Genomic DNA, 56167 nt, shown 5'->3' on the forward strand with positions numbered 1-56167 from the left:
CAAAGAGGCAGTTGGGAAACGGGAGGGTCGCTACCAAAAACAAGGTCGTAACAAAGAGCAGCGCGAACAACCGGAATGCCGCCTGCGGGGTTACGAAACCGGCGGGAATCGGGCGGTTCCCAAAGAGCCGCCAGTATTTTGTGAGCCGGTAATTCTCGATATCGCGGCGGTCATAGTCCCGGTCAATGTAATCGTTGAGCACCAGCCCGGCTTCAAACCCGAAAAACCCGATTAATGCTCCCTTGAAAAGCAGCCACCACGAGAATGTCCCATAGGCGGCAGCCGCGAGCATTAGCCCAGAACAGAACAGGAGCGGCCACGCAAAGAAGAAGTGGATGCGGGTGAGGTCCGCGTACGCCTTGAGCACCGGCACGAAACCATCCGGTGCGCCATCCGGTGACGGCGCCGCTGCACCTGCGGCAGCCGTGACATGCGTATCCTCGGCCGGTTGCAGGGGACTATCGTTCATACCTGTATCATATCTCCCCGGAAGATCGGGAAAATTCCACCCGGTATTTGTGTCGCACCGGGTAATAATACGGTCGAATGCCCAGCCGTATACTGGGGATGTACCTGGAATGGGATGGGGGGATGACCCGTTTTCCAGCCGCTCCATTTAGAGTATCACTTGTGTGTGAAATACGCAACGACACCGGTGGTTGAGACCGCATCGACCCGTGCAAACCCGACGCGCTCGAACTGCACAACCTTCCCGAGCTCCTGCCGCACAGCCGGCTCGCACATGCCCTGCTGTTCGCCGTCCTGAGTGACGAGCGTGCACGGGATGCAGCCCTGTGCCGGCAGCCACTGGATAATCGGCGCCTTTGCCGCCCGTGCTTCCGCGAGCGCATCGCCCGCGTACTCCATCTTCGGGATTCCACCATTCCATTTGACCTTCACATTGAAGAGGTCCTTGAGCCTTACCATCGCCATTGTAAAAGAGATCTCCGCTTTGGGGAGCAGCACCGTCCCGGTGAACACAAGCGTCCGCACCCCGCGTGCAGGATCAGAAGGGTGGAGCATCGCATGAGCAGTGTGGTCCGGCGCTCCTTTAATTGTCACTGATACCGGGCCGGGCACAAAGAAGTACCGGTTCGCGACAGGGTCGACAAGTTTCCTGCTCTCCGCGTACAGGTTGTCCCAGGAGAACGAGATGTCAGTCTCGCCAATCCCGATTGCAAGCATCGCGTTCTTCACTGCCTCCGGCGAGATCCCGCGGCGGGCGAGCGCCCGGAGCGTGCCGAGCCGGATGTCGTCCCAGCCGGTATAGGTCCCCTCCTTTATACCGAGCCGCATCTGCGAAGTGGAGAGCACAACACCCTCGATTCCCATCCTGCCATAGTGCCGGTACACGGGCACCTTCCAGCCGAAATGGTCGTAGATGAAACGCTGCCGACGGGTGTTTGCTATGTGGTCTTTTCCCCGGATCACGTGCGTTACACCGAGGAGATGGTCATCGGCAACAACCGAGAAGTTCATGAGCGGGTAGACATGTGCTTTTACCTTCGGGTGCGGCGGGGAGTCAAGGATACGGAACGCAGGGAAGTCCCGCATCGCCGGGTCGGGGTGGTGAAGATCGGTCTTTACCCTGACAGACGCTTCCCCTTCGCGGAAGGTGTGATCGAGCATCTTCTCCCAGAGTATCAGGTTCTTTTCAGCAGAATGCCCCCGGCACGGGCAGGCGGTCTTTGCCCCTTTAAGTTCCTTAAAGCGCTCGTTGTCGCACGTGCAGACATATGCCCCACCCGTCTCGATCAGCTGCCTGCAGAGGTCGTAATAGAGCGGCAGCCGGTCGCTCTGTGTAACCGTTTCGGTGATGCCAAGGCCGAGCCATGCTATATCTTCTCTCACCGTATCGTACGCTTCCGGGTCAACCCGCTTGGGGTCGGTATCTTCAATACGAAGGATATACCTGCCGCCGTACTGCTTCACGTACGCGTCGTTGAGCACCGCGGCCCGTGCATGCCCGATATGGAGCGGCCCGGAGGGGTTGGGCGCAAACCGCATGACGACGCCGTTTTCCGCTCCCTCAAGGTCCGGGAGGACTTTTTTGCGTTCGTGCTTCTCAGAGAGCGCTGCATACATGTCCGGGGCAAGCGCCTGCAGTTTTGCCACCCTCTCACCCGGGGTAAGCCCTGCAACTTCTGAGATCACTTCCCGGGCAAGCGTGGAAATCTCCTTTGCCCGGCTCCGCAGTTCAGGGTGGGCTCCCATCACCATACCGATAACGGCACCTGCCTGTGGGACCCCGCCATGCTTCACCGCGTTCTGGAGCGCACAGCACAAGAGCAACTCCTTTGGCTCCTGCCCTGCCATCTAGAAACTCCGTGTCACAAAGAATTCGCCGATGTCCATTAAGAGCTGGCGTTCCTGTGTCGGGGGGAGGAGCGCTAGGTGCCTGTTGCTGTCGGCGACAAGGTCTGCTGCAACCTTCCTGACATCGGCAATAACACCTGCGTCGGTGAGCTCCCGGATTGCCGCTTCGATATCAGCATCCGTGAGGTCGCGTTTGTATTTTAAAAGATCGACCCCTTTTTCCCTCGCCTTGATTGAAATAAGCGTCTGCTTTCCTTCGCGGAGATCGGAGGCACGGTCTTTCCCGCTCTTTTCCGAAGAAGTTAAAAGATCGATGAGATCGTCCTGGATCTGGAACGCGATTCCGGTGTTGAGCCCGAAGTTATAGAGCGTTTTTGTCTGCTGTGCGTTGCCGCCGCCAAGGATCGCCCCGATCCCTGCAGCTGCTGCATACAGGACGCCGGTCTTCTTCTTGACCATCTCCATATATTCGTACTCGTTCACATCGTCCCGCCTCTCAAACGACATGTCCATATGCTGCCCCTCGCAGATATCGGCACAGGCGCGGGCAAGCATCGATACCGCACGGGCCTTTGCATTGCCATCGGCATTCGAAAGGCAGATGAACTCGAATGCACGGGCATAGAGGACATCGCCGGCCAGAATACCGGTCGGGACGTCCCATCTGGTATGAACGGTCTGCACTCCCCGCCGCAGGGAATCGTCGTCCATGATGTCGTCATGGATGAGGGTGAAGGTATGCGTGAGCTCGAGCGCGAGAGCCGCCTGCATAATATCATAGGAGCTCCCGGGCTTCACCGCATCCGCTGCAAGCATGACAACCGCGGGGCGCAGCCTCTTTCCCCCGGCAGCGAGGAGATGTGCGGATGCCATGTTCAGCTCACCGACCCGGCAGGTAAAATACCGGTCAATCATGTGGTTTATCTGTTCTGCGACGGATGAAAGGTAAGGTTCAAGCTCCATGGCACAATTCCCCTAGTTCAGTTTGAGGCGCTGCCCGTTCCTGAGCATATGCAGGTCAGAATGGAGCGTGTACCCCATGTCCGATGCAAAGTCCGCATAGCTCGCGGTCATTTTCATGGATCCGTGCGCAGGGATGACATGCTGCGGGTTGAGTATCTGGACCATCTCGTAGTGGTCTTCGCGGTACGCGTGGCCGCTGACATGCAGGTCTTCAAATATACGCACTCCCGCAAGTTTCAGGTGCGCTTCGATCATGTACCGCTGCCCGAAGTTCATCGGGTTGGGGATGACGTTTGCCGAGAAAACGACCTTGTCTCCTTTGGCAAGCAGGTAGGGAGTGTCTCCCGTGGCGACACGGGTCAGGATCGAACCGGGTTCGCCCTGGTGGCCTGTGACAATCGGCATGAATTTTTCCTTTCCCTCCTTCATCATCCTTCGCATTGTCCGGTCGACGGTGCGCCGGTTGCCAAAGACGCTGGTCGTAGACGGGAACGAAACAAGCTTCATCTGCTCGGCAGTTACCGAGTACCGCTCCATCGACCTGCCAAGGAGCACCGGTTTTCTCCCGATCTCGTGGGCGCATTCCGCAATGGTTTTGACACGCGAGATATGGGAGGAGAATGTGGAAACAAGGATTGCATTCTTGTCGTCCTCGTAACTCGTGATTGTGTCCCGCACAAGGTTGCGGGCAATCCTCTCGCTGGGACACCTTCCTGACCGTTCGATGTTGGTGCATTCCACAATCAGGGCGATTACTCCTTCCTTCCCGATCTGCCGGAGCCGCGCAAAGTCCGGCGGTTCACCGATCACCGGGGTCCGGTCCAGCTTGAAGTCCAGCGCATAAACAATCGCGCCGTGCGGGGTGTGGAGCACCGCGACCACCGTATCGATGATCGAGTGCTGCATCCGCACAAACTCAAGCACCAGTGTCTGCGAGAGCGTGTACCGCTGCCCGGACTTCAGCGGGAAGAGCTTGTTGTTGACCCCGAATTTCTGCTCGCCCGATATCTGCTGGCGGATCAGCTCGGTGGTGTACGGGGTTGATATGATCGGCGCGTTGTACCTGTGCGCCAGTTTGGGGATTGCACCGATATGGTCAAGGTGCCCATGGGTGCAGACAATCGCTTTCACGGTCCCCTCGACCGAGTTCATCATCGTGTCGTCCGGTATCGCCTTGATCTTTATCAGGTCAAGGGAGTGCATATTCTCGATCTCCGCGTCTTCGTGGATCATCACCTGATCCAGGCGGAGTCCCATGTCAAAGATGACAATTTCCTTTCCGCAGCGGACGGCGGTCATATTCCGCCCGACTTCATCATACCCGCCCACTGCGATAATCTCGATATCCATGTATACTGTCTCCTGTTCTCGTTTTGTTGTGTGTGAATAAAAAAAATTTAAAAATTATTTCCTGATGCCCGCCGGATTATCCCTGTCGATCATCTGCCGGGTCTTTCCGGTGACAAACATCCGCGCTTTCCTAAGGTCTGTGACGCGGGCTGATCCTGTAAGGAACATTGCAGCATCCAGTTGCCGGTGAACCGCATCGATCTTTTGTCCGAGCGCCTCGTCGCTTTCAAGAGCGGCGGGAAGGAGCGGGAGCGCCATCCCGCAGAGGTCGGCCCCGAGCGCGAGCGCTTTTGCCATGTCCAGACCACTACGTATGCCTCCTGATGCAATTACTGAACCCGGGGACGCCAGCACTTCGCACAGGCTCACAACCGTGGGGATCCCCCAGTCTGCAAAGTCCTCGCCGAGGGCCATTTTATTCCTGTCTGCAGGGTTCCGGTTCTTTTTTGCCCGTACACTTTCTACCGCAGCCCACGACGTCCCGCCTGCCCCGCCTACATCAAGTACTACAACTCCCGCACCACGACACTTCCGCGCAGTCTCTGCCGAGATACCGGAACCGGTCTCTTTCACAATCACCGGCGTCTTTGTGTCCTTGCAGAGCGCCCGTATGGCATCGAGACATCCGGCCGCGTTATGGTCTCCTTCCGGCTGGATTGCTTCCTGCAGGAAGTTAAGGTGGATTGCGATTGCATCTGCACCGATCATCGCGACAGCCTGCTCCGCCCATTCGATGCCATGGTCGCGGAGCTGGACGGCGCCGAGGTTTGCCACAAGAAACGCATGCGGCGCCTCATCCCGCACCACCGAGAATGTGTCGGCAAGGCCGGGGTTTTCAAGGGCAGCCCGCTGGGAGCCGACACCCATGCCGATCCCAAAGCGCTCTGCTGCCCGCGCAAGCCTGGCATTCACCTCTTTTGTCTCCGGGTGCCCGCCGGTCATTGCAGAGATAAAAAGAGGAGATGAGAATGTCCGGGACAAAAAACGAGTGCGCCGGTCAATCGCTGCCATATCGCACTCCGGCAGCGCGTTGTGTACGAACCGTATGTCGGAAAAACCGGCATCGCCACGCTCGATATCCTCCTCTGCGCAGATCCGCAGGTGGTCAAGCTTCCGTGACGATGTAAAATGTTTTTTGTCTCCCATGGTCTCCCTCCCTTTTTATTTTCTCACTTTTGTCCCGCCGCAGTCCCTTCCGATAAGGAAATCGGGGACGCGTGAGACATGGAAAATTTCAGACCCGACACCCGCACGCGCGAGGTCGAGCAGTTCATTGATCTTCCCTCTCATTCCACCGGTGACATCGGTAAATGTCGAGCTGCCGATATCGAGGGCGCGGGCAGATGCCGGTGTAATCTCCGGCACAACCGTCCCCCCATTCAGCACTCCCGGTACATCGGTGGCGAGCCCCACACGGTCAATGCTGATCAGCGGTGCGAGATAGCGCACAAGCTGGTCACCTGACACGATGCAGGCGCCCCGGGACTTGTCCATCACCACATCGCCGTGGATCACCGGAACCATCCCGAGGGTTAACATTTTTTCAAGCTGCCGCTTCTCGAATGCGACCAGCCTCCCGTTATCTGCAAACGCGACATGAAGCGGGTGGATTCCCAGCGCCTCCACGCCATGCCCCTGCAGCGCTGCTACTACCGCATCATTCAGCCGGGCAACCGCATGGTGCGTGACCGCGATGCCTTCCGCATGCCCCGCGTTTGCACCGCGGTCGAGATGATACCGCTTTGCTTCCGGATGGCCGCATGAGCCGGCGCCGTGCACGATTACCAGGCCCGGTACCGGGTTTTCTGCCACTGCCAGTGCAATGTCAGCGACCTGCGCATGGTTGATCGCACAGTCGCCGCTCTTGTCGGTGATCACGCTCCCGCCAAGCTTGAGCATTACACGGTCAGACATGTTTCTCCTTTCGTGCACCTTCGGTGTCGATACCGGTCACGATCGCCCGGGCATTGCATGCCTCGATTGCCTTTGCCACCCGGTGCTTGAGCCCTTTTGGGGTTACAGCGACCATGCATCCCCCGCCACCCGCACCGGTCAGCTTTGCGCCAAACGCACCTGCCGCCCTTGCAGCAAGCACGAGACGCGAGAGCGCCGGGTGACCCACCCCGAGGGCATCGAGCAATGCATGGTTCATATCCATGTACCTGCCCAGTTCCTGCGGGTTGTTGAGGTGGTGGATCGCGTTCAGGCTCACCCCCTCGATCGCATCGAGCAGGTGGCTGACAATCTCCGGATGTTTTTTTTTGAGATCGCTTACCTGCTCTACCATCTGGGAGGTGTTGTGCGATACGAGGGTGTCGCCGATTACGATGTGGAGGTTCTGCGGGGGAAGGCGCCGGCGGGAGGAGCCGGTGATCAGGACAATCCCGCCATAGGATGATACGGTGGTATCGGTGGGGCTTGCCCTGCCTTTCTGCACCTTCTTTTCGATCCCAAATGCCATGTCGGCGATCTCTTCCCGCGTTTTGCCCAGATGGAATTCATCGTTGATGGCGCAAAGCGTGGCAACCGTCACTGCTGCAGACGACCCAAGACCGGACGAACTCGGGATCTGCGAGTTGATGTACACGCTGCCATTGACACCCAACTCGGTAAAGCAGTTGTGGATGTAAGGTGAACCCGCTGACTGGGGACGTTTGCTCTGGCGCACGGTCACATAGACGCGGGGCTTGATCGCCATCGCAATTCCGGGTTTGCCGTACACCACCGCATGCTCGCCGAACAAAAAGACCTTGCCCGGCGCACTCCAAGTTGCCAACCTATATCACCGCAATGGCCGCATACCCCACGACTTCAGCCCGGTCACCGGTTACATCCCCGCTTGTCGCGTACTTAAGGAGCCTGCCCTGAGTTGCCCCCATCGCCCGGCACGCTTCCACCATGGCCGCAATCGGGCCGTACCCGCAGGCAGAGACCTTCCGCCTTTCAATGCGTAAAAAGAACTCCCCGATGTCAAGCGACTGCAGGGATTCGATCGCATACAGGTCATTTTCCCGGGCGAGCGCCTCCGGAATATAATGGGAGAAATCGCTTGACGCAACGACCCGCACGTCCCGCCTGGTAGCCCTGGCTGCGGCAGTTATTTTCCTGCCAAGGTGCATCGCGCTCTCTTCGTCCTGCCCGCCCATCATCACCGGTGCAACCCTGGCCCGGGGGAACCGGAACTTGATAAACGGCATCTGGACTTCAAGCGAATGCTCATCTGCATGCGAAAACTCGTCAGTTTCGATATCGAGGGCTTTTACAAATGCTTCGTCCGTATCGATCACACCGAGCGGTGTTTCCCATGGGACTGCCGACGCTGCTGTCATGTACCCCCGGTGGGACGGGCCTATCACCACGAATGTGCCCGAGAAGTCAGAGGGGATTGCGGCATATGCCCGCGCCGCAACCTCCCCTGAATAGATATACCCTGCATGGGGTGCAACAATACCCAGTGCATCCACCGGTTCGCCGCCTTTTGCAAAGAACCGGGTGAGCAGCTGCTCAAGATGATTGGGTTCCCGCGGGTAGAACATCCCCGCCACTGCGCATGCACGCATCTTCATCGGATAAACCCTCTGGTCAAACTGGTATATCCAGATATCGGTTGCCAGAAAAGCCGGGCAGCCGGATCAGATATCAGTCTCAAAGTCTTCGGGGGCCAGTGCCGTGGATATGCCGCGGAGCCGGAGCATCTCGCGGGTGAGCAGGAAGTAGACCATCGAGAGCGCTTTTCTCCCCTTGTTGTTGGTCGGGATCACAAGGTCGACAAACTTGGTCATATTGTTGGTATCGCAGAGCGCGATGACCGGAATGCCGCACTGGACGCCCTCGTGGATAACCTGTGCATCGCCGATAGGGTCAGTGACGACAATCACTTCAGGTTCGATGTAGCCGTCAAGTACCGGGTTGGTGAGGAGGCCGGGTATGAATCGTCCGGTAGCTGACATTGCGCCGATCGTGTCGGCAAACTTCTTTGCCGGGTACTGCCCGTACTGGCGGGAGGTGACGACAAGGATATTCGGGGGCTCATAATGGTTCAGGAAGTTTGCCACGGTCTTGATACGTGCGTCGGTCTCCCGGATATCCAGGATATAGAGCCCATCACCGCGGACGCGGTAGATGAACCTCTTCATGTCTTCGCTCTTCTGCTGGGTGCCGATGTGGACACCTGCCGCAAGATAATCTTCGACAGGGACGAGCGGTTCTTTTAATTCAATTTCCATCTCGGTAACTTGGGTCATATCTGTTCCTCTATGCGAATCAGTTCGTTCAGTTTTGCAATGCGTTCCCCGCCAACCACACCGGTTTTTAAGAAAACACAGGAGAACGCGGTTGCGAGGTGTGCAATTGTCGTATCAGTGGTCTCACCGGACCGGTGGCTCATCACCGTGTCCAACCCCTGGGTATGGGCAAGCCTGACCGCGTCAAAGGTGTCAGTCAGGGTGCCCACCTGGTTGGGTTTGATCAGTACGCAGTTCGCGGATGCCGATTCGATGCCCTGCAGGATACGGTCGACCTGCGTGACAAAGATGTCGTCACCGCAGACAAGGCACCGGTCACCGACCTGTGCGTTGAGATCGGCAAAGCCGGAAAAGTCCTCTTCATGCATCGGGTCTTCGACATAGACAAGCTTGTATTTGTCCACAAGCTCCGCGATGTACGCGACCTGATCTTCGGTGGAGCGCTTCTTCCTGCGGTACTTGTAATGCCCATCGCTCCAGAGCTGGCTTGCCGCAACATCGATGCCCATATCTACAGATACGTTCATCTCGTCGGCAACGGTACTGCAGGCTTCGGCAATAATATCGAATGCAAGGGCGTCATCTATCTGGGGCGCCCATGCACCCTCGTCTCCCTTGCCGCATGCCTTGCCCTTCTTGTTCAGGATCTCTTTGACGGTGCGGTGCACTGCTGCGTTAGCAAATACTGCTTCCTGCACATCGGCAGCATCGCCCGTGACCACCAGGAACTCCTGGATCTCGGTCGCATCTGCAGCGTGCGCACCGCCGCCGATCACGTTCCCGAGCGGGAGCGGCATCTCGGTAACAAACGCCCCGGCAAGGTACCGGAAGAGGGGCATGCCCCCTGCCGACGCAGCGGCTTTTGCGTTTGCAAGCGACAGGGCGACGGCGACATTTGCACCGATGCCGGAGAAGTTGTCTGTCCCGTCAATATCCCGGAGCTGCTCGTCAAACCCCGCCTGATCGGATGCGTCCAGGCCGATAAGGGCCGGCAGAAGGTTTGCCATTGCGCTCTCGACTGCATCCCCCGGGGGAAGGACTTTTGCCTCCCGTGACCCGGTGCTTGCACCGGCAGGGGCTGCTGCCCGGCCGAACCCTGATGTCGTGAGGATATCGGCTTCGACTGTCGGGTTCCCCCGGCTGTCCAGGATAACCCGGAGCTCGACTGCTTCAATCAACGTCATGGGTGTGTTCACTTCCTCTTTACGGTAATGGGTATTTTGTTTTGGGTGAATTCGTCGATCGCAATCTCCAGCGGATCGATCCTTTCGGTTTTGATGAGTAATGGTGCACCCATTGATATCTGCAGAGCACGGGCTCCGATAATCCGCGCCCGTTCATACCGGGTATATTGTGGTGTCTGCATGTGTCTTCCTCAGAATGGTCTAAATTAAAATGGGGTCGCTGAGATTCGAACTCAGGTCACTGCGTCCCGAACGCAATAGGATGGACCAGGCTACCCTACGACCCCCCATAAATGCGCCTCTCACTGGTACGGGTTGAGCTCATCGATGATCTCATTGTGCGTGAGCAGCATGCGCCGGCAGCAGTAGCGGGTAAGACCGAGGTCATCGAGGATCTTTTTGGGATCCTCGCCAGCTGCCCGCCTCAATTTAAACTCTTCAAACGCTGTGGAGACTGGTTTTCCACAGGTGAAGCATCGTACGGGTATCACGATTGTCGACCTCTCATTCTTTCTTTTATCCTAACGATAAGACTTTTGGAACTTCTTGCGTGCACCGCGCCCGTGCGGCTTTTTCGTTTCCTTCTGCCGCGAATCGTTGACAAGCAGCGTCCGGTCGTACAGCAGGTACGTGTCTTTCATCTGGGGATCGTTATGCCATTCGACAATTCCCCTCGCGAGAGCAGTGCGGATGGCTTCCGCCTGCCCCATCGAACCCCCTCCTTCAACATCGATAGCGACATCGATGCCGTTCACCGCGTTGGGCACAAGCAGGAGCGGTTCGGAGATCTTCATCCGTGTAACCTCGGTCCCGTACTTGTCCAGCGGGACGGAGTTGATCCGGATGATGCCCTTACCGGCCTTGAGCGTAGCCCGTGCGATTGCCGTCTTGCGTTTTCCACTTGTGTTGATGATCTTGACCATAATGACCACCCGTTAGAACTTTGCCCCCAGAAAGGTGCAGACTGCACCAAGGGTGACAAACTGTACATTGTTCAGCCGGTTCATGTGTGCCTCGTCAGGCACCTCCATCTCTTTACCCACGAAATCGACCGGGATGCCCACGTAGCACCGGATACGCCTCATCGCGTCAACGCCACGGGGGCGTTTGTACGGCAGCATACCGCGGATCGTTCTCTTCATTAAGTGGTCCGGCCTGCGCGGGAGGAACGGCCCCCAGCCGGTTGAACCCCGGCTGCGCTTGGTCTGGTAATTGGAAAGCACCCGCGCCCGGCTGCCTGAAATGATTGCCTTTTCCGCGTTGACGACCGCGATCTCCTCTCCGGCAAGCGCCCGCTGTGCGACAACGCTTGCAAGCCGTCCAAGGAGCATGCCATCACCGTTGATTACTGTCACCATCGTATGTTCACCTCAGGATACGGACACCGCTTCCCTTCGGGTTGTCCTGCAGGAGCTGTTCGATTGTCATGCACTGCCCTTTCGCGTCCCGGATCTTGCTTGTCGCTGATGCCGAGAAGTTCAGTGCCGCCACTTTCACCGATTGTGAAAGGGCGCCGCTGCCCAGCACCTTTCCGGGGACGATGATCGTCTCACCTTTCTGGGCGTAGCGCTCGATCTTGGAAAGGTTGACCTCGGCATGGTTCCTGTTGGAGGTCTCCAGCCTGCTTGCGATCTCGCGCCAGATCTTTGCCTCATTCTCGCGTGATGTATTCTTTAAGAGCGATATGAGATTGGTAAGACGGGGGTTCGTCTTTTCCACGGTTCTTGTCATTTCTTGTCATCCCCTGAAATTTCGCGTGTCTGTTTCTCCAGCTCGTCTGACTGTCCTTTGATGTGTTGCAGCGCCTGGCGCAGGATCTCTTTTACCGGAAGCGACCCGTCGCCTTCGACCACGAAAATATACCGGTCGGGCTCTGCTGAGACCTTGATTGCCGGTTCGTCCCCGATGCCGGTTGCCACGCATGCCCGTTCGCAGAGCCTGCACATGGAGCAATCGGATAGCTTGCCCTCAATAACCTCGACCTTCTTGCCTTTTGCGGCAAGGATTTCCCGCGGGCATTCCTCAATGCACATCCCGCACGCATCGCAGGCATCTGAAATCGCAATGACGGGATGGTTCTTGTACCCGCAGACATTCGTCGGCTGCCATTTGGCATGCTCTTTTCCGGTGTTGAGTTCCGCCCGCGCCTCGAGCACGAGCTTCTGCCCCTTGGTGAGTTTTACGATTGGGATATTATCATGCACCGGGACCGCTTTGGGGTCCTGCGGGATCAGGTCGCTTGACTTGACCATTTTGGGGCCTTCTACACTCAGGGTATAAGTGACCGAACAGCTCGGGCACCCCGCACCACCGCATGCACAGGTCTCCTTGCGGGAGTACGTGGCAAGGTCGGTGATGATCGGGATCAGCCCGAGCCGGTGGGCAAGCATCTCGTCGAAGAGTGCGCTTGTATTGTCATAGATGCGCACTTCGTCGATCGCAAGCGTCGGCACTTCAGAGATCATCGCCCTGCGCAGTGCATTTGCAAATGAGGGGGGGGCACCGATAAGTGTGAATCGCGCAATAGTATCGTCAAGACTTGCAAACTGGATCTCCATCACACTCTCCTTCCTCGTCTGCCACCCTTCGGACGGCATGAGTCGTGGGGGATAGGCGTGACGTCTTCAATCCTGCCGATGCGCATGCCGGCACGGGCGAGCGCACGGATTGCTGCCTGCGCTCCGGGCCCGGGGCTGCGCTGCTTGCCCTGCCCGGGTGCACGCACCTTGACATGGACACCAACGATTCCCTTCTCTTTTGCAGCAGCCGCAACATTTCCGGCCATCTGCATCGCTGCATACGGCGAGCTTTCGTTACGGTCCTGCTTGACCACCATGCCTCCTGAGCTCTTGGTCACCGTCTCTGCGCCTGATAGGTCGGTGATGGTGATGATGGTGTTGTTAAACGATGCGAAGATATGGGCAATGCCCCACTTCTCCTTGTCTGATGCTGCCATCTTATCTCACTCCCGGGGCTTTGGTGATACGCGCTTTTTCTGCATGGGAGTCCGCAACAAACGGCGATTTGCCGTAGTAGCTGATCTGCCCTTCTTCGGTGCGGCTAACCCGGTAACCGGGGATGCTCACGCGCCTTCCGCCGACCGCGATATGCCCGTGGGTGATGAGCTGCCGTGCCTGCTTTGGCGACCGTGCAAGGCCTTTGCGGTACACCAGCGTCTGGAGCCGTCGCTCGAGCTCGGTCTGGATCTTGAGGGAGAGGATGTCATCGATATCCGCATCCGGGCCGAGCAGTCCTCCCCTTTGCATGGAAGTGATAAGTTCAGACCTTTTCGCTTCAAAGAGCGGCCGGTCAGTACTGCTTGACATGAGCGCAAGCAGGTTGCGTGCCCCTTTCCGGTACTTGCGCAGGATGCTCTGCGCCTTCCACACTTCCCGCTTGTTCCGTAGCCCGTACTCGATGACAAGCCGTGTCTCCTGCTCAATCCGCGTCTTTTCAAACGGGCGTTTGGGAGTCTGGTATGATTTATGGTTCTTTCCCGGGTATCCCATGGTTTTACGCGCCTCCCTCTTTGGTCTTCTTCACACCAACGGTCGCGCCGGTTCTGCCCGTGGACTTGGTGCGCTGCCCGCGGACTTTCTGCCCGGTCTCGTGGCGGATTCCCTTGTAGCAGCGAATCTTTCTCATCATGTTGACATCGTCATCTCTGGCCATCGTCACATCGATGCCTAACAGGTGTTTTGCTTCACCGGTGTAGACATCCTTGGGCCGGTTCGTCATCCATGACGGCACTTTGGTGCCATAATGGTCGATGACGGCACGGAGCCGGTTGACCCCGTCCTCATCCAGACGCCCCAGCGTCGTATATTCGTTGACTTTTGCCATGCGGGAGATAACGCTTGACGTATGCCTGCCCACACCCTTGATCCCGGTGAGGGCGACACGGACGGATTTTGTCCCGTCCAGATCGGTGGTGCCAATCCGTACAAAGTATTTTATGTCTTCTTCCTGAGCCATCCAATCCCCTCGTTTTTGTGAGATTTTCTCTGAAGCGCTGAGGGAGGGATTTGAACCCTCGAGTCCCAGGGGGACACAGGTTTAGCAAACCTGCGCCATACCAGGCTTGGCTACCTCAACAGAGGAATCTCGCATCTTTTACAGACACTCGCAGCAGATATCCGCTGCTCCATGAATGGTGCTTTATAATATGGTTGGGTCGGGATTATAAGTGTTTGTGTTATATGAATCCCGAATGTAATGAGGGATGAATATCGAGAAGATTTTCATCAGAAAATCTTCGCTGTGTCGAACCCCCCTCGGGGGTGAGCTTGAGAAGATTTCCGAAGGAATTCTTCGAGTGTGCAATATAAGCCCGCCATGAACCGCAATTTTACCGGCTATTGTTCATCGGCCGGTGACACGGACTGCCGGTACCTGTCTTTTGGTACGTTGATCTCGAACCTTGCTCCTTTTCCATATTCCCCGGTCTCTGCAATCGTGATACCTGTGATGGAAAGGATCTCCCGGATCAAAAACAGCCCGAGGCCTGTGTGTTTGCCAAACCCGCGGATAAAGATCTTCTCCTTGTTTTCTGAAGGGATGCCGGTCCCGTTATCCTCATACACGATTGTCAGCCCGCCCGGGGATTCCTGCGAGAAGAGTGAGATGGCAGTCACACGATCCCCGTGCCGTACCGAGTTTTCCATAAGATTGTAAAAGACTTTCTCGATTAAGGGGTCAGAGAATATCGAAATGCCGTCAAGGTGCACATTGAGAGCAACCTCTTTGAGGGGGAGCTGGACTGCAGCCCTCCTGATGGTTGACGGGAGGTCCTGCCATTCCGGTGACCGCACCCCGATATCCTCGTAGTATTTTGTAAATTCGATCTGGCGCTCGATGGACAGTACCGTATCGATCTCCTTATGCATGTATTCAAGGAGGGCAGGATCGCGTGTCAGTTCCTGGGAGAGTTCAAGGTAGGCAAGCAACGCCGTGATTTTGTTGAGGATGTCATGGCGGGTAACCGAAGACAGTATATTGAGTTTTTTGTTTGCATGCGCCAGCGCTTCGTTAATGCGCTCCAGTTCCCGGTTGTGGTAAGCCATCTCCTGCTGTAACGCCCTGCGTTCCGTGATGTCCTCGATGACCCCGTCCACCCATTCAACTTCACCGTTTTCATTGCATTTCGGTCTGGCATTCACCGAGACCCAGATCAGTGTCCCGTCCTTCTTTTTTAATTGGAGGACCCGGCCCTTATAAATTCCACATGCATTGAGGTCTGATAGGAATTTTTTCCTCTCTTCAGGATTAGGATACAGATCCATGACCGGTACTTGTAATAATTCCTCGACAGAGTCGTAGCCCAGCATATGTGCCTGGGCAGTGTTTGCCCAAAGGAACCTGCCTTCAGAATCTGCAGTGTTCCTGTACACGCCGACATTCAGGTTCTCCATCAGAGTACGGAATTTCTCTTCACTCTGACGCAGGGATTCGACAGCCCGCTTGCGCTCTGTTATGTCGCGTGCGACATGCACGCTGCCGATCATGATTCCGTTTGCGTTACGCAGAGGTGATACGGTAACAAGGAAGTCTCCCCCGAGACGATCCTCGTGGACTTCGCTCGTGTGTTCATTCCCATCACGTATGAGCTTGATGTGGGGGCAGATATCTGGCGGGGCATCTGTACAGTGCATCACTTCATAACAATGCAGACCGACTGCCTGTTCAGGTGTGATGCAGAGCTTTGCTGCGAGGGCCCGGTTGACCCGTAAGATTTTTTGATTCTGGTCAATGAGCGCGATAAGATCCGGTACCGCATCAAATGTCCGTTCCCATTCCTCTTTTGCAAAGATCAAGTTTTGTTCATTTTCCTTCAGGCGCAGGGAGAGGTACGAGACGACAAACGCGATCACAATGAACATGCCGCACCGGGCTGCTGCCGAGCCAAGGTCTTCAGGAAACCCTGAACGGGTTGCTACCACCATCATAAAATAGATTGCAGAAATTCCCCCGCCAAACCATATGCCACGGCGGGGATAATAGAACGATGCGAGAATTATGGGGAGATACAGGAGATGTGAAGTGACAACGGTGATCCCGATAAGCAGGCCGTACAGGTTGAGCGCAAGGGCGAACACTGCTGTCCCTGACACAAGAATAAGGGAGGTGCGTGGATCGGCTCGGAAATGGTCGATCAACGGGACAGCCATAGGACACCTTGTTCTGGTTTCAACACCGCTGTGTTGAAAGGATTAAAGATCATGGATCACCAGTCATTATATAATATCGCCACTGGTGTGCTGGAGGAGGAGAAATACCGGAAAGATACCCAAAAACCGGAACAATATGCCCGTGTAAATGGTCTGATGGATGATTGAAAAACCGGCTTTATCAGGAGAACAGGAAAAAAGGGGGAAATTTTTTATAACGCATTTACAAGGGACCTGCGGGTCACCATGCCTATCAACCTGCCCTTGTCTGCAACCGGTACTGAGCTGATGTTTTTCTTCAGCATCATCTCCACGATCTCGGCAGCCTTTGCCGCAGGTTCGATCGAGATGACCGGGGCGCTCATGATGTCTTTTACCAGCAGGTTGCGGATCCGGTGGTCCTGGTGTTTTCCGGTTACCGCTTCACGAAACCTCCGCATGGCAACCGCTACATCCGTCTCGGTCACGATGCCAATTATTTTACCGTTCTCAGTCACCACAAACCGGGTGATGTTGTCGTCCAGCATCCGGCGGCGGAGATGGACCACCCGTTCATCGGCTTCAATCGTGACCGCAACCTCCATTACCCCGTCAGCCGTTCCCTCCGGCTTTACCTTTTTGAGCAGGTCACCGGCACCCACCTGTCCGATGAGTTTGTGGTCACTGTCAAATACGACCACCATCTTGTAGCGCTGGAGCAGCGGCACAAGGACGTTGATGTCCTGATCGGGATAGATGCTCGTATAGTCCTCGTCGATAACGCTTGCAACATGGATTGCAGTCGGGGTGAGCCCGGAGTTTTGTTTGCTCCCAAGCTTCTCGGCGATCGCCTTTCGGGAGACAGTGCCGGCAACGCTTGTATTGTGCACCGCGATCAGCGGGTCAATGCCCTCGTCAAGCATTTTATCGAGCGCCTCGGTTACTTTCGCGGATTTTGCGATTGTTACCGGCTTTGCCATTATATCTTTTATAAACAGTTCTTTTGTCATTTCGCCACTTCCCTGATAATATCATCCCGTTTTATTATACCTGCAATGTCGTTTTTGTCTACTATCACAAGGCTGTTGATCTGATGTCTGTTCATGCTTGAAACCGCCCGGTTCACCGGAGTGTCCAAAGATGCGGTGATGACCGGGGATGTCATTATGTCCTGAGCAATAACAGGGGCAAGGAACAGTGTGCCTGCCCCCCGCGTGCCCCGCGGCTGCTTCCTCCTCCTGACTGGCACGCCCCGCTCCACAACACCGGCGATTTTCTGCTCGTTGTCAAAGAACGCGAGGTTGGTTTCAGTTATTATACCTGCAATGGACTCATCGTTGTTGGTGACCACCACCTTGTCATTGCGCTCGCTCATCACATCAATGACATGGTCGAGCGAATGGTACCTGCTCACTGTTGCCACATCCTCCATCATGTCTGCAACCGGGCAGGTAAAACTGTTTATCATTGCAGACTTCATCAGGTCTGACTTGGTAACGATGCCGATCACCGCATCACCGTCTGTTACCGGCACGCTGCTGATGTTGTTATTTACAAGGATACGGGCGATCTCCCGGATGCCGGTGTCCGGCCTTACCGTAATCGGGTCGGGCACGGCAAGCACGCTCACCGGGATTCTGTCGATCGGGCGCCGCCGCCACGCAGGTTCGCTCTGCCGGAGCCGGTATGCAAGATCCTTTTTGGTGATAATTCCTGACAGCATCCCATCCTCCATGACCAGCAGCCGGGATATCCGGTGCCTGACCATCAGGTTACGGGCGTGCGCCACGGTTTCTGAAGGGCTTATAACGTGGACCGGTGCGGACATTACATCTGAAGCTTTCATCACACTCACCCCTGTGCAAATGCCCGGACAAGGTCGAACTCGGTGACAAGCCCTACGAGGCGCGTGTCTTTTATGACCGGGAGGGCGCCGATGTTCTTTTCCAGCATCTCCCGGGCTGCCACGTTGATGCTCTTATCCGGGGTTATTGTAAAGAGGTCACCGGTGATCAGCGTCCGCACAGGCAGCCCCATCACCTCCCCGATATCACCGGTCGAGAGCCGGCTGAACACCTCCCGGCTGCCGAGATACCGCATAATATCTGTTGCGGTAATCATACCATACAGCACATCGTCGCTCACAACCGGGAGCCGCCGGAACCGGAATTTTGTCATGTCGCGGGTTGCCTCCCCGATCGTGCAGTCCGGTCCGGTAACACGGAGAGAGCCGGTCATGATGTCTCCCACGGCGAACCTGCTCTTTTCTGCCGCGAGAACCCCCATGACATCCCGCTCGGTCACAATCCCGGTAAGGACATCTCCCTCATCCACCACCGGGATCCCCCCGATCCTCTTATGGACGATGATCCCGGTTGCATCTGCAATCTTCGCAGTGTCCGGGAGCGTTTCAGGCTTCTGGGTCATGATCGCCCGGACACTCTCGTTTACTGCGGCAATCAGGTTGCCCCTGTGCTTTACCTGCACGAGCCGGTACTTGTCCCCGCCGCCCAGTAAATTGATAATATCCCCCGATGTGAAAATCCCCCGAAGTTTCTTTGTCCCGGCATCAGTCACGGGCAGTCTCCTGAACCCGCATCCCGTCATTTTCTCCACCGCCCCCATGATCGTAGTTGTCGGAGGTACCGATACCACATCGCGGGTTGCGATCGCCATGATCTCGCCTTCCTGCTCCACGATATGGGACTTGAACCCGACAGGCCCCCTGTCGAATTTGCCATGCATCTTGAGCAGTTTGTCGCCCTGCTTGACGCCAGGGTCTTTTTTCTCCATCTTTTTACCCCTTTTTTTTAAAAAACTTTTCCAAATTCCTTTGAAATATGGCTGGATTTTTTATGGTCCAACGATATCCCGATCCTCCCTGAACTTATTGATCCGGTTTCACGCGAGCCCGGCAAGGACATCATGCCGGTCGACAATACCCACAACAGACTCCCCGTCCATGACAGGCAGGCGGCTCACATCGTGCTGCACGAGCAGCCTTGCCGCGGTGCTGATCAGGTCATCCGGTTTGAGCGTGATGACCTCCCGGGTCATGATCTTCCTGACGGGCATATGTTCCGCGCTGGCCCGTGCGGTCCTTGTCCGGCCACTGCGGAGAAGGTCGCGCCGGGATACAATCCCGACCAGTTTCTTCTTCCTGACCACAGGGAACGCGGAGAAACCACTCTGCACGATCAGGGTGTAGATGTGCTGTACAGGGCTGTTTTCCTCCGCAGTCACGACGTTTCCGGACATACAGTCGGCAACGGTGCCGGAAATCTCGTGGCGCGAGATGATGGCGGGGAAGAGGTCTGACAGCAGGACACCCCCTGTAATATGCCGCTTTTCATCCACCACCGCGGCACTGTCGGTTCGGAACTTTTTTATCTCCCGTGCAATGTGCTCAATGGGATCGGATGCATGCACTTCCGCAGCATCCTTGACATACCCTTCCACGGTGACGTTTGACCGCGTTGCGGTCACTCTGAGACCATCCGTGATATCGACATAGCCGAGGAGCTTTTTCTCATCGTTTACGACATATATTTCACGGAACCGGTCGTCGCGGAGGATCTGCCGTGCTTTTGTTATCTGGTCTGTGATACGGAGCACAGGGATCTCAATTCTGAAATCCTGCGCAACGCTCATGCGATATTTTCCTCCTCGCGGCAACGGGCGCAGAGCATCTGGTTGTCGATCCGCTTGAGCTCATCAGACATCTGACTGCACCGGTTGCACATGCCCATCTCAACAACATCCTCACGGTTGATCTCGATAAGATCCGCCAGCAGTTCGTTGAGCTCATTGGAAACGGTAAGGAGGTCACGGACTGTAACAATCCCGATCACCTTGTTGCCTTCATCGACAACAGGGAGCCTCCTTACACGGTGCTTCACCATCATATGGGCAGCGTCCCCTACAGTCTTTTCAGCACTCACCGTAATCAGAGGAGTGCTCATGATCTCGTTTACATGTACTTTGCTCGGTTTGAGATCCTTTGCCACTACCTTGCAGTTGATGTCCTGCTCGGTAACAATCCCGATGGGGAGGTTCTTTGCAAGAACAATGCAGCTTCCCACATCGTCATGGCACATGGCCGCTGCAGCCTTTGCAACGGTGGCATTGCTGGCAATCGTTGTCGGGTGGCTCCGCATCACCTCGTTTAAGGGAACGCGGGTCTCGAACCGGATTTCGTTGGTAGTCTTTTTCAAATGAGATCACCTCCGTGCTTTTTGAGCCTGATGTTTACAATCTACCAATACTTACCAACTTTGATATAAAGGATTGGGCAGTGGCAAGTGGCAATGCGTCAAAGTAATAAGGGGCGGGTATCCCTGATCGTGAGATTTATAAACCGCCCGGATGCAGATTTTTTGCCCGGAAGAAACATAATAAAGGTCGCATTCTATACATTACTTACGAGTTGAGGGCACCACCGTGCGACGATGTGTGGTTATTGCCCGAGGTGTTTTAATGAGAATATTTTATCAGACATATGGCAGAATAAAAAAGAAATTTTCCGGTTTCCTTGCCCGTTTTTTTAAAAAGAAGCGGACCCGTATCGGCATTTACGGTCCCCCTAATGCAGGAAAGACCACGCTTGCAAACCGCATTGCCCGAGACTGGACGGGGGACGCTGTCGGCCCGGTGAGCGAGATCCCGCATGAGACCCGCAGGGCACGCAAAAAGGAGGATATAATCATCTCCGGTGCAAACGGTGCAACTGTCACAATCGATATCGTGGATACCCCCGGGGTTACGACCCGGATTGACTACCACGAGTTTCTGGAATTCGGGCTCGATAAGGACGAGGCAGTCATCCGTGCCCGCGAGGCGACCGAGGGTGTTGCCGAGGCCATGCACTGGCTCCGAGAGGACATCGATGGTGTCATCTACATGCTCGATTCCACGCTCGACCCCTTCATGCAGGTCAACATCATGATGGTCGGCATTATCGAGAGCAGGAAGCTCCCCGTCCTCATTGTCGCAAACAAGATCGACCTGCCAAAAGCTGCACCGGCCCGCATCCGCAGTGCATTCCCCCAGCACCCGGTTATCGCCATTTCGGGTCTGGAGGGAAGAAATGTCGAAGAGCTGTACGAGACGATGATCGAACACTTCGGATAATTTTTAAAAAGTAGCTGGGAAGACTCACATGCCACACAAGTGCACCAAGTGCGGGCGGGAATACAGGGACGGGTCTACCGAGATCCTCAAGGGCTGTGCGAGCTGCGGCGGCAAGAAGTTCCTCTATGTAAAGGAGGCGGACCTCAACAAGGACGTTTTAGAGGAGAAGTCGATCGAAGAGATCACCGATGAGACGCACCAGGAAGTCCTCGAAGTCAGGGCTGAGCCTAAAAAAGATGTGGAGATGTACGACCGTGTTGAGACGATCCGCATCGTGGGGCCCGGCTCGTACGAGCTGAACATCGAGAAGATGGCAAAGGACGACGAACGGATCATCTCTGTCGGAAAAGACGGCGTGTACAATATCGATCTCCTCTCGTTTACCAAAGATACCCGGAAAAAGAGAGGGAAGAAGAGATAAACCGGATTTACTTTTTAAAAAAACTTCTCTTTGGAGAACTCCGGAAGGCTCTATCGGGTCAATAACTCATTTTTTATACCGTCATAGGGTGCGGACAGCCCAAGCCGGGAGAAAAATTCAACTGTCAGGACAAGGCTGTTGATAACCGCCCATTCCGCACACCCGTGCCCGAGGCACTTGTCCGGGAAGAACGGCCGGTTTTTATGGGCGAACGGATTTTCTTTGAAGGCGTGTTTTAAAGCCTCTTCAAATTTTAATCCCCGCGTTTCATGACCGCCGCGAAGATTCCGGCTTTGTGCAAGGACCACCCACTCGCGCCGGTAATGCATCAGGAAGTTGCGGATCTCAACAAGGCTCTTCACGTTCAAAAACGCCGGATCGGTTTCCGCAAACGTGGGCCTGTCTGTATATAAGAGGATCTTCTGGTATTTGGTTAAAACCGGGGCGCGATCAAAATTTTTCTCATTTGTCCAACGCTCACGGATCTTCCGGAACAGCTCCGCGTTCTTCTCATCAGCAGAAAGGGGAGTGTTGTCCGCCGCATCCGAGTAGAGTTCGTTGATGGTGGACTCCAGAAATACAACAGATGAAAGGATCGAGTTGAGGATGAATGCCTCATAGGAGAGGATCGATTCCTGCGATACCTGCCCGGACTCCGCATAGTCCTTCTCGATGGCATACCCGAGCCTGCACAGCAATGCAGCAGACTGGATGTACCGGACGGAGAAGCAGTCCCTGAACCGGATCTCTGAGTCCTCATCTATTGTTTCGAGGGGAAATTTGTTCATCTGTACTATCCCGTTTTTCCTGCGAGGCTAAAAAGGCAGGGGAGTCCGTAATTAAGGCATTGGCCAGCCATGAGGATTCACCAACACCCTTATTATTCCTCCAGCACAATACACGTAAGCACTTTTAAATCAAGTGCTGGCAGAAGTAAGTCCGACGTGCACTATTGCGTGCACTGCCCAACAGGGCTTGGGATTACCGGGAGTCAGCAACCGCTGCTCTTTTTGGACTTACATAATGTCGTAAGGAGGTTATACTTTGGCAAGAATGCATGCCCGCAGAAGGGGCAAGTCATGTTCCGTCCGCCCCTACCGGAAGGAGGCGCCCTCGTGGTCCAACACGGACATCAAGGGGATCGAGAAAGTGATCATCGAGCTCCGGAAGGAAGGCGTATCTAGCAGCAAAATCGGTCTGATCCTGCGGGACCGTTACGGAGTCCCTGACATCAAACTCGTGACCGGGGGGAAGCGTATCGGCGATATCCTCAAGGCCCACCAGATTGAGTCAGCAATTCCTGAGGACCTGCGCGATCTCATGGTAAAGGCGCTCGGGCTGCGCAAGCACCTGAGTGAGAACAAAAACGACCTGCACAACAAACGCCAGCTCCACCTGGTCGAGTCAAAGATCCGGAGGCTCGTTAAGTATTACACCGGCAGTGGCAGGCTGCCCGCAGGCTGGGTCTACAAACCGGAGAACACGGAAATCCTGCTGTCCCGTTAACATTGTCTGCATCCCTATGTCACTTGAAACCGCCGCGAACCTTGTCGCAGAGCAGATACAGAGGCAGAAGTACGTCGAGGTGGTCGCACACCATGACGCTGACGGTATCGCTGCCGGTTCCATCCTCTGCCATGCGATGATGCGGGCGGGGGTCCGGTTCCGGCTCAGGATCCGCCGGGAGATCCAGCCAGCAGAGATCACCAAGGAGCAGGTATACCTGCTCTGCGACCTCGGCGCCGGAACAGAAGACCTCCCGGAAACAACGATAGTCGTGGACCACCACAACCCTAGCTTTACCGGAGACTTCCATGCAAACCCCCGTCTTTTTGGCATTGACGGGGATCATGACCTGTCTGCATCAGCAATTGCATACATTGTCGCCCAGAAAATGGGCGACAACCGCGACCTTGCAGGGCTTGCGATGCTGGGGGTTATCGGGGACGGCCAGCTGCTCTCCGGAAAAAACCTCGGTATTTTCAACGAAGCAGTGGGAAACGGCATCGTCAACCCGAGCCGGGGCTTAAGACTTGCGGGAAGGGATATGGCCGAACGCTGGCTCATGGCCATCAATCCGTATCTCGATGGGATTAGCGGAGATGAAAACGTGGTGAATGCAATTTTGAAGCAGTCAGCCGGAAAAGATGCTGTGCGCCCTGACATGCTCCTATCACTCTCGGTACTGCAGGTGATCCAGACCGCAGGTGCCGGGTGCATCGAGGAGATCTACGGGGACACCTACGCGCTCGAACGTGAAGTGATCCCTGACGCCCACGCACTGGCATCGGTCATCGATGCCTGCGGAAAATCCGGGCACGGGGAGATCGGCGCTTCACTATGCCTGCGGTATTCCCGGGATGCAGAGACTGCATGGGAGATTGCAAAGAAGCACCGGCTCAGCGTCATCAGTGCCATCCGTGCACTGGCCGGTGCTCCGGCAGCACAGGACGGGGTTTACGAAGTGCCGGATGCGATGCTTATCAGCGACGTTGCCGACGCGCTCGCCTGCCAGTCTACCCATGCGACGCCCATCGCGGTTGTGGCTCCCGAAGGCGACCGGTGCCGTATCTCAGCAAGGTGCCCGACCGGCATCGATGCGGACCTTGGCACCATGATACGCGGCATAGCAGAGAGCTGCGGCGGTTCTGGAGGGGGGCACAGGCTCAGGGCGGGAGCGACCATTCCATGCGCCCGGCTTGATATGTTCAGGAAAAGCTGGCAGACTGTGGTGGCGGCATGATGCAGATAGACGGCGTCATCGCTTCAACCCACCGCCACCCCGCCTGCGTGGCAGATGCGATCTGCCCGGACAACCTCTCATCCATGAAGACGGTTGCGACCGAGACTGGGGTAACAACCAGCATCACCGGCACAAAGCTGAGCTCGGTGATCGCATCGGTAGACGATTATCTGACAAACCTTGCAATTGCGGAGGAAACATGTTCGTTCGTTTCGCACTGACAGCAGAACTCGGCTTCAACAGCGAGATCCCGGAGGAGGCGAAAAGATCTGTTGAGACGACCGTGGCAGAATCGAACACGGTGCTTTTCAAAAAGGGTGTTCCCAAAGGTGTTGACGACCGGGAGATCGGCAGGATCACGGACTGGAGCGTGGAATCAAACGTTGTCAGGCTCACCATAGAAAGCGGCACATATACGAGAGCGCATGACGCCCTCTTCCGGTTTAAAAAACAGGCCGCTGCTGCTCTGGGGAAGTTCCGGCTCGGGCTGAGGGGGATCTCGATCGGTGAATACCGAATCGTTATGACCGGGGAGATCCCGGACGGTATTCATGTACCCAGCCTGCCGTTCATCCGGTCTTATGACTTAAAAAAGGACCAGCTGTCACTCGACCTCGCGGTAAGCGCAGCTGACCTTGAGAACAAGGTACCGGACCGGATCCTCAAGCTGATCGAAGAAAAGATACAGGCTTCTGCGTACGGGGGCAAGGGAGAGCACTGGGAACTTGTCTTTGCAAGCGCACCGAAACCCCGGTTGTTTTCCCGCGATCCGACAGAGGAGATGGTGAAGCGCAACTGGATCCGGCACGGTGCGTCCCGGGGACAGTGGATACACGGGCCGCAATCGGTGCAGCTCTTCCGTGCGTTCGAGCAGATCGTAATTGAACAGATCATCAGGCCGCTTGGGTTTGCCGAGATGATCTTTCCCAAGCTCACCCCGTGGGCGGTCTGGATGCGGTCAGGGCACGCAAAAGGCGTGTATCCCGAGATTTACTATGTCTGCACCCCCAAGACCCGCGACCCTGCCTTCTGGGAGGATGTCGGCGACTATTTCAAGGTGACCGGAGAGGTGCCCGTTGAGATGATCCGCGACAAGATCGACGGCCCGATCGGCGGGTTGTGCTATGCCCAGTGCCCATCGTTCTGGCCGTTTGTACAGGGCGAGACGCTCGGGACTGCAAGCCTGCCGATCAGGGTCTTTGACCGCAGCGGCACATCCCACAGGTATGAGAGCGGCGGCATCCACGGGATCGAGCGGGTTGACGAGTTCCACCGTATCGAGATCGTCTGGCTGGGCACTGCCGAACAGACTGTTGCGATGGCAGACAGACTCCATGAGGCATACCATACTGTATTCGAGGAGATCCTCGAGCTCGAATGGCGGTGCGCCCGGGTGACGCCCTGGTTCATGGCGCAGGAAGGCATGGTTGACGGCGGCAAGACAGCGCAGAAAATTGAAGAGGGGGCATGCGGGTGTGGCGAGCGGATCGGCACGACTGATTACGAAGCCTACCTGCCCTACAGCGACAGCTGGCTTGAGTTCCAGAACGTGAGCATCAACGGCGACAAGTACCCCAAAGGTTTCAATGTAAAAATCCAGAGCGGAGCAGACTGCTGGTCGGGCTGCTCGGGCGTCGGGCTCGAGCGCTGGACGGCGGCGTTTTTAGCCCAGAAAGGGCTTGATGTGGAAGGGTGGCCGGACAAGGTAAGGAAACTTGTCGGCGAACCAAACGAGATATTTAAATTCATGTAGGTGATTTCATGGCAAAAAAACAGGTTGGAAGAAGAGTAGAGGGCTGGAAAGCCAAGAGCTGGTTCAAGGTGCACGTCCCCGAAAACCTCGGCAAGGCGTACATCGGTGACACCATAGCAAACGACACCGAGAGTGTGGTCGGCAGGATCATGCAGGCAACTCTCGGCGAGATCACAAATGACTATGCAAAGCAGCACATCAAGATGCGTTTTAAGGTTTCATCCGTGACAGGCGATGCAGCATACACCGAGTTCGTCGGTCATGAGGTGACACGGGACTACCTGCGCGGGCTCATCAAGCGCCGGAGCACCCGTGTGGACTGCCTCGTCCCCATCATAACAAAGGACCAGAAGAAAGTCCGGCTTACGATCAGCTGCTACACGCTCGCACGGGCGAACGTCGGGCAGATCCACGCAATCCGGAACGCGATCACGGCTAATGTTCAGGCACAGGCCGCATCATGGGACCTCAACACGCTCGTGACCGGTATTGTGACCGGTGAGATCTCCCGCGACCTGTTCAAGGTCGTAAAACTGCTCTACCCGGTCCGCAGGATTGAGGTCATCAAGTCAAAGGTCGAACCGGTGGCAACAGCTGCCCCGGAAAACGTATAAATTTTTTATCAGGTGAAATTTTTCTTTTTCTCATATTTCATTTCCGGCCCGCGTATATGCCTGACCCGTTTTTCTGACCGTTGAGCATAAAAGCTCCCCCGACAAACAATTCCGGTAATGACCGCACGCAAGATCCTCTTTTTGGTCCTTGACGGCATCTCCGACCGGCCATGCCCGGAGCTTGCCGGCAAGACCCCGCTGCAGGCGGCAAAAAAACCAAACCTCGATGCCTTTGCCCGCGAAGGTGTCTGCGGGATTATGGACACGATTGCTCCCGGTATCCGCCCGGGTTCAGATACCGCCCACCTCTCCCTGCTTGGATATGATCCGCACACGTATTATACCGGAAGAGGCCCCCTCGAATGCGTGGGAACCGGTATCACCATGGAACCCGGCATGATCGGGTTCCGGTGCAACTATGCGACGCTCACAAAAGACGGGCATGTGAGCGACCGTCGGGCAGGACGGATCCATGATACCGCGGCACTGTCTGCGGCAATACAGGAAGGTGTCGACCTCAGGAGATTCGGCGTGGAGTTTGTGTTCAGGTCCGGCGCCGGGCACCGTGCTGCACTTGCGCTCAAAGGCGACGGGCTCGGGCACTGCGTCTCGTCTAATGATCCAAAAAAAGAGGGGGTGCCACTGCTTAACATCATCCCGTTACTACAGACTGAAAAAGACAAAAAGACCGCATTGGTCTGCAATGAATTTGTCAGTCAGGCCATGCAGATCCTCGCAGACCATAAGGTAAACCAGGAGCGGATACACCAGGGACTTAACCCCGCCACAGCAGTCCTGATACGGGGGGCAGGGGAGATGGGCAACTTCGAACCCTTTTCCACGAAATACGGGCTCTCGGGAAGCGTCATCTGTGCTGCAAGCCTCATCGCCGGTATCGGGACTGCAGTCGGGCTCCGGCGAGTCCATGTCGACGGGATCACCGGCTCGCAGGACAGCAACCTTACCGGAAAGATCGAAGCAGCTTTACAGGAGCTGCGCTCGCAGGACTTCGTGCTGGTCAATATCAAGGGGGCTGACGAATCCGGGCATGACGGACTCGCAAAACAGAAAACGGCCTTTATTGAAAAGATTGATACCGCAATCTCTCCCTTACGTACATTAAAGGACACCATTATCGTGATCTGCGCCGATCACAGCACCCCCTGCACGGTCAGGGACCATAGTGCAGACCCGGTGCCGGTTGTCATCGCTGGCGAGGGCGTCCGCACTGATGACGTTGAGAGGTTCGATGAGATCTCCTGTGCACAGGGAGGGCTCAACCGCACTCAGGGATTATCACTGCTCCCGATCGCGCTTGACCTGATCAACCGATCCCACAAATACGGCGCGTGAGGAGACATAAGTGGCAAAGGCGAAGCGACCCAAAAAACGCGTGGAAGACTGGCACCGGCACTGCCTTCTCCCGGACGGCACCGAGCTGCAGGAGCACAGCATCAAGACCGACCGTAACATCGTGATAGGCGAGTTCTGCCAGATCGATTACGGGCTCCGGGGAGCGGATGTGATCGTCGGTGACTCGACAAAGATCCGGGAATACATATGGGCGGACGGTGACGCCCGGGTAGGCAATTGGTGTGAGATCGGCAGCGACGTGGTCGCAAAACAGGACGCCTATATCGGCGAAGGGGCAAAGATCCTTGGCAAATTAAAAGTCGCCGGGACGCTGGACATAGGGGAACGGGTCGAGATACGGGAAGGCTTTGAAGCGACCGGGGCAATCGAGGTCAGGAACCCGATGCCGGTCATCATGTTCATCCTCATCTATTTCATGACGCTCATGCGGATCCAGCGGGAGGAGGACGTCGACCGGATCCTCGCTGACCTGTTCTCGGATGACGACGAGGAGTTCGAGATGCCGCTCATGATCCCGTCCCGTTCAAAGCTGAACATGAAGCTCTTCTCGGTGCCTTCGACCATGAAGATCGGGAAAGGGTGCCGGCTCCATGGAAATATCCGGGCGGGCTCGATCGACGTCCAGCCGGACACCGTGATCTTCGGGAGCCTCCGGGCAAAGAGAGGGGTCACGGTTACCAGCGGGGTGGAGGTTCACGGGAACGTGGAAAGTGGCGACGAGGTGTACGTGAAAAAGGGCGCCCATATACTCGGGGATGTTATTGCAAAGACCATCCGGCTCCATGAGGACGCGAGGATTGACGGGACTATTCAGGCCCCCCACGGGCTCCATATCGAGCGGGACTCATGAGAGCGGATGAGATTCTCGGGGTCGGGGCGGTCCGGTTCATCGAGCCGTCATTTGCCGATCTGACCGACAGCCATTTTACTTCGGTGCTTGCTTCGTTCCCGGGTGACCAGGCGCGCCTGCTGATAGATGAACAGGAGGACCCGCTCGCCTTAGCGTTCCATAATGACGGGGTATGGAATGTGGGAACGTTCCTCTGCCGGAAACCTTCCGCGGCTGCTATCGAGCGCTTCGAAGAGGTCAATGGCGAGATCTACCAGGAAGACCGCGTAGTCTGGGCGGCGGCGGTCAGGGAATATTTCAGCAGGGATATCGCCGATAATGTCACTCCGGCTCTGGACGACCTCAATAAAGACCGGCCTGCAATCATCGAAGATCTTGTCATGAAGTTCTGGAGCAGCGGGGCAGGGGAGACCTGTCTTGACTTCTGCTGCGGTTCTGGCGTCGGTTCACAGGTCCTGCGAAATCTGGGGTATTCACTGCTGTCCTGCGACAACGACCCCTCCCTGATCTCCCTTGGGCTCTCCACGCAAAGGCTGCTGCCGGAAGAGACGATCTGTATCAATGCGACCATCGCTTCAGATTACCTTGACCCTGTACCGCGTGGCATCGGCATCATGATGGGAGATATCAACCTGTTATCACAGGAACTCTGGCAACAGCTTGTCTCTGAATTGTTCTCGCTCACGGAGGAGACGCTGATCACGGTAGGCACAGAGCCCGAAGCAGAACTGATCAGGAGATGGGGAGAGGAACAGGAACGCACCGTTGAGGTTCATGAGAACCCAAAAGATCCGATCTATGACCGGTGGGTGTGTATCGCACAGAGAGAATAAAGGTTTTCTTGAGATCTAAAAGTGTCTCCTGTTTTAATTGAGTATCATTAATTTTCCATCACTCATTATTCAACCTAAACCCCGCCCCTGTAAACGTCATCGGGATTGTCTGGATATACTGACAGTATTGGTCCGGAAAGACTTCTTTAAAACAGAAGATACAAGGATTTTCAAGGGGGGGGAATTATCAAAAATACACTTCCTTTGATCTGATTGGATCCCCCCGGTTCGATTCCCACAACGATTCAATTATTAATGCCGCCCTTTTTTACTCCTTCCCCGGTGAACGGCCGGGTTATGGCGGGGGGGTTGCGCAGGTCTCCTGTCCCGGTTCCGTTTGTCCTGCTGTTCCGGTTTCTGTCCGGCGTCCTCCGCCTCGACACAGTTGAGTTCCGCAATGATCTCCAGCGGGTCGTCCATCTTCTCTGAAAGTTTCACCACCCGCAGCAGCCGGTTAATCCCGATGAAATGCTCCGCCATGACGCGGGCGAGCGGCATGAGTTCGATCGTCCCTTTCTCCGTCCGTTTCACTAACCGGTGGGAGACGAGCTCGGGCAGCACCGGTTCCATCGTCCCGACCATCATCGTGTTGATGCGCTCAAGTTCCGCCTCGTTCCCGTTGCAGACCACGGCATTTGCGACATACTCTTCCGAGCTGCCTTCCTCGTCATGCTCGGGTGCGACCTCTTCCATTACGCCTTTTAAGAGCCGCATCGCTATCTCTTCTTCGGTGAAATTGCTCTCCCGCGAGTAACTGCCCCCGGGCTCGGCAAGGATCACGACCCTGCCCAGATCGTGGAAATCGGGCCGCCCTGCCCGGCCCCCCATCTGGTTGAACTCCTGCACCGAGAGCCATTCCCTCCCCATTGCAAGGGAGTCAAAGATCACCTGTGAAGCGGGGAAATCGACACCTGCACCGAGTGCCGCTGTTGTCACAACTGCCATCAGCTTACCCTGCGCGAATTTTGTTTCCACGTCCCGGCGCTCCTGAGACGTGAGCCCGGCATGGTACGCCGCAGCCCGCATCCCTAGCGCCTCGGCAATCGTGTGGCAGCGTGCCCGTGCATTGGTGAAGATGATGCTCTGCCCACGGTAACCCTTGGACGAGGTTCGCTTGTACTCGTCGGTCGTCAGGTGCTTGATCGTCGGGATCTTCTGCTTCCGCTCCACAAAGAGAAGGTACCGCTCCAGCCCGACCGGACGGGCATCATACCGGACCAGCGTGCAGTTGAGCTTTTTCGCAAGGAGGTTCGGGAGCCCGATTGTTGCAGAGAGATAAAGGAACTGTGCCTGCGGGCAAAGGTACTTGAGCCGGGCGATCATCCCATCGAGCCGGTGTCCCCGTTCCGGGTCCTCGAGCATCTGGACCTCATCAATTACAACCGTCCCGATGTTCTTCATTTTCTGCCCGCACCGTATCATGTGGTCGACACCTTCGTAAGTCCCGACAACGATCGGGGATTCAGGGTTCCGGTCACCGACTTTGCGGGTCTCGGGAAGGTTGAGCCGGCTCACGCCCGTGAGAAGACCGCACCGTGCAAATGCACTGTACCGTTCAAAAAAGCGCTCGTATTTCTGGTTGGCAAGCGCGACGAGCGGCACAAGGAACAGCATCCTCCCCCTCCCTTCAAGGTAATTTTTCACTCCGGCCATCTCGCCGATGAACGTCTTGCCGCTTGCAGTTGCGGCCACGACCAGCAGGTCCTTTCCATACAAAAGCCCCGCTTCAACGGCAAGCTGCTGGGCCGGCATAAGCGCCCCGACACCGGATGCCTGCACGAATTGGCCGGGTAGGGGGAGCTCGGTGATGCCCTGTGTCGCGAGCGCCGGATGGGGTTCGAGCCGGTCAAAGAGCGTCTGCGCAAACGAAAGCGTATCCGGTTGCAGCGTGGCGAGCACCCGGTCCAGGTTCCGGAACTCATCGAGCAGCACTTCGAGGTGGGCGATCGCATCCCTGCCCAGCCGTCCGACCTGCGTCGCTTCCCTGCGCAGTTCCCGCCGTGCGCAGTCCATGCAGATCCGCTCCCCCTTCCCGAAAATCACCGACGTCTGGTCATCGAGCAGGGTGAACCGCTCATCCATGAGGCACATCCGGCAGGCATACGCCCTTCCCGCAACTATCTGGAAGCCGGAGAGAAACGCTTCGAACGGGGGATCGGGCTTTGTCAGCTGCACCTCGCCCTGCCGGAGCTGGGCGATCAGGTCTTTTGAAGGGGTATGCTTGAACTCTTTTTTCCCGCCCCAGCGGAGCCGGTACCGGGTCGGCCGGGGTCCTTTTGGCGTTTCGGAAAGTTCGCAGATGCCGGCTCCGCAGACGTGCTTCCCGTCATAAAAAAGGATACGGTAACTGCCCTTGGCGGGCTGGACGATGATCTTCATGGAGCGATCAGGTCATGGATCGTGTAGCCGAGCTCCACGCTCTCCAGCCGTTTTAAAAAGTCGGTAAACTCTTCATCGACGATCACGATCACGCACTCGAGCCCATGAAACGCTGCCTCGATCACACCCTCCCGTGCACCAAAGAACATGTCCGGTTTCTGCCCTGCTGCCCGTAGCGCAATGTACGCTTCGACGCCGACAGCGGCAACCACATCTGCCCCCTTGAGGACTTCTGAGAGACGCTTCCGGTTCACCTTGCGCGAACCCCCGTGCTGGATCCGTGGCACCTTGCAGACCCGTATGCTGCCCTCCCGGTGCTCGATGATACCATTGAGACGGGCGACACCCACGTCCGAGTCCTTCTTTGCATCCATTACCACGGTGCCTGTCGCGGCGTGTTTTTTCTTGCCGGCATAGAGCCACCCGCCCTTCATGTAAACTCCAACCTCATCGCCTTCAGAAAGGTCTTCGGCAGCGATCGCCGCCCAGACCGCGACCTGCTGGATGATATCGCGCCGGATATGGCGGGCATATGCTTCAAGGGACTCAGCATTGGCAAGGATCCATTCCACCCCGGATTTTGTCACCTCGTAATTGCCCCTGCCGCTTGCTGCGACCATTCCTTCCTCGACGAGTTCGCGGATGTACTCCGAGATCGCCTGCGGCGTGACGCCGAGTTTTCCTGCGATCTCCTGCTGCCTGACCGCCGGCTGGTGTTCGGCAATCTCGACTAAAATCTGGAGGCGGGTGACCTCCCGTTTGCTGCGCAGAATCGTATAAAGGGGGTCTTTAGCGCCCGGAATCAAGCCGCACCAGTCCCTGCCCCTTCACATCGAGATGGGGGATACGTTTTGCGAGCCCTTTGATAAATACCGGGCTGACTGCGAATTTGCGGGAAAGGTCGTTGATGGATGTCAGCCCTCCGCCCATCTGGTCTTCGATCTGCTCGACCACGGCGCGGAGGTTTTCGTCATTGGAAAGGGAGATGTAAAGGATATCAGAGAGGTCCTGCAGGTTGCACTGGAAGTTCGCCCTGAACTTGTTATAGGTCGCCCGGTACTCCTTGATCGGTTTCTCGCCCCGCTTTGGCATGCGCCACTGTTCCTCGACAAGGTTTCCTTTTTTGAGGATCTGGAGGCAGACCGGAATGGAGTCAGAGTCGATCTGGGAGGTGAGTTCTTCTTCGGTCATCCATGATTTGCTCAGGAGTTCGTAGACCTTTTTAAACGAGGGGTCATTGAACGTCATGAGGAGCGGAACAAGTTCCACGGGATCGTTTACTATCCTGATATGGCCCGGCACTGATAAAACCCTACACATATATCGCCGCTTAAAATCAATAAGGTTTTGTGGCACACGATGCGTAAAAAGGGCAGGGTCTTGGTCAGGGGGATCGTGCAGGGCGTCGGTTTCCGCCCGTTTGTCTATGCAAAAGCACATGAGATGAAAATTTCCGGTACGGTAAAAAATCTCGGGAGCGAAGTGGAGATCCTTGCTGCCGGCGACCGGTTTGAGGATTTTGTCTCTGCAATTACGCAGGGCCCGCCGCTTGCACGGATCGATTCGGTGCAGGTATTTGATTTCCAGGAGCCGATCGGGAAGGGGTTTGGGATCCTCCCGAGCGCCAGCGGGGCGATGACTGGCATGATCCCGCCGGACGTCGCGATCTGTGACGCCTGCATCACTGATATCTTCCGGAAAGGAAGCAGGTACGAAAATTACTGGGCAACCTCGTGCGTGAACTGCGGTCCGCGGTACAGCATCATCGAACAGCTCCCGTATGACCGCGAGCGCACGTCCATGTCAGCCTTTCAGGTATGTCCCGCATGTGCGGCAGAATACAACGACCCGCAGTGCCGGCGCCACCATGCGCAGACCATCGCCTGCAATGAATGCGGGCCTCACATCACCCTGTTCGATGCGCAGGGCAGGCGCATGGACTGCTGCGACCCGGTCACGGAAACGGCTGCACTGCTCGATGCCGGGAGGATCGTGGGTGTGCGGGGGATGGGGGGGTTCCACATTGCCTGCATTGAGGAGTCCGCCGATGAGCTGAAGCGCAGGCTGGGGAGGATCGAGCAGCCATTTGCCATAATGGTCCGCCCGGATGCCATCGACAGGATCGCGCATGTGTCGGCAGACGAACGGGCGCTCCTGTACAGCCCGGTGCACCCCATCGTGGTGCTCACCAAAAACGACCCGCTCGCACACGCCTCGATCAGCAACCTCCATACCATCGGCTGCATGCTCCCGTATACCGGGCTCCACCACCTGCTGTTCGCAAAGATTACCCATCCCCTCCTGATCATGACGAGCGCGAACATGCCCGGCTACCCGATGATCACCTCTATTGACCATGCGATGGGCCGGCTCTCCCGCGATGTTGACTTCTTCCTCTCGCACAACCGAACGATTGTGAACCGGTGCGACGACTCGGTAATGCGGGACGGTTACATCATCCGGCTCTCCCGGGGGATTGCCCCGAAGCGTACGGCGATCGACCTCGGCAAACGCTGCATCCTCGGAGTCGGTCCGGAACTGAACGCGAATGCAACCGTATACCGTGACGGGTTTGCCGTCACCTCGCCCCACGTGGGCAATGTCCGCAATCCCTCCACCCTCGATTACCTGAAAGAGACCGTTGGACGCCTCCGCCGGCTGCTGGGTGCGGACTTTGAGGTCGTCGCCCATGACCTTCACCCCCAGTTCCTCTCAACGCGCTTTGCACAGGATCTTGCAGATGAGGTGAAGGTGGAGCGGGTCCCGGTACAGCACCACCGTGCCCATATTGCTGCAACGACTACAAAACCCTGTATCGGGATTGCAATCGACGGTGTTGGGTACGGCGATGACGGTACGGTGTGGGGCGGAGAGGTCTTCTGCGGGCAGGTGCCCGATTTCAGGCGCGTAGCGCACCTCGCACCGGTGGGGATGCCTGGCGGCGACCTCGCGACCCGGTTTCCCGAACGGATGTTGTATGGCATCCTCCCCGAAGAAGAAGTCCTTGGCCTGCTCGCGTCCCGCGGCTGGTCCGGAATTGAACTCGGGGTGCTTAAAAAACAGGTCGCATCGGGTTTCAACATGGCAACAACGAGCAGCACCGGGAGGGTGCTTGACGCGGCATCGGCACTGCTGGGCATCTGCCGTGAGAGGACCTATGACGGGGAACCTGCAATGAAACTTGAGTCTGCCGCAGCGGGCGGGCGGCCGGAAGCATGGGACCTTGTGTTTTCAGATGCCGGGGGTGTTGAGATGCTGTCGACGCGTGCGCTGATGGAGTCTGCCTTTGCGCGGCTGCAGGACGCCCGCGCAGGCGACCGGCGTGCGGTTTTCAACATCGCCGCTTCGTTCCAGTATAACCTCTCCCGCGGCATCGCCGTCCTCGCGATCAATGCAGCGCAGAAAGCCGGCATAAAAACGGTTGCTCTCAGCGGCGGTGTTGCGTATAACCACATGATCCGCGAGACGATCAGAAAGGAGATTGCCGGCAGTTCTCTTGAATGCCTCTTAAACCCCGATTACCCTCTTGGCGACGGGTGCGTCTCGTTTGGCCAGTGCGTCTATGCCGGTGCAGTCCAGCGCCAGCGGGCATAGCCACGCAGCACACCTGAACCGGGAAGTTTATCTTTTTATAAGACACAAGGAGGGAACAAGGATGGCGCCTGCAGAGAAAGAGAAGGATAAAAAAGTAAAGATCTCAACCCTTGAGAAGGAACTCGCTGACCTCCGGCAGGGGCTCTGTGTCGTGCAGGACTATTACCATGACCTCGAAAAAGTGGGAGACAAGCAGGACGCGGAGGAAACCGTCGAAGTATCGATGCTAAAACCGCTCATGCGGGAGGATGAGGAGTTTGAGGGGATCTGGAAGTTCCATGACGAGATCCTCGTCCCGGATGCCCGCTCACAGGTGCCATGCATGCAGATGTACGAGGCATTTGTCACCTATTGTACCCACAAAGGCAGGGAGCCTGCAGGGCGCCCCGCGTTCGAGTTCGTGCTCCTGAAGATGGGGGCACAGCACCTCCATGAACGCAGCGTGTGGCAGGGATTCCGGATCCGTACGGACAGAACCTGAATATTTTATGCCCGTCCACCGGCTGACCCGGGGATCGGAACGTCCCGTAAAGGAATTACCGCCTCCTGCGATGGCCCACATCAGGATCACCCGGAACTCCGCCATCCCGCTGCTGGGCTCCCTCTATTTCGGTGTCATTGACCGGGGGACGAGCCTGCTGCAGGTCCGCCCCGGCTGCAAATGCAACCTGAACTGCCCGTTCTGCTCGGTCGATGCCGGGCCGGAATCCACAACGCGGACAGCAAGCTACGAGGTCGAACGGGGGTACCTTGTCGATTACGTGCAGGAAATTGCCCGGTTTAAAGGCAGCGGTGTCGAGTGCCATATCGATTCGCCCGGCGAGCCGATGCTATATAAGGAAATTTCCGGGCTGGTCACGGACCTCCGAACGATTCCTGAAGTACAGTTCATCTCCATGCAGACCAATGGCACGCTGCTCAATGACCGTACCATCGCCGCGCTTGAATCTGCCGGGCTCGACCGGATCAACCTCTCGCTCCATGCCATTGACCCTGCAATGGCGCAGGACCTTGCCGGCATCCCGGGGTTTGATATCGAAAAGGTCATGGATGCAGCACGGGCTGTGGCGGCAGGCAACATCGACCTGCTCATCGCACCGGTCTACCTGCCCGGAATAAACGATGCCGAGATCCCAAAACTGATCCGGTTTGCGCAGGAGATCGGTGCCGGCAAACGATTCCCGCCGCTTGGCATCCAGAAGTTCGAGCGGTACAAATATGGCAGGAGCCCCAAAGGCGTGAAGGTGCAGAGCTGGTGGCAGTTCTATAACCGGAGCATAAAACCATGGGAGAAGGAGTTTGGGTGCAGGCTCGTCATCACCCCGCAGGACTTCGGCACGGAACGACGGCCGATGCTCCCGAAAGTCTTTGATAAGGGTGAGAAGGCAACCGTTGAGATCCGGGCTCCCGGCTGGATCAGAAACGAACAGCTGGGTGTCGCCCGCGATCGTGTCGTTTCAGTGATGGGGTGCCTGAAGACTTCGGGTAACCTGAGGATAAAGATCGTATCCGTAAAACACGGCATTTATGTTGCAGTGCCGGTCTGATGAACACGAAAAAAACCGCAATATCTCAATTTGCTGACATTAAACAAACAATAAATATATATCTGCCCTTTCAAGACATTTAAAAAACGGGATGGTGTCGGATGGGATTTGTAATTTCTTCTATCATATGGATGCTGACGTTTCTGCGAGTGGTCTTTGCAATCCTCCTTGCTTCTTTTGGCATCTCGACCCTCCTTGCATCGTTTTCCCGACTCCTATTTGAACCAGCATCCTCAGACCTGATGGCCGTTGCCTCCTGGTTCGCAAGACCCCTCATTATCGGCATTATCATGATCATTGTCGCGTACTGGATTTCAAAAACACTTACACGAGTCCAAAAAATGGTTATCACCTTCTTTGTGTTCATTCTAAGCATTATTTTGTTTTTCCTGCTTGTGAGCGGGATGGGCTGGTTTACAGGTTCCGTCGCTAATGATATCTCGGTTTTCGCTGCACCTGTCAATACTTTGAATGATATCAACAACATGTCGCGGGTGCTGACCGGGGTATGATGTCCCGATACCCGCCATTCGGACTAAAGATGATACTTTAAAACAGGATTGCGATTCACAAGTCGAAGAATTCTGACGAATTCTTCTCCACCTCAAAATCCTGATGGACCTTTCGGAAATTCGAAGATTTACTGCGTAAATCTTCTCCTCCTCAAGGTTCTGATGAACCTTTCGGATTCTGATGAACCTTTCGGAAATTCGAAGATTTACTGCGTAAATCTTCTCCTCCTCTGATGAACCTTTCGGATTCTGATGAACCTTTCGGAAATTCGAAGATTTACTGCGTAAATCTTCTCCTCCTCAAGGTTCTGATGAACCTTTCGGATAAAACAGAAACTGCAATGTGCTTACACGAGAAAGGAATGAAAAAAATTCAGCCGAACAGGGCGCCGAGCCCTGCCATGCCGCTCTCTTCATCTTCCTTCTTGTGCTCTTCCTTCTTCTCTTCCTTTGCCGGTGCGGCTGCAGCTGCATGTGCTGCTGCGGGCGCGGCTGCGGCTGCCACCGGTGCGATGGCCGCCTTGCTGATTGCTTCCTCGATGTTAACGCCATCGAGTGCTGCAACGAGCGCCTTTACACGGGATTCATCAACTGCGATACCTGCGGCGGTAAGGACTGCCTTCACGCCGTTCTCATCGACCTTCTTGCCTGCCTTGTGCAGGAGAAGTGCTGCATAGATATATTCCATCTTTTTCACCTCGGTTTTTTTATAAAATTTTACTTGACAATGCTTTTCAACGCAATGCTTTCTCGCTGGGCTTTACCGATAATCGCATCAACCACGTCTTTCTCGTAGATGCATGCCTCGACAGCAAGGCTCCGCGCCTCCCTGACAGCTTTTGTCAGGATCGGTGCGATGGTCTCCTTTGTCGGGATCGCTGCATTGACCGAGAGGTTGAACGCCTGCTGTCCTGCAAGCTGGATCTGTGCAATGATTGCGGTCTCGTCGATTGCGAGCACGGACGGCTCGAACACGTCGCCCTCGTAGAACGCTGCCTGCAGTGCAAGCCCGACGTCCATGGGTTTGATGTCCAGCTTGATCATCACGTCTGCAACTTTTGCAGTGATGACCGCACCTTTCTTCACGATCGTCTTGGTCTCGCGGATCTTGACCTTGCCGCCCTCGATTGCTGCAGGAATGCCCGCCTGCTGGAGCTCGCCCACGATCGGGCCCGGCTTGAAGCTCGTCGGACCTTTTTCGACCACGATGTCTTCCGGCGCGGTTTCTCCGGCCTTTGCCGCCATCTTGGTCTTGGTCTTCTGGAGCTGCTTAAAGAGCCTGAACGGGTTGTCGTTGGTGAAGATCATCGCGGAGTGGCCGGAGACGTATTTGGAAAGCCCCGCCACTTTGCCGCCCATCTCGGCAAGCGCGTGCTCAATTAACGTGTTTCTTGTCACCCTGATGACCGCTTTGCCCCGCAGGTTGCGCCGGATCTGCTGGACCTGTGCGGCGGGGATGCCGTACATGTCGACAAGCCCGACAAGCGTATACTTCCCGGCGTTCTTCTTGATCTCCTCGACCTCGTCCTTTTTCCATGCCGGCAGGTGCCGCGTGTAGAGTGCCATTTACACCAGCCTCACTGCGGGACCCATCGTGGTCTTGACATAGATCGAGCGGACGTTCAACGGGCCCTGCTCGAGCACCGATTCAATCCTCTTTACGATCGTCTCGATATTGTCTGCGACCTGTTCCGGCTTCATTGCCGTTGACCCGACCTTGGTAGAGAACACGGTCTTGTCCTTGGTGCGGATCTTTACGGAATTGCGGAGACGCTCCACGATCGGGCGGATATCCATACCGCCCGTGATCGGCATCGGCATCCTGCCCCGCGGACCGAGCCGTGGACCAAGGAACCTGCCGACCTGCGGCATGACTGCTGTCTCTGCAAGGAAATACCGGTAACTCGCGGCGACCTTGCGTGCCTCACGCGGTGCGCCTCCCAGTCGCTCTATCTCTTCGGGGCCTAAAATCAGATCAACTTTGGCATCCTTTGCCTGCGTGACGATATCCCCTTTCCCGAGCACACAGATCCCGATGTTCTCACCGGTCCCGTGGGGGAGCATGATCGTCTCGTCGATACGGTTTTTCGGCTGCGCCATGTCGATATTCTTGAGATTGATGGTGATATCTATACTCTCAGAGAATTTGCGTTTAGGCGCTTTTTCAAGAGCCGTTTTCACGGCTTCCAGTATTCTGGCCTTTTCAACCATCAGCTACCTCCATAGTTATGCGACCTTTCGATCTTCTATGGTTCATATCACAAATCAGTTTGCGAGCGCGCTGTCGTACTTGCCCTCGTTGATTGCGGCAATGACCTCGTTTGGCTTTTTGCCGTCAACGGTGACGCCCATGCTCCTGCAGGTGCCGACGACCTCTTTGACTGCGGTCTTCAGCTCGTAGGATAGCATGCCGTCGAGTTTCATTTTGGCAATCCTGACAGCGGCATCAAAGGGTAAGTTCCCTGCAACAATGGCGTTGGGCTCTTTGGATCCCTTCTCGATATTTGCCTCTTTTTTTATGAGCGCCGTGGTGGGCGGGACGCCTACCGTGACGGTGAACTGCTTCTTGTCATCGACTTCGATCTTGACCGGGACCTGCATTCCGTTGAATGAGGCGGTCTTCTTGTTGATCTCATCGACAACTGCCTTCACGTTGATACCGAGTGGTCCGAGCGATGGTCCCAGTGGGGGACCAGCGGTTGCCTTTCCGCCGGGTACTAAAACCTCGACCACTTCTGCCATAATATGTCCACCATGCCGTCCCGTGTAACGGGCATCTGGCGTGGGTCTTAAAATATTGGCGTAAGGGGACTTAAAGGTAGTGTGAGATTAAGAAGGTTGTAACCGTAAAAGTTTTTCGATATTATTATCGTTCAGGAGGCATCATTTACGTTCAATGAAATGGTGGCAGAAAACTAAACAACCAAATAACTTTTCACATGGATTGAACAAGTATTTTGTCTATCTCATTATCCTGATCGTAGCTATCCCGGTTTCCGTGTTTTTTATTTATTTAACACTCTCTATGATGGCTTTTGGCCCCAATACTCCAACATATGTCAGTATCATTTCCCCAGAATTATTTCTCGTTATGAGGTATGGACTCGTATTCATTGCGTTCTTGATATTCTTCATAATAATCCCATTAGCAATTTACAGAGTGTTCAAATCACGGCGATTGATATAATTTATCATTACGAGTCAAAACAATTTTTAATTGGTAATTCACTTATTTTGAATATGGCTCCAGATAATGAATTGAATAAGAAAGAGAAAAAAGCTCTTCTAATCGGTGTTACAATGGGAATTGTTGGAGGAATGGTCGCAAATTTGTGGGCAAATTTTTATTTTAAATTTATAGAAATGTCAACAAATTCTAATTATTGGATTGTAACAGGAGGGCTCGTAATAGGAACGATGGTTTTAGCGATAATTATCGGTGTACTAATTCAGGATATTAAGAAAACGTAGGCATCTTAATTTTATTCTGTTTTTTGATTTCTTCAGAGATTATCTTGCACCAGCATTATGCAGAATATTGAAGATTTCCCCATATCGAGTATCCCTTTCATTTTTGAATTTATAAGCCGCCCAAGCGAGCGCTTTCTCCCCATCTTTATTATACGGAGTAATTTTTTTTGCATTGATATTTGCTCCCTTCAAAACAAGAAGTTTCACAATGTCAACTTGCCCGAACCATACAGCTGTCATTAGAGCTGTTTCACCATCATTAAGTGGAGACTCAATATCTGCGCCGTTTTGAAGAAGAACTTTAATTACATCAATATTTCCTATTTGAGCTGCGATAAAAAGTGCAGACATATCGCTATCATATCTGTCATTCACGTCCACTCCAGATTTTATTAAAAGATCAACAATTTTTGCATTTCCTCCTCCTGAAGCTGCAATTATTGGGGATGCCCTTACACTATTTTTAGCTTTAATATTTGCTCCATTTTTAATGAAATAATCTGCAACTTTTAGCATTTCTGAATTGAAATTTTCGATCTGTTAGTTTTGGGGTTTATTTTTTAAATTATTGAGCAAAGCGCCTTTGATTCTAAAACGTATTTCACTCTTTTCGTCTCCGAAACCTCCCACATCCCATATTCTATCGAGTAAAGTGATTATAGATTCGCGATATTTATCAAATTTATAACCGCATACTTTTATCAGAGGGGTATCTCCGAAATCATTTGTGTCTTCAATATTTGCACCATTATCTAAAAGGCATTTAATCACTTCAGTATTGCATGAAAGAATTGCTTCATCTAACGGGGATTTATTAAACTTATTTTTGTGCTTGACATCAGATCCAGACTTTATTAGTGAACGTACAATCTCCTTAGGGTTATTTTTGATATGATACAATTTTTGAGTGTCAAGAAGTTGAAATACCTCTAACCCCATTTTATTATTTTGAAAAAAGATGCTTTTCAAAGAGATATTTCCAGATGCGAGTATTAACGGGGTCCATCCATTTTTTGATATTTGATTTACATCAGATTTGTTTTTTAAAAGCAATTCAACAAGCTCTTTATCATTTCGAACACATGCCACCATTAATGAATTATATCCATTTCTTGTTGTTGCATTTACATTAGCACCGTTATTAATTAGTAGTTTTACAATTTCCATATCCCCCATTATTCTTGAGGCTAAATGCAAAGGTGTGATCTCATTTTTATAGACACAATTTACATCTGCTCCTTGAGAAACAAGTGATTTAACTTCAGAATAATGGTTACTTTCAATAGCCTCGTATAATTTTTCTTCAAGAGATTTTCCAAATATTTTTGTTATCAAATCCATTACTCGATAATTGTTTGAGACCATCTTAAAAGTATCAGAATCTATACCCTATTGCGATGAGTGCCGCCGGTCCTGACGGAACGCCCCTACGGCGACTCAATGATCGGATTTATTGACAGAAACTTCAATTGTTTATTTTCACATTTAACTCCCTAGCCCAGCGAGACCCAATGAGGCGGCCGGGCGACCCCGTTGGGGGTGAGCGAAATCGTCAGGCAAATCCGGCCCCGATTTAAGCCCGGATTCCCCTCTCGGAACATCCGACCGACACGGTTTTTCCAAAAAGCGACACAGTTATTTTACGAAATCCCCTATTTGACTCCCTTTTGGCCAGAATAGGCATAAACCATGCCCGGAACATAACACTATTTAGCCGCGTTCCAGCAGAGGATAATCCGGAAAACAGCCAAACATACCATGCCAATAAACCCCGGAAAATCACGCTGCAAAAACTGCCCCGTATTCGCGTTTGGAAGGCCGATCTCATGAGGGTCTGGGTGCTGGAAGGTTGCCGGAAACCGGCGGGGGGTTCCGGGATCCCCGGTTCTCCGTCGGTGGATGCCGCCATTACCCCGTGTCTGACGGGGGTCGGCTGGAAATCTCCGTCAGAGATGGGGTTCAGGACCCTGCACAATTTCAACCACAATGATATTGGATCACTAAGAAAATACATATCCATTCAGCGAATACCATGAAACCCCCTGGATTTTTTTGCGGGCTGAGTGATACTTATTCTCTTGAAGCCCTTGGCTGGAACGCGGAGCTTGCTTCTGCATTTGAAAAATATTCCGGCCGCTACATTCCCGGAAGGATAGCCTGCCGGCAGCGAACCCACTTTGAAGTTTTCATCGAGGGCGGATCGCTCAATGCGGGGATCTCCGGGGCCCTGCGCCGGACCGGCCGCATGCCGGCCGTGGGCGATTTTGTTGCCCTGCTCCACCAGCCTGAGGCAGGGGCAGAAACGATCGTGGATATCCTGCCGAGGAGGACGACGTTCACACGCGGAGTTCCCGGTAAAGACGGTTTGGATCAGGTGATCGCGGCAAATATCGACACGGTTTTCATCGTGACAGCAGCCGGTCCGGACCTGAATGCCCGGCGCCTCGAACGGTACCTTGCGCTCGTCCATGCATCGGGGGCACGACCGGTGATCATCATCAATAAAGCCGATCTGGCAGGTACACCTGAAGCGCTCGCCGAAGGGATTTCAAAGGCGACGGCGGGGGTTCCGGTCATCACGCTCAGTGCCCTGACACACGCCGGCCTTTCCCTGCTTGATCCTTACCTGGTCTCAGGAACGACCGTTGCCCTCATCGGGTCTTCCGGTGTGGGAAAGTCTACGCTCATCAACGCATTGCTGGAACAAGCTGTTCAGGATACCAAGGCGGTCCGGGAATATGACGGGAAAGGACGCCATAAGACAACGGTACGGCAGCTGTTTGTCCTGCCCGGTGGTGCTCTTGTCATTGATAATCCCGGCCTGCGGGAGGTTGGCATTGGTACTGCCGGATCAGGGATCCGGGAAACATTCCCGGACATACAGGAACTGGCATCAGGGTGCCGTTTCTCCGATTGCCGGCATGAGCGGGAGCCGGGCTGTGCGGTGCGTCAAGCGGTAGGTAAGGGAATTCTCCTGCAGGAGCGTCTCGACAACTTTATCCGGCTCACAAAAGAGCTCGCGTTCGAACAGGAAAAATCGGAGATCGGGCTCGTACGGTCTGAGCGGAAACGGTGGAAAGCGATAAAGATTCAGGCCCGGGAAATGAAAAACCTGAAAGGACGAGGATGATTCTCGCGACATCACCAAGTGCCATTGTCTTCACCATCAAAAAGGTGAGATGTTATGCACCGAGGGAGGGATTCAGGCGCTCTCACTTAGCTTCGGCATTCTCTTCCCAGAGCCCGAAGGCGTTCCCCTCTGTGTCTATGCAGTTAACGAGGTAGCCCATCCCGGGCACCGCCATCTTCCCCGTCTCCAGCTTTCCCCCGAGGCTTTTTACCTTCTTCATCGCGGAGTCAATCGACTTGACCCCGAAGTAGTTCCGGATCCTCTGCGAGGGCTCCATCCGCTTCCCGAGCCCGCCGCCGACGCCGGGAGTCCCGTCGAGGTTCGTTGTCGTTATGAGGTTGTACTGCATTTCGGGGAACGATTCGAACTTCCAGTCAAGGAGCGAGGCGTAGAACTTCATCGCCCGTTCGGGATCGTCTGCCGGAACGTCAAAGTGTACGATTGCTGCCATCAGGGTGTCACCAACTCCTGATGGGGTGATGAAACTTATAATAACATATGTTCCGGCATCAGGCAACAGGCAGGCGGGCTTCCCGGCCGGTCTCTTTATACTTTTATGCGCAAGTACTCACCGTGAGGGTTATGGCAAAAGAAAAACCCAAGCTCGTGACAACAGTCTCCATTCTCACGCGAAGGCTGAAGGAAGGCAAGACCTACGATGATTTCCGCAGGGCCTGGTTCCATACCACCGGCTTCGGTGTCGAGGGAAAGGAAGTGGAAGGGAGCAGCAACCGGATGTTCTCCACGATCAACGTGTTCGATCCCCGCGAGATCATCGTGCTCGGTTTTGCAACAACCACGCTTGAACAGCTGCAGGATGCGCTGGACATCGACGTGAAAGTGCGGGGGGAGAACCCGCTCGATGATGTCATCGAACCGGAGATCGGCAGGAAGTTCTGTGCGCTCATCTCGGAAGACGACTTCTCCGCGGCCGGGGCCATCCCCTACAAACCCGCTGCCATCGGCGGGAAAGAGACCGACATGGCAGAGTTTTCACAGACACTGCAGGCCCTGCAGGGGCTCTTTGCCGCTGCGGGAAAGAAACGGGATGCGGTGAATGCGGCACGAAAGAAAAAGAAGAGATGAACCGGTATACTATCATCTCTCTCTTTTTAATTACGATCACAAAAGTCCAGAGATGCTGGTCATCTGTACGGAATTAATATACCGGAGCAATCCCAGTCTTTTTACCGGAGTGCGATACCATCTCTCCTGCCATACAACCTGATCATCCGTACGGCCACGAGGCCGGCGTGAACCGGAGAATACCGTATAGCGGTGCAGGCCGGATCCTCATCCTCCTCATCCTCGCGGCAGCCTGTGCCGCGGTGCCGGCAGCTGCCGCAACCGGCATGAACGGGTCCGCAGGGAACCAGTCGTCCGGCCCGGCCATCGTGTATATAGGCAACTATGTCGTGGATTTTTCCAAATATAACGCCGAAGAGGGGACGTTTGAAGCGAATTTTTACGTATCCCTCAGATCCAACTCATCTGTTAACCTCACAGATCTCGAGATGATAAACGGGCATGCAACCGCCATCGGTACGCTCATCGATACCCCTGAAAAAAAGTATTACCGGGTCTTTGCGACAATGAGTGCCGACCCTGACTTCCGCCGTTACCCGTTCGACCGTCACACCCTCCCGATCATTGTGGAGCCCAAAACCCACAGCGAACGCGAAATAGTCCTTGTCATTGACGGGAATGAAACCGGCCTCGATCATGACGCAGCCCTCCCCGGCTGGGAACTTGGCGACATTACCGCATATACCATGAGCCATTCATACGGTTCGGACGAGTTGCCCTATTCCCGGGCTGTCTTTTCATATGATGTCTCCAGAGACTCCGTCTCCACCTTCCTGAAATTTTTCCTGCCGGTCATGCTGATCATCATCGTGTCCCTCAGCTCGCTCCTGATGAAAGTCACATCGCGCCTCGGGCTGAACGCGTCGATGTTCCTTGCCGCGGTGCTCATCCACTGGCGCGTCGCGGACGCGATCCCGCTTGTTGCATATGCCACATTCCTTGACTATTTCATGATCCTGACATATGCAACGCTTGTGATGGTGCTGGTATCCGGTATCCTCATCATCTTTTTCTCTGAGGCAAAAGACACAAAAAGGGTCGATCTGGTAAACCGATGGTCAATCCGGATCATCCCGGCGCTTTCGGTTTCATTATACGCCCTGCTCTTCCTCACGCTCGTGGCCTGATACGGGGCATGTTTCTACAGCTCCCGGTAGTAGGTGTATGGGAAAATGGTCCTCTATGCTCGCAGGAATGCCAGGAGTAAACCCGCATATCCGGCTGAATACATCCGGGACATGTTAACTCCGGCAAGGTGCCTTAACAATCCCCGGCTGTGCCGGTTACAGTTTCACCACAAAAAAGGAGACCGGGCCGGCCCCAGTTCAGGTTTCCGGCAGAATATCTGTAAAAAAGGCTATTTCTGGTCGGAGAATTTCTCGACCACCCGGACATTGTCGCCGCGGACGGTGATCGGGATGGGCACGACACTCTCGTAGAGCTCGACCGTGATCTCTTCCTTTGCCGCGTCAACGCGCTTGACAACTGCTTTCTCGCCCTTGAACGGCCCGGCAATGAGCTCGACGATCGTACCTTCCTCGATACCGCTCACCACCGGTTTGGGAATGAGGAAATGTGCAACCTCGGAAAGCATCATCGAGCTCTTCTCGCCCTCGTCTTTCCCCTTGCGGACGACGGCGCGCGCATGGGGGATCTTCTCGACGAGCTGCTCGATGCGGTTCAGCTTCTCGGGGGTCTCGATGAGCACGTAGCCCTGCAGCTCGTTTGGCACAATCACGGCAGTTACGTTGATATCGGTCGCCTTGGTCGCGATTGCTTTTAAGATACTGTCGGCGACGGTGCGCTCCTGCTTGGAGGTCGTCTTGATCGCAAAGATCCGGTTATCGGACACTGCCGCATCTGGGGCAGGAGCCGGTGCCGGCGATGGAGTGCCGGAAGTCTGTTCGGTCATGGCAATCAGTATTTTAAAACCCGAGCAACGTCTGGTGCTCAAACATGACATAGAGGATGAACCCGATAAGGCCGATCAGGAGGACCCCTGCTGCAGCGACGATTGCGATCTTGGTAAACTCTTCGCGGCTGGGAGTGCGCGCAAGTTTCAGGACCCGCAGGTATTTCCTGAAAAACTCTTCCTGAACGTTAACTTTGAAATCCGGCTTCGATATTTCCATATTTACTCACTTGAGAAAATCAATCTCAAACTGTTTCTGGACTTTTGGGGTAAGTTTCTCGTTCCTACCATATATCTGTGGCGACCGTACGCCCGTGACCACAAGCAGCGTGCGCATCTTGTTCTGCATCGCGGGGTCGATCTGCGCACCCCAGATGATCCGGGCGTTCGGGTCGACCCGGTTATAGACTTCCTGCACGACACCCTCTGCCTCCTCCATTGTCATGTCAGGGCCGCCGACAACGTTGACGAGTGCTGCCGTGGCGCCGGATATGTCCACGTCGAGCAACGGCGAACGGATGGCTTTCTTGACCGAATCTGCCGCCTTGTCCTCTGAGTCGCTCTCCCCCATCCCGATCATGGCGACGCCGCCCCGCTCCATGACGGTGCGCACATCGGCAAAGTCGAGGTTCACAAGCCCGTTCATCGTGATCAGCTCGGTGATCCCTTTTACCGCACGCATGAGGACTTCGTCTGCCACCTTGAACGCGGCATAGAGCGGCAGCTTCGGTACGACCTCGAGCAGCCGGTCATTGGGCACAACAATGACCGTGTCTGCCACATCCCGCAACCGTTCGAGACCGGCTTCTGCGTTCTCCATGCGGATGGCACCTTCCGCGGCGAACGGCAGGGTAACGATCGCGATGGTGAGCGCCCCCTCTTCACGGGCTGCCTTTGCGATGACCGGCGCACAGCCGGTACCGGTGCCGCCGCCGAGGCCGACAGTGATGAAGACCATGTCGCAGCCGGATACTGCACCGCGGATCTCCTGCTCGTTTTCGAGAGCCGCTTCTTCCCCGATCTGGGGGATGGACCCGGCGCCGAGGCCGCGGGTGCGCTGCCTGCCGATCAGGATGCGCTGGTCGGCGTGGGTGCGGATGAGGTGCTGGGCATCGGTGTTGACGGCGATCATGCGGGCGCCGTGGATACCCTCCTCCATCATGCGGGTGATCGTGTTCGAACCGCTGCCCCCGCAGCCGATCACCGTGATCTCGGTCTTGAGCTCGGCCAGAATCTGGTCAAGGTCTTCGTTATTCTGCGCGACGGACGTCGTGTCGGTCTGCGCCTTGTTTAGTGCCTCTTCAACAATTGACCTCATGCAATGTTCTCCAAACCCGGGATGTGGATTCTTGTCTCGCTGCACAAAGACACCATTTCCGGTGTTATCACCCTGCCGCTGACCTCGACTGACCGGCCTGCTGCAAGTGCCTTATACAGTGGTCCTGCCGGCACCCCCAGCATACGCGCCTTGTCGGGGTCAAACCGGACTTTCTGTATGATCAGGTGATCGCCGTCCCGTGCAGTGATCTCTTTTATACGTATGATTTTTACGCACAATGTATTTAAATCGTTTATTATTCGGGACGTATACTTTTCAGAAGTGATAAAAACGGGAAACAGCCGATTTTCCGGCCCGGACAGGTGAATGACGGGCAATCCTTCGAGGCCTGCCAGAAATTCGCGTTCATCTGCCTTCAGGGTTTCGGATAAAAGGACCGGATCGATCCGTACCGGTACCGGTTCTTCCTGCTCTTCCCATGCGTGCACATGGCAGCGGGCTCCCTTTACGATTGTACCTGCCAGTGCCTTTGCTGCACAGTACGTCTCCCACGACAGAGTACCCATATCGGACAGTTCGGTCTCGCCAAGCTGTGTGATACCCAGTGCGTCCAGCTGGCCGGTGAGCCGGCGCAGCTCGTCTTTCATCAGCGCTTTTCTGTCGATATATGCAGCCACGGCCCCGGACCGCTCCTGCATCGTGAGGATCATCGGGTCGTCCAGCGAACTCACCTCCCGGGAATGGGCGATGTACCCGAATGCCCCCCGCGATGTGAGCGCGATCTCTGTCTGGCGTGCCGCGTAATGGTTGCCTCCAAACCCGATTAGCGGAATTGAATCGATCGGGTTCGCGGCAAGCACGCTCTTTGCCACCGCCTCTCCAGCCACCCCGTCTGCCCATTCCTTCTCCGTGCTCCCGATCTCGACAAAGAATGACGGGTGCAAAAGATCCGTCGGCCCGTGATGGGTGACCTCGTACGAGACCCGGTACCCCGTCGGGCAGTGCCGGGCAAGCTCCCGCAGAACCGCCTGCATCATCCCGGGCGCTGCAGGAGGGAGCGTGCGGGGGCTGCCGCCCAGCTCTGCGTCCCGCATATTGCCGGTCACGTGCACCGTCAGTACGGGGATGGGGTTGACGCTCGCGTGCCGGGAGAGGAAGATAAGAAGGTCGGCATCGATCGCCCGGTCAACCCCGTCCGCGTGGATGAGCCTCCCCTGGGTTTCATGGAACTCATACGTCCGCCCAGCTGTTCCGGGGAGAACGTCCGATGGGCTGTCGAGCAACGCCTCGATGTGCCGCCGGATGTTGATGCCGGCCGGGTCAAGAGCGGAGTTAACGAGGGCGATCTTCATCATACCGTATTTGGCGCTGATGAGAATAAGCGTGCCGGATGAGGATGTACCCGGCTCTGCACAACAATGCACCGGCCTGACCGGGGGTATGATGAGGACAAAAGCATTCGGAGAAATCCGACGTGGAAAACAAAAGAATGAAATACTGTGGAGCAAGAAATTGAAAAAAATATGAAAATTAATTATATGGATAGTGGGTATGAAAGTGATACCCGATTATTTCAATCTATTTTTGCCTGATCGATTGTTATACCATTGATAATAATTGCCGGTGGGTAAACCTTTGTTTTCCATTCCTTATCGTTATATGACGGCTGATATGTTACCTCTATAACGGTAGGCGCGGACATCGGGCGGCTAGTAGATGACATTTTTATTAAATAATGGTTATTATCAAGATGTTCCCAAGTCCCCGTCCATTGGGTTGAAACCATAAACATCATAATATCAGTGTTTGGCGTGGTCTCATTAAGACGGACAGTCCCGGATTTATAAACGATTGTTCCTTCGGGATAGAATTTGTATTCCTCTCCGGGGGCGGTTTTATCGTAGTTTCCATCAGGTCGGTACATTTTGATAAATCGGTGAAGGATAGGATCGGTATCTGCCGGTGCCGGGGTCAGTACAGTTGTGATTGGTGCGGGTGTTGCCGGTACAGTAACGGTCACATAAATGATCTGTGGGGTTGGTTGTGGGGTGGCTGCCCCAGAAGATGATCCCACACACCCACTCATTATCACTAGTGCGATGCATACCAATACCAATCCCATTAACCCCTTGTATTGCATGAGTGAACCTTATGTAATATTTTAGATATTATATTTTTCCGTGCTCCTCTTTCATTTGATTGAGGATTTTCGCACCAATCTTCGCACCCATCTGTTGCAATTGCAGGCAACGTTTGTCGCCAAACAGCTTGCCGGTCAGTAAACACAATAAAGAAGTAAACAAAATAGTGTTACCATGAACGAAAAGGAGTTTGCAGAGATTTTCAAAGAGGCTGGAATCGAGAACGAGATCAAGTGCCCGCAGGCGTTTGCGATTGCACAGAAACACAAGGTTTCCAAGAAGGCGATTGGCGACTACTGCAACAGCCACAATATCAAGATCCGGGCCTGCCAGCTCGGCTGCTTCAAATGAGCATCTTCTTAAAAGTCGTCCCGGTATCAGAAGCGATTGCAGCCGTCAGAAGGATTGCCCCGCAACCCGTGCAGGAAACCGTCCCGTTGGAAATGGCTGCCGGCCGGGTGCTTGCGGAAGACGTGCGGTCGGACACTGACATCCCCGGGTTTGACCGGTCGGTGGTGGACGGGTATGCGGTGCGAGCCGCAGACACGACCGGGGCAAGCGATCCGGTCCCGGCAATGCTCCGCACCCGGGGGCGGGTCGAGATGGGGAGCAGGGCAGTCGCCCCGATCAGCCCGGGTGAGTGCATCTACGTGCCGACCGGAGGTGTTGTCTCTGTCGGCGCCGATGCGGTCGTGATGGTGGAAAATACCGGGCAGGCCGGCGATGAAATTCTTATAAAAAAGCCGGTAGCAAATGGCGAAAATGTCCTGCTGCACAACGAGGACTTTTCAAAGTCCGAGGTCGTGCTCGGTCGCGGCAAACGGATCTCTGCGCAGGACGCAGGCGTGCTCGCTGCCGCAGGATGCAATACAGTCCCGGTATACCGGCAACCGGTTATCGGCATCATTTCAACGGGCAACGAACTTGTCCCGGTCCAGAAAACTCCGGCCGCTGGCCAGGTGCGGGACAGCAACTCCTTCATGGCCGGGGCGTTTGTGCAGGAAAACGGGTGCGTGCCGAAGCATTACGGCATAATACACGATGACCGCGATGCACTCCGGGCTGCCCTTGTAAAGGCAGTCGCCGAATGCGACGCGGTGCTCATCTCTGGCGGAAGCTCAAAGGATGACAGGGACATGGCTGCCGCTCTCATTGCTGAACTCGGCGAAGTGCTAATCCACGGGATAGCAATCGCACCCGGAAAACCGACAATCATCGGGTATGCCCAAAACAGACCTGTCATCGGCCTGCCCGGCCACCCGGCATCGGCATTCATCGTGCTCATCGCAATCGTCCGGCACCTGCTTTACGATATGACTGGCGACACCGCCCCGGTGCAAATGACCGTGCAGGCACGCCTTTCCAGCAACGTCCCTTCACCACGGGGCAGGGAAGACTATGTGCGGGTGAAGGTCGCAGGCGGGGTTGCGACACCGGTGTTCGGCAAGTCCGGGCTGCTCAACACGCTTGTAAGAAGCAACGGGGTGATCCGCATCCCGGCAGAGAGCGAGGGGCTTGAAGCTGGCGAACCTGTAGAGGTGCTGTTGTGGTAAAGCGGTACCTCAAAGTGACATCCCTTGATGACGTCCTTGCTTTGCTTGCGAGGGAATTTGCCTGCACCCCCTCAACGGAACGCGTGCCGCTTGAAAGGTCGGTCGGCCGGATTACCGCCGCACCCATATTTGCACGTTATTCCGTCCCGGAGATCCATCTCGCGGCGATGGACGGGATTGCCATCGTGAGTGCGGAAACGGACGGCGCATCCGAGCAGCACCCGGTCACACTCCAAAGTGCGGTCCGGGTGAACACCGGCAATGTCGTGCCCCCCGGTTTTGATGCGGTGATCATGATCGAAGATGTCTGGGTCGATGGCATCCGGTTCACCATCCGTAAGTCGGCTGCACCATGGCAGCACGTCCGCCCTGCGGGAGAAGACCTAGCGGAATCGGAGATGGTCCTTCCCTCCCGGCACCGGATCCGCCCTCACGAGCTGGGGGCGCTCGCAGCGTACGGGATCACTGATATTGAGGTGCTTACCGTGAGAATAGGGCTGATCCCGACGGGCACCGAGCTGGTTGAGCAGGGTACGCGACCGATGCCGGGGCAGGTTGTGGAGAGCAACACGGTGATGGCGGCAGCAATGCTCTCCGATACGGGTGCGACCTGCAGACGCTACCCCGGGGTAAAGGATGACCCGGCCCTCATTCGCGATGCAGTCGAAAAGGCCGCCTGGGAAAACGACATCGTGATCATCTCGGCAGGCTCTTCTGCAGGCACGCGTGATTTTACCGCGGAGGTTGTCGCGGGCCTCGGCGAGGTGCTCGTCCACGGGATCGCGATCAAGCCGGGGAAACCGGCGATCATCGGGCGGGTTGCCGGAAAGCCGGTAATCGGTATGCCCGGTTACCCGCTATCGGCATTCACGGTTATCCGGGAAATTGCAGTGCCTCTTCTGGCGCGGTACGGGCTTGTTGTGCCGGAACCTGAAACAGTTGAGGCAGAGATTACCTCCACCATCCACAAAGATATTGGCAGCGACGAGTTCGTTCTTGCAGCACTTGGAAGGGTCGGCAACCGCTGGGTGGTCTCGCCGCAGTCCCGCGGCGCCGGCGTCCAGATGAGCGCGGTACGGGCAAATGCATACCTCAAAGTACCGGCAGACGTCGAGGGATGGGAGGAAGGCGAACCTGTGCCGGCCCGGCTCATGGTGAAAAGAGGCGAGGCGGAACAGGCACTCCTCGTGACCGGGAGCCATGACCCGGTCATCGACCATCTTGCCGACCTTCTGCGGGGTGCGGGGATCGAACTCCACTCCACGCATGCCGGCAGCATGGGAGGCATCTTCGCGTTAAAAAAAGACCAGTGCCATGCTGCTCCCATGCACCTGCTCGCACCAGACGGGAGCTACAACACGGAGTTCCTGAAGAAATACCTGCCGGGCGAGGAACTAATCCTCCTGTCAGTCGCAGGCAGGCAGCAGGGCATTGTCTCGCGGGACAGCATCGCGTTCAATGACCTTCAGAATCACACCTTCATCAACCGGCAGGGCGGCTCGGGTACAAGGATGCTGCTCGACTACGAGCTCAAAAAAACGGGGATTGACCCGTTAAAAATCCGGGGGTATGAACGGGAGGTTACCACGCACCTCGCTGTCGCACTTGCAGTAAAATCCGGAGAAGCAGACACGGGGATGTGCGTGTATTCCGCAGCAAAAGCGCTCGGCCTTTCCTTCGTGCCTGTCGCACAGGAGCGGTACGAACTCGCGATCCGGAAGTCCCATATGGCAGACCCGCGGGTAGCTGCTCTTTGCGCCGCGATTGCATCCCCTGCGTTTAAGGAGATCCTTCGCCAGCTGGGGGGCTACGATACAAAGGAGACCGGCGTGCAGCGCTCAAAGCCATGACCACGGCCTCTTTTGGCGTTGCACACCTCACCACCCCCTCAATGTCCCACGTTTTGTAGCCAAAGACCGGCTTGTTTAATTTTAAGGCAATTGCAATCTCGGAGAGTGTCCCGTACTTCCCACCAACGGCGATCACTGCATCGGCGGACTGCACCAGCAAAACATTGCGCGAGTACCCCATCCCGCTCCTCACACGGATGCCGAGGTAGGGGTTGCCGTCCCCCATATCGGGCAGGATGCCAACGGTTGTCCCGCCATTCTCCCGTGCCCCTTTGCATGCAGCCTCCATCACGCCGCCCATCCCGCCGCAGATGAGCTTCCCGTGGTCCGATGCGATAAGCGCGCCCACCTCCTGCGCCGCGGCGTACTCCTCCGGCGTGCAGTCAGCGGCGCCGATCACTGCGATCTGCATAATAGTGCATCAAACGGGGTGCATAAAATACTGCACGATTTTGTTCCCGATAAACCCGGTGTCCTCTGGCCGTCCGCCATTTATGGGGCATTACTATTCACCGCCCGCCCTCAGCCCTTCATTACTACCCGGCACTCATCATCAGCGCATGAGATCAGCTGCGGGTAATACTTTGAGACGTACTCTTTTACCATCCGCTTTGCACAAAACCGTGGTGCAACGCTTTTTATTGATTCTTTCATCATCTTCACCCAGCCGTGCGGGATGCCGTCAAGGGAGGTGGAATAATAGAGCGGGACGATCTCGTGCTCAAGGAGATCATAGATTGCATGGGCATCATCTGCGTCCCGGTTTCCATCCGGAGTGCCGCCGCCAAACGCCCAGCCGTTCTTCCCGTTGAATCCCTCGATCCACCAGCCGTCGAGGATGCTTAAGTTGAGGACGCCGTTAAGTGCCGCCTTCATACCGCTCGTCCCGCTCGCTTCCATCGGTGGCAGGGGGTTGTTGAGCCAGACGTCGACGCCGTGAACCATGTACTGTGCTGTCTGTTCATTGTAATCTTCCACGAATGCTATCCTCCCTTCAAACTCGGGCTGCTGGGCCACGTGGTAGATCTTCTGGAGGATCCGTTTTCCTTCTTCGTCCGACGGGTGTGCCTTTCCTGCAAAAATGATCTGGACCGGCCTCCACGGGTTGCATACGATCTGCCTGAGCCGGTCAATGTCGTAAAAGATCAGGTCGGCCCGCTTATAGGTGGCAAAACGCCGTGCAAAACCGAGGGTGAGGATCGACGGGTTCAGGAGCAGCCCCCCGGTGACCAGGGTGAGAGGGTCTTCCCGCCGCTGCGCCCATTTTACCCGTATAGGCTCGCGGATCCTGTTGAACAGCTTGATTTTGAGATGGGTATGGAGCGCCCAGAGCTTCTCATCCGGGATCTCATCGACCAGCTTCCAGATAGCCTCATCATCATGCTCCTTCTGCCAGTTCGGGGTCACCGGGTAGAAATACGTGTCCATGAGGTCTTCGATCCGGGGGTTCATCCACGTCGGCAGGTGGACCCCGTTTGTAATCGCATCGATCGGGACCTGGTTTTCGGGAACCTCTTTCCAGAGGCATCTCCACATCTGCCGGGTAACCTCTCCGTGGCGGTGTGAAACGGCATTATGGTATCCGGAAAGCCGCATTGCAAGTACTGTCATGTTGAACCCTTCATGAGGGGAATCCGGGTGGACCCCGAGGGAGAGGAACCGGTCTCGATCGATCCCGAGCGAGGGATAATAGGAGCTGAAGTACCGGTCCATGAGTTCCACAGGGAAGACATCATGGCCCGCATAGACCGGAGTGTGGGTGGTAAAGACCGAGGTCCCCTGCACCTGCCGC

At 55.4% G+C, this 56167-nt stretch carries 64 protein-coding genes and 2 tRNA genes (2 of these 66 cut by a window edge); 21 read left to right on the plus strand and 45 right to left on the minus strand.

The genetic code is table 11. The features are described from left to right. The 27 genes from OS112_09935 to OS112_10065 all read right to left on the minus strand — a co-directional run. A protein-coding gene (locus OS112_09935) for a UbiA family prenyltransferase (protein ID WAC04759.1) crosses the window boundary here: on the minus strand, positions 1-469 show its 5' portion. 536 nt of this gene lie to the left of the window's left edge; only the first 469 of its 1005 coding nucleotides appear in the window; the start codon lies at positions 467-469; its stop codon lies beyond the left edge, outside the window. A gap of 155 nt (positions 470-624) precedes the next feature. Continuing rightward, the gene (locus OS112_09940; protein ID WAC04760.1) at positions 625-2316 is read right to left on the minus strand and encodes a glutamate--tRNA ligase; all 1692 of its coding nucleotides are present in this window, start codon (positions 2314-2316) and stop codon (positions 625-627) included. Further along, complete coding sequence (locus tag OS112_09945) at positions 2317-3279, minus strand: polyprenyl synthetase family protein (GenBank protein WAC04761.1); 963 nt, start codon at positions 3277-3279, stop codon at positions 2317-2319. It lies immediately after the preceding gene. Between the two features lie 12 nt (positions 3280-3291). Further along, positions 3292-4629, minus strand: coding sequence for an RNase J family beta-CASP ribonuclease (locus OS112_09950; protein ID WAC04762.1), 1338 nt, complete (start codon positions 4627-4629; stop codon positions 3292-3294). Positions 4630-4683: 54 nt separating this feature from the next. After that, positions 4684-5775, minus strand: a complete 1092-nt coding sequence (gene fni, locus OS112_09955; GenBank protein ID WAC04763.1) for a type 2 isopentenyl-diphosphate Delta-isomerase — start codon at positions 5773-5775, stop codon at positions 4684-4686. A 15-nt stretch (positions 5776-5790) separates the two neighbouring features. Next, the gene (locus OS112_09960; protein WAC04764.1) at positions 5791-6543 is read right to left on the minus strand and encodes an isopentenyl phosphate kinase; all 753 of its coding nucleotides are present in this window, start codon (positions 6541-6543) and stop codon (positions 5791-5793) included. After that, complete coding sequence (mvk, locus tag OS112_09965) at positions 6536-7405, minus strand: mevalonate kinase (GenBank protein WAC04765.1); 870 nt, start codon at positions 7403-7405, stop codon at positions 6536-6538. The genes OS112_09960 and mvk overlap by 8 nt, the downstream gene beginning before the upstream one ends. A 1-nt stretch (position 7406) precedes the next feature. Next, positions 7407-8195 carry an AmmeMemoRadiSam system protein B gene (gene amrB / locus OS112_09970; GenBank protein WAC04766.1) on the minus strand — a complete coding sequence of 263 codons (789 nt, stop codon included), beginning with the start codon at positions 8193-8195 and terminating at the stop codon, positions 7407-7409. Positions 8196-8261: 66 nt separating this feature from the next. Then, positions 8262-8873 (minus strand): 30S ribosomal protein S2, encoded by a 612-nt coding sequence (gene rpsB, locus OS112_09975; protein WAC04767.1) that lies wholly within the window; start codon positions 8871-8873, stop codon positions 8262-8264. Further along, positions 8870-10057, minus strand: coding sequence for a phosphopyruvate hydratase (gene eno / locus OS112_09980; protein ID WAC04768.1), 1188 nt, complete (start codon positions 10055-10057; stop codon positions 8870-8872). Before eno ends, rpsB begins: the two co-directional genes overlap by 4 nt. Positions 10058-10065: 8 nt before the next feature. After that, positions 10066-10239 (minus strand): DNA-directed RNA polymerase subunit K, encoded by a 174-nt coding sequence (locus OS112_09985; GenBank protein ID WAC04769.1) that lies wholly within the window; start codon positions 10237-10239, stop codon positions 10066-10068. A 30-nt stretch (positions 10240-10269) separates the two neighbouring features. Next, positions 10270-10344 (minus strand) — tRNA-Pro (locus OS112_09990). Positions 10345-10359: 15 nt separating this feature from the next. Beyond that, entirely contained in the window at positions 10360-10548 is a 189-nt protein-coding gene (locus OS112_09995; protein ID WAC04770.1) for a DNA-directed RNA polymerase subunit N, read from the minus strand. Positions 10549-10578: 30 nt separating this feature from the next. Further along, positions 10579-10980, minus strand: a complete 402-nt coding sequence (locus OS112_10000) for a 30S ribosomal protein S9 (protein ID WAC04771.1) — start codon at positions 10978-10980, stop codon at positions 10579-10581. Positions 10981-10992: 12 nt separating this feature from the next. Further along, on the minus strand, positions 10993-11415 hold the full coding sequence (locus OS112_10005) for a 50S ribosomal protein L13 (GenBank protein WAC04772.1): 423 nt from the start codon (positions 11413-11415) through the stop codon (positions 10993-10995). 7 nt (positions 11416-11422) lie between these two features. Further along, on the minus strand, positions 11423-11788 hold the full coding sequence (locus OS112_10010) for a 50S ribosomal protein L18e (GenBank protein WAC04773.1): 366 nt from the start codon (positions 11786-11788) through the stop codon (positions 11423-11425). Then, positions 11785-12615 (minus strand): DNA-directed RNA polymerase subunit D, encoded by an 831-nt coding sequence (locus OS112_10015; protein WAC04774.1) that lies wholly within the window; start codon positions 12613-12615, stop codon positions 11785-11787. Before OS112_10015 ends, OS112_10010 begins: the two co-directional genes overlap by 4 nt. Further along, a complete protein-coding gene (locus tag OS112_10020) occupies positions 12615-13013 on the minus strand; it encodes a 30S ribosomal protein S11 (GenBank protein WAC04775.1) in 399 nt (132 codons plus the stop codon). Before OS112_10020 ends, OS112_10015 begins: the two co-directional genes overlap by 1 nt. 1 nt (position 13014) lies before the next feature. Beyond that, a complete protein-coding gene (locus OS112_10025) occupies positions 13015-13566 on the minus strand; it encodes a 30S ribosomal protein S4 (protein ID WAC04776.1) in 552 nt (183 codons plus the stop codon). 4 nt (positions 13567-13570) lie between these two features. Continuing rightward, complete coding sequence (locus tag OS112_10030; GenBank protein ID WAC04777.1) at positions 13571-14032, minus strand: 30S ribosomal protein S13; 462 nt, start codon at positions 14030-14032, stop codon at positions 13571-13573. Between the two features lie 35 nt (positions 14033-14067). Beyond that, positions 14068-14152, minus strand: a tRNA-Ser gene (locus OS112_10035). A gap of 260 nt (positions 14153-14412) precedes the next feature. Beyond that, on the minus strand, positions 14413-16224 hold the full coding sequence (locus tag OS112_10040) for a PAS domain-containing sensor histidine kinase (GenBank protein WAC04778.1): 1812 nt from the start codon (positions 16222-16224) through the stop codon (positions 14413-14415). 212 nt (positions 16225-16436) lie between these two features. Next, entirely contained in the window at positions 16437-17213 is a 777-nt protein-coding gene (locus tag OS112_10045; protein WAC04779.1) for a CBS domain-containing protein, read from the minus strand. Beyond that, positions 17210-18049, minus strand: a complete 840-nt coding sequence (locus OS112_10050; protein ID WAC04780.1) for a CBS domain-containing protein — start codon at positions 18047-18049, stop codon at positions 17210-17212. Before OS112_10050 ends, OS112_10045 begins: the two co-directional genes overlap by 4 nt. 5 nt (positions 18050-18054) lie before the next feature. Beyond that, positions 18055-18996, minus strand: a complete 942-nt coding sequence (locus OS112_10055; protein WAC04781.1) for a CBS domain-containing protein — start codon at positions 18994-18996, stop codon at positions 18055-18057. 108 nt (positions 18997-19104) lie between these two features. Further along, positions 19105-19854 carry a CBS domain-containing protein gene (locus OS112_10060; GenBank protein WAC04782.1) on the minus strand — a complete coding sequence of 250 codons (750 nt, stop codon included), beginning with the start codon at positions 19852-19854 and terminating at the stop codon, positions 19105-19107. After that, positions 19851-20417 carry a CBS domain-containing protein gene (locus OS112_10065; GenBank protein WAC04783.1) on the minus strand — a complete coding sequence of 189 codons (567 nt, stop codon included), beginning with the start codon at positions 20415-20417 and terminating at the stop codon, positions 19851-19853. The genes OS112_10060 and OS112_10065 overlap by 4 nt, the downstream gene beginning before the upstream one ends. A gap of 262 nt (positions 20418-20679) precedes the next feature. Between OS112_10065 and OS112_10070 the strand changes: the two genes are divergently transcribed. Further along, positions 20680-21333: an Era-like GTP-binding protein gene (locus OS112_10070; protein ID WAC04784.1), complete on the plus strand. Its 654-nt coding sequence runs from the start codon at positions 20680-20682 to the stop codon at positions 21331-21333. A gap of 28 nt (positions 21334-21361) precedes the next feature. Continuing rightward, positions 21362-21754, plus strand: a complete 393-nt coding sequence (locus tag OS112_10075) for a Zn-ribbon domain-containing protein (protein WAC04785.1) — start codon at positions 21362-21364, stop codon at positions 21752-21754. Positions 21755-21804: 50 nt separating this feature from the next. Here OS112_10075 and OS112_10080 read toward each other — a convergent pair whose 3' ends face one another. Continuing rightward, positions 21805-22542, minus strand: a complete 738-nt coding sequence (locus tag OS112_10080) for a hypothetical protein (GenBank protein WAC04786.1) — start codon at positions 22540-22542, stop codon at positions 21805-21807. 256 nt (positions 22543-22798) lie between these two features. Here OS112_10080 and OS112_10085 point away from each other — a divergent pair, with 256 nt between their 5' ends. From OS112_10085 to OS112_10120, 8 genes are all read left to right on the plus strand, one after another. Next, positions 22799-23260 carry a 30S ribosomal protein S15 gene (locus tag OS112_10085; GenBank protein WAC04787.1) on the plus strand — a complete coding sequence of 154 codons (462 nt, stop codon included), beginning with the start codon at positions 22799-22801 and terminating at the stop codon, positions 23258-23260. Positions 23261-23276: 16 nt separating this feature from the next. Continuing rightward, positions 23277-24497 carry a DHHA1 domain-containing protein gene (locus OS112_10090; GenBank protein ID WAC04788.1) on the plus strand — a complete coding sequence of 407 codons (1221 nt, stop codon included), beginning with the start codon at positions 23277-23279 and terminating at the stop codon, positions 24495-24497. Beyond that, complete coding sequence (locus OS112_10095; GenBank protein ID WAC04789.1) at positions 24494-24718, plus strand: KEOPS complex subunit Pcc1; 225 nt, start codon at positions 24494-24496, stop codon at positions 24716-24718. The genes OS112_10090 and OS112_10095 overlap by 4 nt, the downstream gene beginning before the upstream one ends. Next, on the plus strand, positions 24697-26250 hold the full coding sequence (locus tag OS112_10100) for a serine--tRNA ligase (GenBank protein WAC04790.1): 1554 nt from the start codon (positions 24697-24699) through the stop codon (positions 26248-26250). The genes OS112_10095 and OS112_10100 overlap by 22 nt, the downstream gene beginning before the upstream one ends. Before the next feature lie 8 nt (positions 26251-26258). Continuing rightward, complete coding sequence (locus OS112_10105) at positions 26259-26864, plus strand: 30S ribosomal protein S3ae (GenBank protein WAC04791.1); 606 nt, start codon at positions 26259-26261, stop codon at positions 26862-26864. A gap of 117 nt (positions 26865-26981) precedes the next feature. Next, a complete protein-coding gene (locus OS112_10110; protein ID WAC04792.1) occupies positions 26982-28217 on the plus strand; it encodes a 2,3-bisphosphoglycerate-independent phosphoglycerate mutase in 1236 nt (411 codons plus the stop codon). Between the two features lie 10 nt (positions 28218-28227). Continuing rightward, entirely contained in the window at positions 28228-29088 is an 861-nt protein-coding gene (locus OS112_10115) for a polymer-forming cytoskeletal protein (protein ID WAC04793.1), read from the plus strand. Then, positions 29085-29921 carry a hypothetical protein gene (locus tag OS112_10120; protein WAC04794.1) on the plus strand — a complete coding sequence of 279 codons (837 nt, stop codon included), beginning with the start codon at positions 29085-29087 and terminating at the stop codon, positions 29919-29921. Before OS112_10115 ends, OS112_10120 begins: the two co-directional genes overlap by 4 nt. Before the next feature lie 252 nt (positions 29922-30173). On the opposite strand, the gene OS112_10125 is transcribed toward OS112_10120, so the two are convergent. From OS112_10125 to OS112_10135, 3 genes are read right to left on the minus strand one after another with little or no spacing between them, the layout of a single operon-like run. Next, positions 30174-32300, minus strand: coding sequence for a DEAD/DEAH box helicase (locus OS112_10125; protein ID WAC04795.1), 2127 nt, complete (start codon positions 32298-32300; stop codon positions 30174-30176). Further along, the gene (locus OS112_10130; GenBank protein WAC04796.1) at positions 32297-33106 is read right to left on the minus strand and encodes a winged helix-turn-helix transcriptional regulator; all 810 of its coding nucleotides are present in this window, start codon (positions 33104-33106) and stop codon (positions 32297-32299) included. The genes OS112_10125 and OS112_10130 overlap by 4 nt, the downstream gene beginning before the upstream one ends. Further along, the gene (locus tag OS112_10135) at positions 33090-33602 is read right to left on the minus strand and encodes an ArsR family transcriptional regulator (GenBank protein ID WAC04797.1); all 513 of its coding nucleotides are present in this window, start codon (positions 33600-33602) and stop codon (positions 33090-33092) included. The genes OS112_10130 and OS112_10135 overlap by 17 nt, the downstream gene beginning before the upstream one ends. Before the next feature lie 57 nt (positions 33603-33659). Here OS112_10135 and hypF point away from each other — a divergent pair, with 57 nt between their 5' ends. The 4 genes from hypF to OS112_10155 all read left to right on the plus strand — a co-directional run bounded on the left by hypF (position 33660) and on the right by OS112_10155 (position 37953). Continuing rightward, on the plus strand, positions 33660-35894 hold the full coding sequence (hypF, locus tag OS112_10140; GenBank protein ID WAC04798.1) for a carbamoyltransferase HypF: 2235 nt from the start codon (positions 33660-33662) through the stop codon (positions 35892-35894). A gap of 61 nt (positions 35895-35955) precedes the next feature. Continuing rightward, positions 35956-36375 carry a hypothetical protein gene (locus OS112_10145; protein ID WAC04799.1) on the plus strand — a complete coding sequence of 140 codons (420 nt, stop codon included), beginning with the start codon at positions 35956-35958 and terminating at the stop codon, positions 36373-36375. Positions 36376-36382: 7 nt separating this feature from the next. After that, on the plus strand, positions 36383-37441 hold the full coding sequence (locus tag OS112_10150; protein WAC04800.1) for a radical SAM protein: 1059 nt from the start codon (positions 36383-36385) through the stop codon (positions 37439-37441). A 101-nt stretch (positions 37442-37542) separates the two neighbouring features. Continuing rightward, entirely contained in the window at positions 37543-37953 is a 411-nt protein-coding gene (locus OS112_10155; GenBank protein WAC04801.1) for a hypothetical protein, read from the plus strand. A 373-nt stretch (positions 37954-38326) separates the two neighbouring features. Here the strand turns inward: OS112_10155 and rpl12p are convergent, their stop codons facing one another. Genes rpl12p through OS112_10175 form a run of 4 tightly spaced genes read right to left on the minus strand, consistent with a single transcriptional unit; the run spans position 38327 to position 40695 of the window. After that, positions 38327-38641 (minus strand): 50S ribosomal protein P1, encoded by a 315-nt coding sequence (gene rpl12p, locus OS112_10160; protein WAC04802.1) that lies wholly within the window; start codon positions 38639-38641, stop codon positions 38327-38329. Between the two features lie 29 nt (positions 38642-38670). Further along, positions 38671-39519, minus strand: coding sequence for a 50S ribosomal protein L10 (locus tag OS112_10165; protein WAC04803.1), 849 nt, complete (start codon positions 39517-39519; stop codon positions 38671-38673). Further along, positions 39520-40164, minus strand: coding sequence for a 50S ribosomal protein L1 (locus OS112_10170; GenBank protein WAC04804.1), 645 nt, complete (start codon positions 40162-40164; stop codon positions 39520-39522). It abuts the gene before it with no gap. A 54-nt stretch (positions 40165-40218) separates the two neighbouring features. Next, positions 40219-40695, minus strand: a complete 477-nt coding sequence (locus OS112_10175; GenBank protein ID WAC04805.1) for a 50S ribosomal protein L11 — start codon at positions 40693-40695, stop codon at positions 40219-40221. A 498-nt stretch (positions 40696-41193) separates the two neighbouring features. Between OS112_10175 and OS112_10180 the strand changes: the two genes are divergently transcribed. After that, positions 41194-41424 carry a hypothetical protein gene (locus OS112_10180; protein WAC04806.1) on the plus strand — a complete coding sequence of 77 codons (231 nt, stop codon included), beginning with the start codon at positions 41194-41196 and terminating at the stop codon, positions 41422-41424. A gap of 39 nt (positions 41425-41463) precedes the next feature. On the opposite strand, the gene OS112_10185 is transcribed toward OS112_10180, so the two are convergent. Together OS112_10185 and OS112_10190 are read right to left on the minus strand one after the other, a co-directional pair. Then, a complete protein-coding gene (locus tag OS112_10185; GenBank protein ID WAC04807.1) occupies positions 41464-41940 on the minus strand; it encodes an ankyrin repeat domain-containing protein in 477 nt (158 codons plus the stop codon). Positions 41941-41964: 24 nt separating this feature from the next. Further along, entirely contained in the window at positions 41965-42765 is an 801-nt protein-coding gene (locus OS112_10190) for an ankyrin repeat domain-containing protein (protein ID WAC04808.1), read from the minus strand. 691 nt (positions 42766-43456) lie between these two features. Here OS112_10190 and rsgA point away from each other — a divergent pair. Beyond that, positions 43457-44554 (plus strand): ribosome small subunit-dependent GTPase A, encoded by a 1098-nt coding sequence (gene rsgA, locus OS112_10195; protein WAC04809.1) that lies wholly within the window; start codon positions 43457-43459, stop codon positions 44552-44554. Positions 44555-44636: 82 nt separating this feature from the next. On the opposite strand, the gene OS112_10200 is transcribed toward rsgA, so the two are convergent. Then, positions 44637-45005 carry a VOC family protein gene (locus tag OS112_10200; protein WAC04810.1) on the minus strand — a complete coding sequence of 123 codons (369 nt, stop codon included), beginning with the start codon at positions 45003-45005 and terminating at the stop codon, positions 44637-44639. A 131-nt stretch (positions 45006-45136) separates the two neighbouring features. On the opposite strand from OS112_10200, the gene OS112_10205 reads away from it, so the two are divergent. Then, a complete protein-coding gene (locus OS112_10205; protein ID WAC04811.1) occupies positions 45137-45640 on the plus strand; it encodes an ROK family protein in 504 nt (167 codons plus the stop codon). 167 nt (positions 45641-45807) lie between these two features. Beyond that, complete coding sequence (locus tag OS112_10210) at positions 45808-46767, plus strand: hypothetical protein (protein WAC04812.1); 960 nt, start codon at positions 45808-45810, stop codon at positions 46765-46767. A 230-nt stretch (positions 46768-46997) separates the two neighbouring features. On the opposite strand, the gene OS112_10215 is transcribed toward OS112_10210, so the two are convergent. From OS112_10215 to OS112_10235, 5 genes are all read right to left on the minus strand, one after another. Continuing rightward, complete coding sequence (locus OS112_10215) at positions 46998-47552, minus strand: transcription elongation factor Spt5 (GenBank protein ID WAC04813.1); 555 nt, start codon at positions 47550-47552, stop codon at positions 46998-47000. Positions 47553-47565: 13 nt separating this feature from the next. Beyond that, positions 47566-47772, minus strand: coding sequence for a protein translocase SEC61 complex subunit gamma (locus OS112_10220; GenBank protein WAC04814.1), 207 nt, complete (start codon positions 47770-47772; stop codon positions 47566-47568). A gap of 6 nt (positions 47773-47778) precedes the next feature. Further along, a complete protein-coding gene (gene ftsZ / locus OS112_10225) occupies positions 47779-48870 on the minus strand; it encodes a cell division protein FtsZ (protein ID WAC04815.1) in 1092 nt (363 codons plus the stop codon). Then, entirely contained in the window at positions 48867-50183 is a 1317-nt protein-coding gene (locus OS112_10230) for a D-tyrosyl-tRNA(Tyr) deacylase (GenBank protein WAC06175.1), read from the minus strand. The genes ftsZ and OS112_10230 overlap by 4 nt, the downstream gene beginning before the upstream one ends. 221 nt (positions 50184-50404) lie before the next feature. After that, positions 50405-50971, minus strand: a complete 567-nt coding sequence (locus OS112_10235; protein WAC04816.1) for a hypothetical protein — start codon at positions 50969-50971, stop codon at positions 50405-50407. Between the two features lie 175 nt (positions 50972-51146). On the opposite strand from OS112_10235, the gene OS112_10240 reads away from it, so the two are divergent. Genes OS112_10240 through OS112_10250 form a run of 3 tightly spaced genes read left to right on the plus strand, consistent with a single transcriptional unit; the run spans position 51147 to position 54375 of the window. Next, positions 51147-51323, plus strand: a complete 177-nt coding sequence (locus tag OS112_10240; GenBank protein ID WAC04817.1) for a hypothetical protein — start codon at positions 51147-51149, stop codon at positions 51321-51323. Continuing rightward, positions 51320-52525, plus strand: coding sequence for a molybdopterin molybdotransferase MoeA (locus OS112_10245; GenBank protein WAC04818.1), 1206 nt, complete (start codon positions 51320-51322; stop codon positions 52523-52525). The genes OS112_10240 and OS112_10245 overlap by 4 nt, the downstream gene beginning before the upstream one ends. Continuing rightward, a complete protein-coding gene (locus OS112_10250) occupies positions 52519-54375 on the plus strand; it encodes a molybdopterin biosynthesis protein (GenBank protein ID WAC04819.1) in 1857 nt (618 codons plus the stop codon). Before OS112_10245 ends, OS112_10250 begins: the two co-directional genes overlap by 7 nt. Here OS112_10250 and OS112_10255 read toward each other — a convergent pair. Further along, complete coding sequence (locus tag OS112_10255) at positions 54305-54787, minus strand: TIGR00725 family protein (GenBank protein WAC04820.1); 483 nt, start codon at positions 54785-54787, stop codon at positions 54305-54307. The two genes, OS112_10250 and OS112_10255, sit on opposite strands and share 71 nt — an antisense overlap. Before the next feature lie 110 nt (positions 54788-54897). Beyond that, positions 54898-56167 carry the 3' portion of an alpha-glucan family phosphorylase gene (gene glgP, locus OS112_10260; protein WAC04821.1) on the minus strand. Its footprint extends 899 nt past the window's final position, so only the last 1270 of its 2169 coding nucleotides appear in the window; its start codon lies off the right edge, out of view; it ends in the stop codon at positions 54898-54900.

The sequence above is a fragment of the Methanoregula sp. genome, from assembly GCA_026625165.1.
Classification (GTDB): Archaea; Halobacteriota; Methanomicrobia; order Methanomicrobiales; family Methanospirillaceae; genus MVRE01.

Excerpts from the sequence above, each read along its gene's own strand:
- OS112_10150 (WAC04800.1), top strand. The coding sequence starts at position 36,383 with ATGCCCGTCCACCGGCTGACCCGGGGATCGGAACGTCCCGTAAAGGAA.
- OS112_09940 (WAC04760.1), bottom strand. The coding sequence starts at position 2,316 with ATGGCAGGGCAGGAGCCAAAGGAGTTGCTCTTGTGCTGTGCGCTCCAG.
- OS112_10025 (WAC04776.1), bottom strand. The coding sequence starts at position 13,566 with ATGGGATACCCGGGAAAGAACCATAAATCATACCAGACTCCCAAACGC.
- hypF (WAC04798.1), top strand. The coding sequence starts at position 33,660 with ATGCGTAAAAAGGGCAGGGTCTTGGTCAGGGGGATCGTGCAGGGCGTC.
- OS112_10120 (WAC04794.1), top strand. The coding sequence starts at position 29,085 with ATGAGAGCGGATGAGATTCTCGGGGTCGGGGCGGTCCGGTTCATCGAG.
- OS112_09950 (WAC04762.1), bottom strand. The coding sequence starts at position 4,629 with ATGGATATCGAGATTATCGCAGTGGGCGGGTATGATGAAGTCGGGCGG.
- fni (WAC04763.1), bottom strand. The coding sequence starts at position 5,775 with ATGGGAGACAAAAAACATTTTACATCGTCACGGAAGCTTGACCACCTG.
- OS112_10015 (WAC04774.1), bottom strand. The coding sequence starts at position 12,615 with ATGGAGATCCAGTTTGCAAGTCTTGACGATACTATTGCGCGATTCACA.
- OS112_09960 (WAC04764.1), bottom strand. The coding sequence starts at position 6,543 with ATGTCTGACCGTGTAATGCTCAAGCTTGGCGGGAGCGTGATCACCGAC.
- OS112_10110 (WAC04792.1), top strand. The coding sequence starts at position 26,982 with ATGACCGCACGCAAGATCCTCTTTTTGGTCCTTGACGGCATCTCCGAC.
- OS112_10100 (WAC04790.1), top strand. The coding sequence starts at position 24,697 with ATGTTCGTTCGTTTCGCACTGACAGCAGAACTCGGCTTCAACAGCGAG.
- OS112_10235 (WAC04816.1), bottom strand. The coding sequence starts at position 50,971 with ATGCAATACAAGGGGTTAATGGGATTGGTATTGGTATGCATCGCACTA.
- OS112_10240 (WAC04817.1), top strand. The coding sequence starts at position 51,147 with ATGAACGAAAAGGAGTTTGCAGAGATTTTCAAAGAGGCTGGAATCGAG.
- OS112_10200 (WAC04810.1), bottom strand. The coding sequence starts at position 45,005 with ATGGCAGCAATCGTACACTTTGACGTTCCGGCAGACGATCCCGAACGG.
- OS112_10175 (WAC04805.1), bottom strand. The coding sequence starts at position 40,695 with ATGGCAGAAGTGGTCGAGGTTTTAGTACCCGGCGGAAAGGCAACCGCT.
- OS112_10245 (WAC04818.1), top strand. The coding sequence starts at position 51,320 with ATGAGCATCTTCTTAAAAGTCGTCCCGGTATCAGAAGCGATTGCAGCC.
- OS112_10145 (WAC04799.1), top strand. The coding sequence starts at position 35,956 with ATGGCGCCTGCAGAGAAAGAGAAGGATAAAAAAGTAAAGATCTCAACC.
- OS112_10090 (WAC04788.1), top strand. The coding sequence starts at position 23,277 with ATGTCACTTGAAACCGCCGCGAACCTTGTCGCAGAGCAGATACAGAGG.
- OS112_10180 (WAC04806.1), top strand. The coding sequence starts at position 41,194 with ATGGCTCCAGATAATGAATTGAATAAGAAAGAGAAAAAAGCTCTTCTA.
- OS112_10075 (WAC04785.1), top strand. The coding sequence starts at position 21,362 with ATGCCACACAAGTGCACCAAGTGCGGGCGGGAATACAGGGACGGGTCT.
- OS112_10185 (WAC04807.1), bottom strand. The coding sequence starts at position 41,940 with ATGCTAAAAGTTGCAGATTATTTCATTAAAAATGGAGCAAATATTAAA.
- OS112_10165 (WAC04803.1), bottom strand. The coding sequence starts at position 39,519 with ATGGCACTCTACACGCGGCACCTGCCGGCATGGAAAAAGGACGAGGTC.
- OS112_10070 (WAC04784.1), top strand. The coding sequence starts at position 20,680 with ATGAGAATATTTTATCAGACATATGGCAGAATAAAAAAGAAATTTTCC.
- OS112_10255 (WAC04820.1), bottom strand. The coding sequence starts at position 54,787 with ATGCAGATCGCAGTGATCGGCGCCGCTGACTGCACGCCGGAGGAGTAC.
- rpl12p (WAC04802.1), bottom strand. The coding sequence starts at position 38,641 with ATGGAATATATCTATGCAGCACTTCTCCTGCACAAGGCAGGCAAGAAG.
- OS112_10220 (WAC04814.1), bottom strand. The coding sequence starts at position 47,772 with ATGGAAATATCGAAGCCGGATTTCAAAGTTAACGTTCAGGAAGAGTTT.
- OS112_10215 (WAC04813.1), bottom strand. The coding sequence starts at position 47,552 with ATGACCGAACAGACTTCCGGCACTCCATCGCCGGCACCGGCTCCTGCC.
- OS112_10010 (WAC04773.1), bottom strand. The coding sequence starts at position 11,788 with ATGACAAGAACCGTGGAAAAGACGAACCCCCGTCTTACCAATCTCATA.
- OS112_10020 (WAC04775.1), bottom strand. The coding sequence starts at position 13,013 with ATGGCAGCATCAGACAAGGAGAAGTGGGGCATTGCCCATATCTTCGCA.
- OS112_10190 (WAC04808.1), bottom strand. The coding sequence starts at position 42,765 with ATGGATTTGATAACAAAAATATTTGGAAAATCTCTTGAAGAAAAATTA.
- OS112_10030 (WAC04777.1), bottom strand. The coding sequence starts at position 14,032 with ATGGCTCAGGAAGAAGACATAAAATACTTTGTACGGATTGGCACCACC.
- OS112_10005 (WAC04772.1), bottom strand. The coding sequence starts at position 11,415 with ATGGTGACAGTAATCAACGGTGATGGCATGCTCCTTGGACGGCTTGCA.
- OS112_10170 (WAC04804.1), bottom strand. The coding sequence starts at position 40,164 with ATGGTTGAAAAGGCCAGAATACTGGAAGCCGTGAAAACGGCTCTTGAA.
- OS112_10055 (WAC04781.1), bottom strand. The coding sequence starts at position 18,996 with ATGGAGAAAAAAGACCCTGGCGTCAAGCAGGGCGACAAACTGCTCAAG.
- OS112_10205 (WAC04811.1), top strand. The coding sequence starts at position 45,137 with ATGGCAAAAGAAAAACCCAAGCTCGTGACAACAGTCTCCATTCTCACG.
- OS112_10000 (WAC04771.1), bottom strand. The coding sequence starts at position 10,980 with ATGGTCAAGATCATCAACACAAGTGGAAAACGCAAGACGGCAATCGCA.
- rpsB (WAC04767.1), bottom strand. The coding sequence starts at position 8,873 with ATGACCCAAGTTACCGAGATGGAAATTGAATTAAAAGAACCGCTCGTC.
- OS112_10155 (WAC04801.1), top strand. The coding sequence starts at position 37,543 with ATGGGATTTGTAATTTCTTCTATCATATGGATGCTGACGTTTCTGCGA.
- OS112_10125 (WAC04795.1), bottom strand. The coding sequence starts at position 32,300 with ATGAAGATCATCGTCCAGCCCGCCAAGGGCAGTTACCGTATCCTTTTT.
- OS112_10095 (WAC04789.1), top strand. The coding sequence starts at position 24,494 with ATGATGCAGATAGACGGCGTCATCGCTTCAACCCACCGCCACCCCGCC.
- ftsZ (WAC04815.1), bottom strand. The coding sequence starts at position 48,870 with ATGAGGTCAATTGTTGAAGAGGCACTAAACAAGGCGCAGACCGACACG.
- OS112_10060 (WAC04782.1), bottom strand. The coding sequence starts at position 19,854 with ATGAGCGTTGCGCAGGATTTCAGAATTGAGATCCCTGTGCTCCGTATC.
- OS112_10045 (WAC04779.1), bottom strand. The coding sequence starts at position 17,213 with ATGACAAAAGAACTGTTTATAAAAGATATAATGGCAAAGCCGGTAACA.
- OS112_10050 (WAC04780.1), bottom strand. The coding sequence starts at position 18,049 with ATGAAAGCTTCAGATGTAATGTCCGCACCGGTCCACGTTATAAGCCCT.
- OS112_10105 (WAC04791.1), top strand. The coding sequence starts at position 26,259 with ATGGCAAAAAAACAGGTTGGAAGAAGAGTAGAGGGCTGGAAAGCCAAG.
- OS112_09985 (WAC04769.1), bottom strand. The coding sequence starts at position 10,239 with ATGCAGACACCACAATATACCCGGTATGAACGGGCGCGGATTATCGGA.
- OS112_10080 (WAC04786.1), bottom strand. The coding sequence starts at position 22,542 with ATGAACAAATTTCCCCTCGAAACAATAGATGAGGACTCAGAGATCCGG.
- OS112_10230 (WAC06175.1), bottom strand. The coding sequence starts at position 50,183 with ATGAAGATCGCCCTCGTTAACTCCGCTCTTGACCCGGCCGGCATCAAC.
- amrB (WAC04766.1), bottom strand. The coding sequence starts at position 8,195 with ATGAAGATGCGTGCATGCGCAGTGGCGGGGATGTTCTACCCGCGGGAA.
- OS112_09945 (WAC04761.1), bottom strand. The coding sequence starts at position 3,279 with ATGGAGCTTGAACCTTACCTTTCATCCGTCGCAGAACAGATAAACCAC.
- OS112_10040 (WAC04778.1), bottom strand. The coding sequence starts at position 16,224 with ATGGCTGTCCCGTTGATCGACCATTTCCGAGCCGATCCACGCACCTCC.
- rsgA (WAC04809.1), top strand. The coding sequence starts at position 43,457 with ATGAAACCCCCTGGATTTTTTTGCGGGCTGAGTGATACTTATTCTCTT.
- eno (WAC04768.1), bottom strand. The coding sequence starts at position 10,057 with ATGACGTTGATTGAAGCAGTCGAGCTCCGGGTTATCCTGGACAGCCGG.